Source organism: Streptomyces sp. AB3(2024), assembly GCF_041862025.1.
In the GTDB taxonomy this organism is placed as follows: Bacteria; Actinomycetota; Actinomycetes; order Streptomycetales; family Streptomycetaceae; genus Streptomyces.
Map to the genome: position 1 here is coordinate 1 of NZ_JBGWAB010000004.1, position 55,773 is coordinate 55,773.

The following is a 55,773-nucleotide window of genomic DNA, read 5'->3' on the forward strand; positions in this document are numbered from 1 at the left end:
GGAAGTGGACATGCTCCTGCGGAACAGTCCACGACCGGGACGAGAACGCCGAACGCAACATCCGCCGTGAAGGACGGCGCATCGTGGCCGAGGGACGTCCGGACACGTAAAACGCCTGTGGAGCCCGTATAAGACCCGGCACGCCGGGCAGTGGGTGATGAAGCAGGAACCACTACGCACGTGCTGGAAACAGCGGCGGCACGGTGGGAATCTCCCCCGTTCACGGGGGAGAGCGTCAAAGGTCCAGGTCGACGACGACCGGGGCGTGGTCCGACGCGCCCTTGCCCTTGCGTTCCTCGCGGTCGACGTAGGCGTCCTTGACGGCCTTGGCAAAGGGCTCGTTCCCGTAGACGAGGTCGATGCGCATGCCCTTGTTCTTGGGGAAGGCGAGCATCCGGTAGTCCCAGAAGGTGTACGGGCGGTCGTACTTGAGGGCGCGCGGGAAGACGTCGGAGAGACCGGTCGCGCGCAGGGTCTCCAGGGCGGTCCGCTCGGCGGGGGTGACGTGGGTGAGGCCCTCGAAGACCGACGGGTCGTACACGTCCTCGTCGGTGGGCGCGACGTTGAAATCGCCGAGCACGGCGAACGGGCGCGGTCCGGCCGCGTCTTCGGCGACGGCGCCCGCAAGGGCGCGGAACCACTCCAGCTTGTAGCCGTAGTGGTCGTGCTCGACCTCGCGGCCGTTGGGCACGTACACGGACCAGACGCGGACGCCGCCGCAGGTCGCGGAGATGGCGCGGGGCTCCTGCACGCCCTCGTAGTCCGGGCCGCCGGGAAGCCCCGTGACGACGTCCTCCAGGCCGACCCGGGAGAGCAGGGCCACGCCGTTCCACCGGCCGGTGGCGTTGACGGCCGACTCGTAGCCCAGCTCGCGCAGCTCGGCGGCGGGGAACTGCTCCGCCGAGCACTTCGTCTCCTGGATGCAGAGCACGTCGGTGCCGGAGGTCTCCAGCCAGGCCAGCAGGCGCGGCAGCCGGGCGGTGATCGAGTTGACGTTGAACGTGGCGATACGCATGCCGTCAAACCTACCGCCCGGCACCGACAGTCAGAGCGCGGCGCTCTCGCCCGCCCCGAGCCGGTGGTGGGGGGCTCCGCCGAGGTTGCCCAGGGCCGTGTCGTAGATCGGCCGGGCGATGTCTGAGAGGTAGGCGTCGTGGATGTCGATCGCCTGGCGCGGCTTGACCTCGCGGACGTAGTCGATCACTTCGGAGATCTTGTTCCAGGGGGCGTGCACCGGGAGCATCAGGGTGTCGACGGGCGCGTCCGGGACGGTCAGCGCGTCCCCCGGGTGGAAGAGGGAAGCGTCCACGAGGAAACCCACGTTGGTGATCCGCGGGATGTCCGGATGGATCACGGCGTGCAGCTCACCGAGCACCCGGACCTCGAAGCCGGCGGCCTCGAAGGCGTCCCCGTGCCCCACGGCGTGCACCCGGCCGGGATAGGCGGCGGAGAGCTTCTCCGCGACGCTGCGCGGGGTCCACAGCCGCGCCGCCGGGTTCGCGTCGAGGGCGGCGCGGATCCGGCCCTCCTCGAAGTGGTCGGGGTGTTCGTGGGTGACCAGCAGGACGTCGGCGCCGAGGCCCGCGTCCGCTTCGCTGAAGGCGCCCGGGTCGATGACGAGCGTCTGCCCGTCCTTCTCCAACTGGACGCAGGAGTGCAGCCGTTTGGTGAGCTTCATGGGGCTCACCCTAGGGGCTGCCCGGCCGGATCTACGGGACGGTGGTGGAGACCACGTAGACGCGGGGGGCGCGCGGGTTGGCGAAGTCGACCGTGACGTCCCGGGTGGGGCGCGGGTCCTCGGCCTCGACGGTGACCCCGGACCACTTGTGCTTCGGGCTCCAGCTCCAGCCCGCGACCTTGGCGTCGCGTTCGGAGACCGACACGCCGGGGGTGAGGGCGGCCCGGCTGGTGCCCACGTCGGCGAGGAAGGAGTCCAGCGCCTGCGGCGTGACCTGGAACTGGACGTACAGCCGGCTGGTGTGCCAGTTGTTGGTCTCCAGGTAGCCGACCGAGGAGGCCCCCGACTCGGGGATCGGGACCTCGTAGATGCTGCGCTGCACCGTGGACGGCCAGTCCGGACGGACCTTGACGGCTCCGACCCGGGCCGCCTTGTCCTTGCCGCTGGCGCGGCTCTGCTGGGCGGAGACGGCGAGGTAGCCCGCCGGGACGCCGACGAGCAGCAGGATGATGAGCGCGGTGATCCAGCGGCGCCGGACCGTCTCGCGGCGGCTCCCGCGTTCCCCGGCGGCGGGCGGGCGGTGCTCCTCCGCCTCGGGGGCGGACGCCTGTCTGGGCAGGGAGGTGGGCGGTGTCACTGCTGGTCCTTGGGTTCCTGGGGCGGTGTCGGGCCCGTGGCGGTGCGCAGGCCGAACTGCGCGTAGCGCTCGTACCGCTCGACGCGCCGGCGCGTGGCGCGGCGGAAGCGGCGGGCGACGAGCCTGGCGAGGTCGGCGGCGCCGACCATGCCCGCCTCGGGGCCGAGCTGGGCCTTGGCGATGCGCGCCTCGGGGCGGTAGCCGCGGCCGGTGAGGTGGCGGCGGAAGGCGTCCCGGGCGGGTCCGATGAGGAGGTCGTCGGCAGCGCTGACCCCGCCGCCGATGACGAAGCAGGAGGGGTCGAGGGCGGCGGCGAGGTTGGCGATGCCCACGCCGAGCCACTGGCCGATGTCCTGGAGGAGCTCCACGCACATGGCGTCGCCCTCGCGGGCCAGCTCGGTGATCAGCGGTCCGGTGATCTCCGAGACGTTGCCGCCGACGCGGGCGATGATGTTGTACGCGACCGGCGAGTCGGCGGCGGCCAGCTCGCGGGCCTCGCGGACGAGGGCGTTGCCGGAGCTGTACTGCTCCCAGCAGCCGCGGTTGCCGCAGGGGCAGCGGTGGCCGCCCGGGACGACCTGCATGTGGCCGAACTCTCCCGCCACCCCGTAGCGGCCGCGCTTGACCTGCCCGCCCTCCAGGATGGCCCCGCCGATGCCGGTGCCCAGGGTGATCATGACCAGGTGGTCCTCGCCGCGGCCCGCGCCGAAGCGCCATTCCGCCCAGGCGGCGGTGTTGGCATCGTTGTCGACCATGACCGGGACCGCGAGGCGGGACTGCAGGGCGTCGCGCAGCGGCTCGTCGCGCCAGGCCAGGTGCGGGGCGAAGAGCACGCGGGAGCGGTCGGCGTCGACCCAGCCGGCGGCGCCGATGCCCACCGCGTGCACGTCGTGCCGGTCGGAGAGGTCCAGGACCAGCTCGACGATGGTGTCCTCGACGACCTTGGGGCTCTTGGACTTGTCGGGGGTCTCGGTGCGGATCTTCTCCAGGATGACCCCGTCGGCGTCGACGACGCCGGCCATCACCTTGGTGCCGCCGATGTCGATGCCGACGGTCGGGACGCGCGGGGCGGTCAGCAGCGAGCGGCGCTCCCGCGTCCCGACGGTCCGCAGGACGGTGCCCCGCGCCGCGCCCCGGTGGGAGAGCGCGAAGTCCCGGTACGTGCTCATCGAGTCGTGTCGTCCCTGTCGGAGGCGGAGTCGGATGGGGGGCCGGCGGGGGTGCCGGCCGAGGTGTCCCGTCCTGATTCTGCCACCCGCTCCAGCTCGTGGCTCAGCTCGTCCAGCTCGGAGCCGCCCGCCATCTGCCGGGTGAGCTCGTCCAGGGTGATCGATTCCTTGGTGTGGCTGCCGGCCATGGTGCCGCGCTTGAGGAGGACGAAACGGTCCCCCACCAGGTACGCGTGGTGCGGGTTGTGGGTGATCAGGACCACCCCGAGACCGGCGTCGCGGGCGGCGGCGACGTATTTGAGGACCACGCCGGACTGCTTCACGCCGAGGGCGGCGGTGGGCTCGTCCAGGACGAGCACCTTGGCCCCGAAGTGCACGGCGCGGGCGATGGCCACGCACTGGCGCTCGCCGCCCGAGAGGGTCCCGATGGGCTGGTCGACGTCGCGCAGGTCGATTCCCATGCGCAGCAGTTCGGCCCGGGTGGTCTCGCGCATCAGCTCCACGTCGAGGCGGCGGAAGGGGCCGCGGCCCCTGGTGGGCTCGGAGCCGAGGAAGAAGTTGCGCCAGACCGGCATCAGGGGGACGACGGCGAGGTCCTGGTAGACGGTGGCGATGCCGCGGTCGAGGGCCGCGCGCGGGTTGGCGAGCACGGTTTCCTCCCCCTCGATCTCAAAGGTGCCGGCGTCGTGCCGGTGCAGCCCCGCGATGATCTTGATGAGGGTGGATTTGCCGGCGCCGTTGTCGCCGAGCACGCAGGTGATCTCGCCGGCGGAGACCTCCAGGGAGACGCCCTGGAGGGCGCGGATGTTGCCGTAGTACTTGCTGACGTCGGTCAGCTTCACCAGGGCGGTCCCGGTCTGCGGGCCGGGCGCGGTCTTCGTGGTCACTTGCTCTCCTCCGCCCGCTTGCGGACCCATGCGTTCAGCAGCGTCGCCAGCAGGAGCATGGCGCCGAGGAAGAACTTGAACCAGTCCGGGTTCCACTGGGCGTACACGATGCCGTTGCTGGTCATGCCGAAGATGAAGGCGCCGACGGCCGAGCCGATGGCGGAGCCGTAGCCGCCGGTCATCAGACAGCCGCCGATGACCGCGGCGATGATGTAGAGGAACTCGTTGCCGACGCCCTCCCCCGACTGGACCACGTCGAAGGAGAAGAGGATGTGCTGCCCGGAGATCCAGGCGCACAGCGCGACGCCCATGTAGAGGCCGATGCGGGTCTTGACCACGGGGACGCCGGTGGCGCGGGCCGCGTCGGCCCCGCCGCCCACGGCGAAGATCCAGTTCCCGGCGCGGGTGCGCAGCAGGATCCACGTGGCGACCGCCACCAGGGCGAACCACCAGAGGATGGTGACCTTCAGGGTGACCGAGCCGATGTTCCACTGCGAGGCGAACAGGGCCCGCGCCGAGGAGAATCCCTCCATGTCGGCGATGGTCTTGGTGGAGACCGAGCCGCTGATCAGCTTGGTGAAGCCGAGGTTCAGGCCGGTCAGCATGAGGAACGTGCCGAGCGTGATGATGAAGCTCGGGAGCCTGGTGCGGGTCAGCATGAAGCCGTTGAAGAAGCCGATGGCCAGGGTGACCAGCAGCGACACCCCGACGCCGACCCACACGTTGGCGGTCATCTGGTAGCTGAACATCGAGCTGACCAGCGCCGAGGTGGTGACCATCACGCCGGCGGAGAGGTCGAACTCGCCGCCGATCATCAGCAGGGCCACCGGGACGGCCATGATCCCGATGGTGGAGGCCGAGTACAGGATCGTGCTCAGGCTGGAGGCCTGCAGGAAGCTGGGGGCGGCGAAGGAGAAGAAGACGAAGAGGGCGGCGGCCCCGACGACCGCGCCCAGCTCGGGGCGGGCGAGGAGCTTCTTGAGGTGCGAGGCCGGCGCGAGCCGTTCCTCGGCGGTGTCGGTGCCGGCGCTCATCGGCTGCCCCGCTTGATGTACTCCTCCAGCTTGGCGGCCTCGGCCGCGGTGACGATCTGCGGCCCGGTCAGCACGGGCCGGCCGCCACCGAGGACGTCCGCGTTGTAGCGGTAGAGCCACAGCAGGTCGATCGCCTCGTAGCCCTGGAGGTAGGGCTGCTGGTCCACGGCGAAGCCGAGGGCGCCGGACTTCAGGTCACGGGCGACGGCCTCGTTGAGGTCGAAGGTGTCCACCTCGGCCTTGCTGCCCGCCGCGTCCTTCGCCTTGACGGCGGTGGCGGCGAAGGGGGCACCGAGGGTGACGATCGCGTCGACGGAGGGGTCGGCCTGGAGCTTGGCCTGGATGGCGGCCTGGACGGAGGGCATGTTGGTGCCCTCGACGTAGAGGTTCTCCATGCTTCCGCCGAAGGTCTTCTTCGCCCCGGCACAGCGCTGCTCGTGGCCGACGTTGCCCTGTTCGTGCAGGATGCAGACGGCCTTCTTGCGGCCGCGCTTCGTCAGCTCGGTGCCGACCGCCTCGCCCGCGATCGCCTCGTCCTGGCCGATGTGGGTCAGGGCGCCGTACGCGGCCGACTGCTCGGATCCGGAGTTGACCGTGATCACGGGGATGCCCGCCTTGACGGCCTTGCCGAGGACGTCCTTGAGGGCCTCGGGCTTGGCGAGGCTGACCACGATGCCGTCGACCTTCTGGTCGATCGCGTTCTGCACGAACTGGGCCTGCTGCTGCGCCTGGTCGTCGTGCGAGTAGACGAAGTTGATGTTGTCCTTCGCCGCGGCCTCCTTGGCGCCCTTCTGGACGATGTCCCAGAAGGTGTCGCCGTCGCCCGCGTGGGTCACCATCGCGAAGGTCCAGCGCGGCGTGGAGACGGCGGGCCGGCCCGCCCGGTCGGCCTTCGCCCGCTCCTCGGCGCGCTTGCCGCCCGTGCTGCTGCAGCCCGAGAGGGAGGCTCCCAGTACCATCGCGAGCACGGCGCCCACGACGCGTACCCCTGTCCGAACCCTAGCCACGTCGCCGTGCCCTTCCCTCGTCATACCCGCCACTGATTCTCAAAGTGGTCATTCCGGTTCCAGCCGCCCAGTATCCGCCACAGTCGACCTTGGAAGCCCATCGGGGCCGTCGCCACCATCGTGGCCTTCCGCCGACGGAGGCGGGCAGATTGACAGCTCCCCCGGACGGGGCCACGTTGAGTGCATGCGCATCGGGCTCATCGGGACGGGCCGGATCGGCTCCTTCCACGCGGCCGCGCTGGCCCGTCGGCCGGACGCCGGTTCGCTGCTGCTGGCCGACGCCGACCCGGCACGGGCCGCCCGGCTCGCCGACCGGCTGGGGGCGACGGCCGCGCCCTCCGTCGAGCAGGTCTTCTCCTGGGGCGTGGACGCGCTGGTGGTGGCCTGCGCCACCGAGGGGCACGCCGAGCTGGTGGTCCGCGCGGTGCGCGGCGGGCTGCCGGTGTTCTGCGAGAAGCCCGTGGCCCCGGACCTGGACCGCACCCTGGCGGTGCTCCGCGAGGTGGCCGCCGTCCGCGGGGTCCTGCAGCTGGGATTCATGCGCCGCTTCGACGCGGGCTGCCGCACCGCGCGGGAGCTGGTCCGTTCGGGTGCCCTGGGCCGGCTGCACACCGTACGGACGATGACGGCCGATCCCGCTCCGCCGCCCGCCGCGTACCTGGCGACCTCCGGCGGGCTCTACCGGGACTGCATGGTGCACGACTTCGACATGGTGCGCTGGGTGACCGGGCGGGAGGCCGTGGAGGTGTACGCGGTCGGCTCGGACGCGGGGCCCGCCGTCTTCCGGGAGACCGGTGACGTGGACACGGCGGCGGCCCTGCTCACGCTCGACGACGGGACGCTGGTCAGCAGTACCGCCACCCGGTGCAACGGCGCCGGTTACGACGTGCGGATGGAGTTCGCCGGGGAGCTGGACCAGGTCTCCTCCGGGCTGGACGACCGTACGCCGATCGCCTCGACGGAACCGCACGGCCCGCCCCCGGCGAGCAAGCCCTGGGGCGGGTTCCTGGAGCGGTTCGGTCCGGCTTACGAGGCCGAGCTGGGGGCCTTCGTCAAGCTGGTGCGCGGCGAGGGACCCAACCCCTGCGACGGCCGGGAGGGGCTGGCCGCGTTCCGGATCGCGGAGGCGTGCGAGCGCTCCCGGCGCGAGGGCCGCCCCGTGCGGCTGGAGGAGCTCCCGGATCTCTAGGGCGGGCATGCGGGCCACAGTAGGGCGGATGATCACCCGGCCAGGAGGCGATTCCCGGACATTCGTTCAGGCCGCGGCGCGCCGTCCCCAGGCGGTGCCGGCCAGGACCAGCGCCGCGCCCGTGAGGCCGAGGGGGCCCGGGTGCTCGCCGCCGAGGGCGATGCCCGCGGCGGCGGCCCACAGGGGTTCGGTGCCCAGGAGCAGGCTGACCCGCGACGGCGAGGTCCTGCGGACGGCCCACATCTGCACGAAGAAGGCGAAGAGGGTGCACAGGACCGAGAGGAAGGCCAGCCCGGCCCACTGGCCCGGCCCGAAGTCGGCGGCGGCCGCCCAGGGCGAGTCGCCGGTCCCCGGCAGGGCCGCCAGCAGGGCGAAGACCAGGACGGCGCCGCCGAGCTGGACCGTGGTCAGGGAGAGGGCGTCCGCGTCCTGGACGGCCTTGATCCGCGCCATCAGCAGGACGTGCGCGGTGCGGGCGAGGGCGGCGCCGAGGATCAGCAGGTCACCGGCGCCGGGCGCGGTGAACCCGGCGCCCTGGGTGAGCAGCACGACCCCCGCGACGCAGACGCCGGCGGCGCCGAGGAAGGCGGCCGAGGGGGCGGTGCGGCGGACGGCGGACTCGGCGAGCGGGGTGAAGATCATGGTCAGGCTGATGATCAGCCCGGCGTTGGTGGCGGAGGTGTGCACCACCCCGTAGGTCTCCAGCAGGAAGATCCCGCCGAGTACGAGGCCCAGCACCCCGGCGCCGCGCAGCTGGGCGGGGCTCAGCGCCCGCAGCCGCCGCCGGCCGGCGAGGACGAGGACGGGCAGCACGAGCGCGAAGCGGAGCACCAGCACCGCGATCACGGTGTGCGGGGCCGTGATCCCCTTGGCCGCGAGGTAGCTGCCGCCCCAGACGACGGCGACGAGCAGCACGGGCAGGTCAGCGAGCCGGGCCCGGCGGGGAGCGAGGGCGGGGGCGGGGGCGGCGAGGGTGGACACCGGGCGGCTCCGACGGCGGGAAGGGAGTGGAGACGGCGGCGGCTCGCACGGATGCGGGCTCACGGTAGCCGAGTCGATCTTCCCGGTCGAACGTTTTGCGGGCCGTCCCCGCGCGGGCTCAGTCCGCGAAGGTGCCGAAGGCGGCGCGGCCCGTCGGCCGGTAGGTGTGGATGGAGATGCCGGAGCCCGTGGTGCGCGAGGCGGTCTGGGCGAAGGCGGTGGGCAGCCCGCCGGTCGGGAACAGCCGGCGGCCCGTGCCGAGGAAGACGGGGAAGACCAGCAGGTGCAGCTCCTCGACGAGGTCCCGCGCGAGCAGCCACTGCGCCAGCTGTCCGCTGCCGTGCACCTGGAGCTCCCCGTCGGTGGCGTCCTTGGCCCGGACGACCTCCGCCTGGAGGTTCTCGCCGTCCACCACGGTGGCGGGGGTCCAGCCCGGGTCCTTCAGGGTGGTCGAGGCCACGTACTTGGGCAGCCGGTTGAGGCGGCTCGCGACAGGGTCCGCGGGGTCGTCGTGCCGCGGCCAGTACGCGGCGAAGATCTCGTAGGTGCGCCGGCCGAGCAGGAACGCCCCGGCCCGCGCGAAGACCTCCTGCACGAACTCCCCCATGCCCTCGTCCGCGTACGGCACGACCCAGCCGCCGTACTCGAACCCGCCGCGGGGGTCCTCGTCGGGCCCGCCGGGGGCCTGCATCACGCCGTCGAGGGTGAGGAAGGTGGTGAGGGTCAGCTGTCCCATGGCACTGCGCTCCTTGGGTGTCGGCGCCCGGCCCGTATGCCGTGCACCGGTTCAGACTCCCCCGCCACCCGGAGCTCATCGGTGCGGCGCGCGCGAACCCGGCTCCGCGTGTCCGCCGCGGGGGTGCCCGGACACGCCCCCGGGGCGCACCGCGTGCGGTGCGCCCCGGGGGAGCGTGCTCGCGCCCCGGGGGTGTCGGCCCCCGGGGCGGTCCGTCGGGCGGGGTGGCGTCAGCCGCCCAGCTCCTGGTGACGGGCGGCGTGCGCGGCCGCGCCGGCCTCCGTCAGCGAGCCGAACAGGCGCAGCCGGGAGAAGCCGCCGTCCGGGAAGATGTCGATGCGCACGTGCGTGCCGACCGCCGGGGCGTCGAGCACGAAGCGGTGGTTGGTGTCGGGCTGCAGGCGGGTGCGCGGCAGGAACTCGGTCCACTCGCCGTCCTCGCCCGTCTTGACGGACAGCGAGGCCCAGCCGGCCGAGTTGCCCTTGAGGTAGGCCGTGTCGATCTCGACGGCGCGGATCTCGGACTCGGCGACGAGCCGGTAGCGGATCCAGTCGTTGCCGTTGTCGCGGCGGCGGGCGGTCTCCCAGCCGTCGTCCATCTTGCGGGAGCGGCCCGGGTTGATGGTGTTGGTCGGCGGCGAGTAGAAGCGGTTGGACGCGTCCTCGACCGAGCCGCCGTTCTCCAGGGCGACGACGTCGAAGGTGCCGAGCGCGGCGAGCCACTGCGGGTCGGGGCGGACCTCGCCGTAGACGCGGATGCGGGCGACGCCGCCGTCCGGGTGCTGGTTCAGGCGCAGGTGCGTGAAGCGCTGCTCGACGTCGACCTCGAAGCCGTTGGCCGCGTGGCCGCCGACGGGAGTGCGCTCGACGAGGGTCGTCCACTTGACGTCCTCGGACAGCAGTTCCTCGGCGGTCGGGGAGCCGGGTACCGAGGCGGCCTGGACGGACACGGCCTGCGGCATGTTGCCGCGGAAGTGGGCGGTGTCCACGACGATGCCGCGGATGACGCCGGGGGCGCCGAGGCGGATCAGCGCGAAGTCGTGGTCCTCGGCGGTCGGCCAGGGCTGCTCGGCGGAGACGCCGCGGCGGCGGCGGGTCTCCCAGCCGTCCATGACCTTGCCCTTGTGGCCGAAGTGCTCGGGGTCGAAGTGCGGGGCCTCGGCGATGAGGAGGTTCTCGCGCTCGGCGAAGAACTCGTCGTTGGCGGCGATGACACCGGCGCCCAGCTCACGGGCGGCGAGGTTCGCGTACTGGGTGAAGGAGAAGTCCGCGGTGCGGTAGTCCGCGTACGGGTCGCCGCCTCCGTACGGGTTCGCGTTACCGGTGAAGGAAGCCAGTGCAGTCGAACGCTGTGCCACTGTCAGTTCTGCCTTTCAAGGAGGAGGCCCGTGGGCTCGGTCGGGGTGCCGTGGTCGGCGATCTGCGTACCGCGCAGCCAGGTGGACTTCACGACGCCGTGCAGGGTCTTGCCCGCGTACGCCGTGACCTGGTTGCGGTGGTGCAGGTGCGCCGGGTCAACGGTGAAGGTCTCTTCGGGGGCCAGGACGGCGAAGTCGGCGTCGCGGCCGGCCTCGATGGCGCCCTTGGCGGCCAGTCCGGCGAGTGCGGCCGGGGCGGTGGACATCCAGCGCGCGACCTCTTCGAGGGTGCGTCCGCGCTTCTTGGCCTCGGTCCAGATGGCCGGCAGGCCCAGCTGGAGGGAGGAGATGCCGCCCCAGGCGGTGGCGAAGTCGCCGGTCTTCAGGTCCGCGGTGGAGGGCGAGTGGTCGGAGACGATGCAGTCGATGGTGCCGTCGGCGAGCGCGTCCCACAGGACGTCCTGGTTGGCGGCCTCGCGGATCGGCGGGCAGCACTTGAACTCGGTGGCGCCGTCGGGGACTTCCTCGGCGGTGAGGGTGAGGAAGTGCGGGCAGGACTCGACCGTGATCTGGACGCCCTCGGCCTTGGCCGCGGCGATCAGGGGCAGCGCGGAGGCGGAGGACAGGTGCAGGACGTGCACGCGGGCGTTCAGCCGCTTCGCCTGGGCGATCAGGTTGTGGATCGCGGTGTTCTCGGCATCCTGGGGGCGGGAGGCGAGGAAGTCGGCGTACTTGGGGCCCGGGTTCTGCGGGGCGGACTCCAGGTGATGGGGGTCCTCGGCGTGCACGATCAGCAGGCCGCCGAAGCCGGTGATCTCGGCGAGCGAGGTCGCCAGCTGCTCCTGGTCCAGCAGCGGGAACTCGTCCACGCCCGAGGGCGACAGGAAGCACTTGAAGCCGTAGACGCCGGCGTCGTGCAGGGGGCGCAGGTCCTTGACGTTGTCCGGCAGGGCGCCGCCCCAGAAGCCGACGTCCACGTGGGCCTTGGCGCGGGCGACCTCCTGCTTGACGCGGAGGTGGTCGACCGTGGTGGTCGGCGGGAGGGAGTTGAGCGGCATGTCGAGGATGGTGGTGATGCCGCCGGCGGCGGCCGCGCGGGTCGCCGTCCAGAAGCCCTCCCACTCGGTGCGGCCGGGGTCGTTGACGTGCACGTGGGTGTCCACCAGGCCGGGGAGCAGGACGTCGTCGCCGAAGTCCTCCAGCCGGGCTCCGGCCGGTACTTCGGCGTCGTGTCCGAGCACGGCCGTGATCTTCCCGCCGGCGACGGCCACCGAGGCGGCACGCGTCCCCTCGGGGGTGATGACGCGCGTCGAGCGCAGTACCAGTTCCACAGCCACGTCGGCCACCGGAACCTCCCCATCTACTTCCACAGAGCGAAATTCAACGTTCTGTTGACGGAGTCTTCACCTCGATCGAGGGCCAGTCAAGAGCCGCCGGACGGACCGCCCAGCCCGACATGCCGCGATTGGATGTTTCCACAGGATGGAATTAAGATTTCACTATCCAGAATGTAGCTATCACCACCGGATGCCGGGCAGGTAACTTCCCGAGGACATCCGCCACCGGACAAACCCCCTCTGACCGGCGGGGACGGCCGGGCCCGGCTCTAGGGCCGGCGCCGACCGACCGGTAGGCTGCTTCCTTGCCTGCCAGCACCGAAAGGACCGCGCCGTGCCGACGTCCAGCGCCAGCACCACCGACGCTTCCGCCAAGCCCACCGCCGCCAGCGGTGGCGTCCAGTCCCTTGAGCGCGCCTTCGATCTGCTCGAACGCATGGCCGACGCCGGGGGCGAAGTCGGCCTCAGCGAGCTCTCCGCCGCCAGCGGACTGCCCCTGCCGACCATCCACCGCCTGATGCGCACCCTCGTCGCGTGCGGCTACGTGCGCCAGCAGACCAATCGACGGTACTCCCTCGGGCCCCGGCTGATCCGCCTCGGCGAGTCCGCCTCGCGGCTCCTGGGCACCTGGGCCCGCCCCTACCTCGCCCGGCTGGTCGAGGAGACCGGCGAAACGGCGAACATGGCCCTGCTCGACGGCGACGAGATCGTCTACGTCGCCCAGGTGCCGTCCAAGCACTCCATGCGCATGTTCACCGAGGTCGGCCGCCGCGTGCTGCCGCACTCCACCGGTGTGGGCAAGGCCCTGCTCGCCCACACCCCCGCCGACGAGGTGCGCGCCCTGCTGGCCCGCACCGGCATGCCGGCCGCGACCGAGAAGACCATCACCACCCCCGAGGGCTTCCTGGAGGCCCTGGAACAGGTCCGCGCGGTGGGCTACGCGGTCGACGACAACGAGCAGGAAATAGGAGTCCGCTGCCTGGCCGTGTCGGTGCCGAACTCGCCGACCGCCGCCGCGATCTCCATCTCGGGTCCGGCGGGGCGCGTCACCGAGGCCGTGGCGGAGTCCTTCGTACCGATCCTGCAGGGCGTGGCCGCCGAGCTGTCGGTGGCCCTGCAGAGCCAGAACCCGGCCTGACCGGCCCCACGGGGGGCGACCCCGCCCGAACGGCCCCGGACGTCCCGAGCGCGTACCCGCGCGAGGGGCCACCGGGGCCTTCGTGGAATGAGTACCGTCTGCTCATGCACAGCATCACGGTGGAGCAGCAGCGGGGGCACGTACTCCTCATAGCCGGGGACGCCGTCGTGCGCCGCCGCGCCGTCCAGGTCGCGCCGAGCGCCAATCTGGCCGCGCTGGGCGTGGTTCCCGTACCGGTGCTGCTGGGCAGCCCGGTCCCCAGCGACACCACCTACCTCGACGGGGCCCGCGACCCGAACACCGTGCTGACGAGGCTGCGGACGGCGGCCGCCACACCGGGCCCGCTGCTGGTCTACCTGTCGGGGCGGCTGACCGTCGACCGCCGCGGCCGGCGGCTGCACCTGTGCCTGGCCGGGACCACGGCGGCCAGCGTCCGCCACACCGGCCTGCCGTGGGAATGGCTGGGGTCCGAGCTGCGCGAGAGGCCGCCGGGGCTCACCACCGTGCTGCTGGACCTCGCCGCGGACAAGGCCGCCTGGCCGCTGCTCCAGGAGTACGGAAGCCTGCCCGCCCCGCCCTCCGTCGAGGTGTACGGGGTGGTGGCGCCCCCGGGGTTCGCGGGCGGCGGCAACGGGGTGAGCGGCTACACGCGGCAGTGGATCGAGCAGCTGCGCAGCAGCCCCGGGCGGCCGGACAACCTGCGGCTGCACGCCCTCGCGGTGGGCGGCGCCGCGCTCCCGCCGGGCACCCTCGTCCTGCCGACGGCCCGCGAACTCGCCGCCCGCCCGGCACAGGCCCCGGGGCGGGCCGGGGCCGCAGAGGGCCGGGAGCAGGGCGGGGCCGGGGCCGCGCACGGGCACGGGCACAGCCTCGCGCCGGGATGGGAGGGCGGGCCCGGACACGCCCCGGAACCCGGACGGGAAACCGCCTACGGGCACGCCCCGGAACCCGAACGGGAAACCCCCGCCGGGGACGGCGCCCGGGACCTTCCGGGCGGCGGGCGCGATCCCCGGCCGCACATCCACGCGCTGGCCACCGCCGGCCGGCACCCGGAGGCGGACGCGCTCGCGCGGGCGTGGGAGGCGCACGTCCTGCGGGCGTACGGGAGCGCCTCGCCGGAGGCGATCCACTGGGCGGAGATCCGCGCCGACCTCGCCCGCATGGCGGGCGACTTCCGGCTCGCGACCCGGCTGTGGACCGGAGTCGGGGTGACCCGGCTGGCCCGCCAGTCCCCCGACGCCCCCGAGGTCGAGGGCGCCGCCACGGGCGCCCTGTACTGCTGGACCCAGCTCAAGGACCGGGCGGCGGCCGCCGAGGCGGGCCCGGAGCTCCTGCGGCTCCTGCGGGCCCTGCCCTCGCTCGACCCCCGCCATCTGGAGCTGGCCGGCCAGCGCCTCGAACTCCTGCGCGGCACCCCGATCGGCCGCTGAGGAACGGCCGCGCGACGGCTTCGGCGGCTACGCCGCGGCGACCGGGTCCGGCCTCTGGACCAGGCGGCCGTCCGTGATGGTCGCGGCGCGGTCCATCCGGTCCAGGTGGGCGTGGTCGTGCGTGACCAGCACCGTGGCGGTGGACCGCTCGCGCGTGAGCGTGACCAGCAGGTCGAGCACGGCCGCGCCGCGCTCGTGGTCCAGGGCGCTGGTGGGCTCGTCGACCAGCAGCACGGTGGGCTCGTTCATCAGCGCGCGGGCGATGTTGACGCGCTGGCGCTGGCCGCCCGAGAGCTCGTGGGGCCGCCTGTCGGCCTTGTCCGCCAGGCCGACCGCGTCCAGCAGCTCCACGGCCCTGCGGCGCAGCTCCCGCGGGGGCCGGCCGGAGAGGTGGGCCATCACCTGGAGCTGTTCGACGGCGGTCAGCGAGGCCAGCAGGTTCGGCTGCTGGAAGACGATGCCGATCTTCTCGCGGCGCAGGGCCGACTTCTCGGCGGCACCCATCCGGGTGGTCTCCCGGCCCGCGACGACGACCGCGCCGGAGTCCGGGGTGACCAGGGTGGCGGCGACGGCCAGCAGGCTGGACTTGCCGGAGCCGGACGGCCCCACGATCGCGGTCAGGGTCCCGGCCGGAACCTCCAGGGACACGTGGTCGAGGGCCGTGAGGCGGCCGTCGCCGTCGGGGTAGGTGAGCGTGACGTCGTGGACGAGGAGGGTCATCGGGCGCTCCCGAGGGCGGTCAGCGGGTCTACGGCGGTGATCCGCCGGATGGACAGGGCCGCGCCCAGCACCCCGAGCGCGATCATGATCGCGGCGGGCACGAGGACCGTGGCGGGGTCGAGGACGAAGGGCACGTCGCCCCCGCTGATCAGCGCGCCGAAGCCGGCGGCCAGCGCGGTCCCGGCGCCGGTGCCGATCGCCAGCATCACCACCGCCTGCCCCAGGGCGTCCTTCAGCAGGTACGGGGTGGAGGCTCCCAGTGCCTTGAGCACGGCGATGTCGCCGCTGCGCTGGATCGTCCAGACGGTGAAGAAGGCTCCTATGACCAGCGCGGAGATGACGAAGAGGAATCCGCGCATCAGCTGGAGCGAGCCGTTCTCGGCCTGGTAGGACCCTATGGCACCCAGTGCCTCGTCGATGGTCTGCGTCAGGGTGCCGGTGGCCCGGTCGCCCGCGGCCCAGTCCACGGCGCCGGAGCCGTCGAGGGCCAGGACGGTGGCGACGGTTTCGAGGGAGGCGCCGGGGTTTCCGACGCGCTGCCAGTCGTTCAGGTCCATCCACACCACCGGGGTGTGGCTGTAGGCGGCGGTACCGGACACGGCGGCCACGGTCAGCTCCAGCGGGCCGACCTTCAGCCTGCCGCCCGCGGTGAGCCCGCCCAGTTCCCGGGCGGCCTTCTCGGTGAGGACCACCTTCCCCTGGCCCAGCCCGGCCCCGGCGGGCGCGAGCCGGCCGGTGGGCTCGACGCCGAAGGCGGAGACGGCGGCGGTCCGCTCACCCGAGACGGCGTTGGTGGTGCGGATGCCGAGCGGTTCCGCCATCGTCACGCCGGGCTTGGCCCGCCAGTCGCGCCAGGCGCTCTCGGGCAGCTGGGAGCCGGTGAAGGAGACCTTCTGGTCCCCGGTGGGCGCTGCGAAGGCCAGCCGGCCGGCGGGCAGGCCGGTGATGGCCGAGATGTTCTCCCGGGCCAGGCCTGACGTGAGCCCGGACAACAGGCCGACGAGCAGCGTGATCAGTAGTACGACCGAGCCCATGAGGGCGAAGCGGCCCTTGGCGAACCGTAGATCTCTCCATGCGACGAACATGTCCCCCACCTTGGTCTTCCACGTGGGCACCGGGCATCGCGCCACGGTAGGGATCCTGGTATCGAAGGTGGCATCCCGACATCGAACTTTTGGTTGACCGGGGGTCCGGGCCGTCGACTTACGCTGGTCGGGCCATGTCTGTCACTTCCCGCGCCCGCGACCGCGCCGACGCCCGTGCCCGTGCCGGTGCGCCCCCCGGCGCCGGCTTCCGCTCCCCGACCCCCGTCTCCCGCGTCCTGCGGCTGTGCCTGCACGCCCTGCTGGCGGGGCTGCTCGCGCTGGCCGCCGGGCGGGCCGTCGCCGACTCCGCGCCGGAGGCCGGGTGGGTGGTCGGCGTCTGCGCGCTGCTGGCCGCCGTCTACGCGGCCGGGGTGCTGGTTCCCGCCGTGGGGCGCTCGACGGCCGCCTCGGCGCTGTGGCTGGGCTCCCTGGCCGCCGTGTGGGTGGCGCTGCTGGTGGTGTCCCCGGACGGGCTGTGGATCGCCTTCCCGCTGTACTTCCTGGAGCTGCACCTGCTGCGGCCCCGCTGGGGCATCGCCGCCGTCGTGGTGACCGCCTGCGCGGCGATCGGCGGGTTCCTGGCGCACAGCGGCGCGGTGACCCCGGGGGCCTTCCTCGGGCCGCTGCTGGGCGGGGCGGTGGCGGTGGCCACCGTACTGGGCTACCAGGCGCTGTACCGGGAGAGCGAGCGCCGCCGCGAGCTGATCGAGGAGCTCATCACCACCCGTGCCGAGCTGGCCGTCGCCGAGCGGGGCGCGGGGATCCTGGCCGAGCGCGAACGGCTCGCCCGGGAGATCCACGACACCCTCGCCCAGGGCCTGTCCTCCATCCAGCTGCTGCTGCGGGCGGCCGAGCGGACGCTCCCGCCGGACGCCCCGGCCGCCGAGCACATCGCCCGGGCCCGCGAGGCCGCGCAGGAGAACCTCGCCGAGGCGCGTCGCTTCGTACGGGCCCTGACGCCCCCCGACCTGGAGCACGGCTCCCTGGCGGGGGCGCTGGAGCGGCTCTGCTCGGGGGCACCCGGCCCGCTCGTGCGGTTCTCGGTGAGCGGCACGCCCCGGGAGCTGCCCACCCCGTACGAGGTGGCGCTGCTGCGGATCGCGCAGTCGGCGCTGGCCAATGTGGTGCGGCACGCGGGGGCCGGACGCGCCGGGATCACCCTGACCTTCATGGACACCTCGGTCACCCTGGACGTGGTCGACGACGGGCGGGGCTTCGACCCGGCCTCGGCGTCCGCGGCCGCCTCGGACGGGGGCGGCTTCGGTCTGCCGGCGATGCGCGCCCGGGCCGAGACGCTGGGCGGGCTGTTCACCGTCGAGTCCGCCCCGGGCCAGGGCACCGCCGTGGCCGTCACCCTGCCGTTGCCCGTGGAGGCACCGTGACCATCCGTCTCCTGCTCGCCGACGACCACCCGGTGGTGCGGGCCGGGCTGCGGGCCGTACTGGACACCGAACCGGACTTCGCGGTGGTCGCCGAGGCCGCGACGGCGGAGCGGGCCGTGGAACTGGCCGCGTCCGAGCCGGTGGACGTGGTGCTGATGGACCTCCAGTTCGGGACCGGAATGCACGGCTCGGCGGCCACGGCGGCGATCACGGCGCGGCCCGGCGGCCCCCGGGTGCTGGTCCTGACCACCTACGACACGGACGCGGACATCCTGGCCGCAGTCGAGGCGGGCGCCTCCGGCTACCTGTTGAAGGACGCCCCGCCGGAGGAGCTGGCGGCGGCGGTCCGCACGGCCGCGGCCGGCCAGTCGGCGCTGGCCCCGGCGGTGGCCCTGCGGCTGATGGACCGCATGCGCACCCCGGCGGAGGCGCTCACGAAGCGGGAGCTGGAGGTGCTCCAGCTGGTCGCGGACGGGCTCTCGAACCTGCAGATCTCCAAGAAGCTGTTCCTCAGCCAGGCCACGGTCAAGTCCCACCTGGTGCACATCTACGCCAAGCTCGGCGTGGACTCCCGCACGTCGGCGGTCGCGGCGGCCGCGACCCGCCGCCTGATCCGTACGCCGTAGGGGACCGCGCAAGGGGGCTGTCCCCCGCCCCGCCCCACCGGCCGGCAGGCGGGTGCCCGCCGGGGTGGCGGGGCGAGCATCGGGGGGTCGCCGTACCCGACCCCGGAAGCGAGCCCCGATGGTCGTACAGCCCCGCGGGTACCTGCTCGACGGCGGCTCGCCCGTCGACGCGCTGGCCCGGGCGGGCGCGCTGGACTGGCTCTTCGGGGCGAGCCGGGCCCTGCACGTGGGGGCGGTCCTGACGGCCGTGGCCCTGATGTTCCGGCCGGCGTCGAACGCGTACTTCCGCGGGCGCCGGTAGCCGGTCCGCTAGGTCCTGTCGTCAAAGTGGCGCCCGTCAGGCCCGCGGCGTCCGGCGCCATGGGGTCTCCCCAGGCCCGCCAGGGCCGAGGGGAAGCATCGCAAGGCGGAGGGGCGCCCGTGTACTGGACGTACTCGGGCGCCCCGACAACGCGGCGAGGTGCGGTGCCGGGCGTCGCGGGCCAGGCGCCACTTTGACGACAGGACCTAGGCCACCCAGTACGGGCGCTCCACCCCCGGGGCCAGCGGCACCCCTTCGTGGAAGGCCTGCGCGAGGAGGCGTACGCCCTGGTCGAGGCGGTCCGCCGGCAGGGTGTACGGGATCCGCAGGCGGTGCTCGAAGGTGCCCGGGTCCACCCCGAAGCGGGCGCCGCGGCCGATGTGCACACCCGCGGCGGCGGCGCGCTCCGCGAGCGCGGAGCTGACGGGTTCGCCGAGGTCGACCCAGAGCGACAGGCCGCCGGGCGGCAGCCGCCAGGACCATTCGGGGGTGTGCCGCTGGAGGGACTGGGCCAGGGCCGCGCGCTGGATCCGCAGCTGTGCGAGCCGGGCCGGCAGGGCCCGGTCCAGCCGCTCCATCAGGGGCAGGGCGACCACCTGGTCGAGCACGGAGCCGGTCATGTCGGCGGACACGCGGACGGCCGCCAGCTCGGTGACCAGTTTGGCGGTGGCCCGGATCCAGCCGACCCGCAGGCCGCCCCAGTGGGTCTTGCTGAGCGAGCCGATGGTGATCACGTGGTCGGCGCCGCTGCGCCCGCCGAGGGAGGCCAGCGGCGGGGGCGCGGGCACGTCCAGCGCGATGTCGGCGATGGTCTCGTCGACCACCAGCCAGGTGCCGGCGGCCCGGGTCGCGGCGAGCAGCCGCAGCCGCTGCGGCTCGGGCATCAGGGCGCCCGTCGGATTGTGGAAGTCGGGGATCACGTACGCGAGCCTGGGTACGGTCTGCCCGAGCGTGGACTCGGCGACGTCCATGTCCCAGCCCCGGTCGGAGACGGCGAAGGAGCCGGTGCGCAGCCTGGCGTGGCGCAGGGCGTCGAGGGCGTTGGCGTAGGTCGGGTTCTCGGTGACCACCCGGTCACCGGGGCGGCAGAGCAGGCTGATGACCAGGGCGAAGGCCTGCTGGGCCCCGGCCGTGACCAGGATCTGCTCGGGGCGGGTGGGCAGGCCGCGCCGGGTGAAGCGGTCCGCGACGGCCTCGCGCAGGTCGGGCAGGCCGAAGGGGTGGTAGCCGGGGTTGCGGGCGAGCGCGGGTAGCCGGGGCGCGGCCCAGGCCAGGGCCTCGGTGAGGCTTCCCTCGGGGGCGCCCATGGCGGCGATGGCGAGGTCGATGCCGGGGTCGCCGTCGGCGTTGAAGCCGCCCGCGCCGACGATGGCGTGGGCGCCGACCGGGCGGTGGCCGTCGGGGAGCTCGGTCCAGGTGCCGGAGCCGCGGCGGCTGCGGACGTAGCCGCTCTCGCGGAGCAGGTCGTAGGCGGCGGTGACGGTGGCGCGGCTGGCTCCGACCCCCTCGGCCAGCTCGCGCTCGGCGGGCAGCCGCACGTGCAGGGCGATCCGGCCGTCGAGGATCAGGGTGCGCAGGGCGTCGGCGAGGGAGCGGTAGCCGGGGCGGGCGCGTACCTCGGCCGGGAGCATCGCCGCGAGCTGGCGGCTGCCGATCATCCTGTCCGCCGTCTGGACCACTCGCCCGTATGCCATGCCAACCTCCCCCGATTGGCTCTGCCTGCCAGGCCAATCGAGGTCCAGACTCGCCGTATTGGCCCGCGATTGGCAAGGAGAAACCGGCATGCCGTACGAGGTGTTCACCGACCGTGACGAACGTGCCCTGCTGCTGCGTGCCGAGAACCGGATCTCCCGGCCGCTGCGGATCGGGGCGGCCCTGGCCGCCGTGGGCGCCCTCCTGGCGCGGCGGCCGCGGGGCGCGGGCGAGGAGCGAGAATCGCAGCCATGTCAGCAGAAACAGAGCAGGACCCCGGCCGCGGCCCCGGCGGCCCCGACCGTTCCACAGCCCCACTGACCGGCGCGGAGGGCGCGGGCACGGCGGCGGTGATCGCCGGTCTGCTCCTGGCCGCCGGCGGCGGCCGCCGGCTCGGGGGGCGGCCGAAGGCCCTGCTCCCCTACCGTGGCCGGCCGCTCGTCGAGAACGCCGTGCGCGTGCTGCGCGAGGCCGGCTGCGATCCGGTGCACGTGGTGCTGGGCGCCTCGGCCGGCGAGGTCCGGGAGCGGGCCGATCTGGGCGGCTGCGTGGTGGTGGACAACCCGGACTGGGCCGAGGGCATGGGCTCCTCCCTGCGGGTCGGCCTCGCGTCCCTGGCCGGGACGGGGGCCGGCGCGGCCCTGGTCTCGCTGGTGGACCAGCCGGGCATCGGAGCGGAGGCGGTGGCCCGGGTACGGGAGGCGTACCGCTCCCCGTCGAGCCTGGTGGCCGCCTCGTACGACGGGGAGCGGGGCCATCCCGTGCTGTTCGGGGCGGACCGCTGGCCGGACATCGCGGCGACGGCGACCGGGGACCGGGGCGCGCGGGTCCATCTGAGGGAGCACGCGGACGAGGTCATGCTGGTGGAGTGCGGGGACGTCGCCGCCCCCTTCGACATCGACACCCCGCCCGACCTGGCACGTCTCGCTTGAGGAACGCCCGAGCGTCACTTGAGCGGGCTGTGACCGTTATGGCACCGAGGGCCACGGGTGGTCGGAATCTGTCGACTCAGAGAATCTCGACATCAACAAACCATTGAACTTCCACCATGAGGAAATTACTATCCACTGGTCAGAAGCGCCCTGAACCACAGACGGCGCCCGCGACCGTTATCCGGAACTCTCCACACCCGACGGCACTGCGTGCCGTCTCGCGCGAGCATTCCCCGCGGCCGCCAGGCACCGCCGCTGAAGGAGTGACAGATATGTCCGCACCAGCGCCGTCCCCGCTGGCCATCGTCGACGCCGAGCCCCTGCCCCGGCAGGACGAAGTCCTCACCGAAGCGGCCCTCGCCTTCGTGGCCGAGCTCCACCGGCGGTTCGCCCCCCGCCGCGCCGAGCTCCTCGCCCGACGCGGCGAGCGGCGCGCCGAGATCGCCCGGACCTCCACCCTCGACTTCCTCCCGGACACCGCACAGGTCCGCGAGGGAGACTGGAAGGTCGCGCCGGCCCCGGCCGCGCTGAACGACCGCCGCGTGGAGATCACCGGTCCGACGGACCGCAAGATGACCATCAACGCCCTCAACTCGGGCGCCAAGGTCTGGCTCGCCGACTTCGAGGACGCCTCGGCTCCCACCTGGGAAAACGTCGTCCTCGGCCAGCTCAACCTCATCGACGCCTACGAGCGCCGCATCGACTTCACCGACCCGCGCACGGGCAAGGCGTACGCCCTGAAGCCCGCCGACCAGCTCGCCACCGTCGTCATGCGGCCGCGCGGCTGGCACCTGGAGGAGCGCCACCTCAGCTTCGAGGGCGGCCCCGCCTCGGGCTCCCTCGTGGACTTCGGCCTCTACTTCTTCCACAACGCGAAGCGCCTGATCGACCTCGGCAAGGGCCCGTACTTCTACCTGCCGAAGACGGAGTCGCACCTGGAGGCACGCCTCTGGAACGAGATCTTCGTCTTCGCCCAGGACTACGTCGGCATCCCGCAGGGCACCGTCCGCGCGACCGTCCTCATCGAGACCATCACCGCGGCCTACGAGATGGAAGAGATCCTCTTCGAGCTCAAGGACCACGCGGCGGGCCTCAACGCGGGCCGCTGGGACTACCTGTTCTCGATCGTGAAGAACTTCCGCGACGGCGGCGAGAAGTTCGTCCTGCCGGACCGCAACGCGGTCACCATGACGGCCCCCTTCATGCGCGCCTACACCGAGCTGCTCGTCCGCACCTGCCACAAGCGCGGCGCGCACGCCATCGGCGGCATGGCGGCCTTCATCCCGTCCCGCAAGGACGCCGAGGTCAACAAGGTCGCGTTCGAGAAGGTCAAGGCCGACAAGGACCGCGAGGCGAACGACGGCTTCGACGGCTCCTGGGTCGCCCACCCCGACCTGGTCCCGATCGCGATGGCCTCCTTCGACGCGGTCCTCGGCGACAAGCCGAACCAGAAGGACCGCCTGCGCGAGGACGTCTCGGTGGCCCCGGGCGAGCTGATCGCGATCGATTCCCTCGACGCGAAGCCCACCTACGACGGCCTGGTCAACGCCGTCCAGGTCGGCACCCGTTACATCGAGGCATGGCTGCGCGGCCTCGGCGCCGTCGGCATCTTCGGCCTCATGGAGGACGCCGCCACCGCCGAGATCTCCCGCTCGCAGATCTGGCAGTGGATCAACGCCGGAGTCGTGTTCGAGAACGGCAGGACGGCCACCGCCGAGCTGACCCGCGAGATCGCCGCCGAGGAACTGGCCAGGATCCGCGCCGAGGTCGGCGAGGAGGCCTTCGCGTCCGGCAAGTGGCAGCAGGCCCACGACCTCCTCCTGCAGGTCTCCCTGGACGCCGACTACGCGGACTTCCTCACCCTCCCCGCGTACGACCAGCTGATCGGCTGACCTGGGCCTTCGGCTGAAACGCACAGCAGTCGAACACCGGGTTCCGCCCCCGCCGCCGCCCTGGCGACGGGGGCGGAGCCATGTCGCGGGCCGGTCGCGGACCGGTCGCGAACCGACCGAATGGTCGGCCGTTACTTCATCGTAACCTTGCTGTACCTAGCGGTAACAAGCGGGGGCGTGTCACCTTTCCGATGCCACCGGCGCCGGCGGTACCCCCACTTTCCAAGCCACGCACCGGAGTTGCCGCCCAGCGTTTCCTCGGTGGCTCCGGCGTGGCCGACCGCAGGAGTTCCGCAGTGATCGGATTCCGCAAGGCCGGCAAGGACAGGGCCGCCGCCCGCAGTCGCGTGCGACGACTGGCCGGCGCCGCGATGGCCGTACCGCTCGCCGCCGGCGCGCTGCTGGCCGCCGGGGCCGGGACGTCGGCCGCCAGCCCGGGGACCGGGCCCACCGCCGTGGTGTCCATGGGCGACAGCTACATCTCCGGCGAGGCCGGACGCTGGAAGGGCAACAGCCTGACCAACAGCGGGAGCAGGAACGGCACCGACCGGGCGTGGGTCAGCGGCAGTTCCTACGACCCCGCCAAGGTGTACGGCGCGACCGCCATGGGGTGCGACCGCTCGGACTCGGCCGAGGTGCTCAGCGCGGGTGCCGTCGCCGACGTCGCCGTCAACCTCGCCTGCTCCGGGGCCACTTCGCAGAACGTGTTCCGGGCCTCCAACGGGGGCGTGGCCTTCAAGGGCGAGGCCCCGCAGGCCGACCAGCTCGCCTCCGTGGCCGCGGCCAAGAACGTGAAGGTCATAGCCCTGTCCATCGGCGGCAACGACCTCGGCTTCGCCGACATCATCAAGGACTGCGCGCTCGACTTCGTCCTCTGGAACTCGTACTGCTACGACGACCAGCAGGCGGTCGTCGACCAGAAGATCGACGGGGTGGTCGCGGGCATCGGCAAGTCCGTCGACGAGATCCGCGCCGTGATGCGCGGGGCCGGCTACGCCGACTCCTCCTACCGGATCGTGCTGCAGTCGTACCCGTCGCCGATCCCCCGGGGGGCGGAGAACCGGTACACCCAGAGCGACTGGAGCCGGCTCAACACCGGTGGCTGTCCCTTCTGGAACCGTGACTCGGACTGGGCGCGCGACTCGCTCGTGCCGCAGCTCGCGGACCGCATCAAGGGGGTCGCGACGGCCAAGGGCGTCCAGTTCCTCGACCTGCGCGACATGCTCCAGGGGCGCGAGGTGTGCGCGAAGGCCAGCAAGCTGGTCAGCTCCACCGTCCCGGCCTCGGCGAAGACGAGCGAGTGGGCGCGCTGGATCGACAACAACGAGACCCAGGGGCCGATCCAGGAGTCCATGCACCCGAACTACTACGGCCAGCTGGCCGTCGGGCGCTGCCTGGCCCTGGCCGTGGCCCAGCCCGCGAACTCCGGTGCGAGCTGCAAGAACACCGCCGGGGGCGACCACACCGGGATGTACCTGACACCGGCCCCGTAAAGCGGATGAGGGAAACGGGGCGGGCTGCCATCCTCAAGGGCATGACAGCCCGTCCCGCACGTCCGAGCCTCTACATCTCCGTCGACATCGAGGCGGACGGCCCCATCCCCGGCCCGTACTCGATGATCAGCTTCGGCGCCGCGGTCGCGGGACGCCAGGACGGCGCCGTGTACACGGCGGCCGACCCGGCGGAGCGGACCTTCTACCGGGAGCTGCGCCCCATCGGCGACCGGTACGTGGACGCCGCGCTCGCCGTCAGCGGCCTCGACCGCGACCGGCTGCTGCGCGAGGGCGCCGACCCGGCCGAGGCCATGGACGCGTTCCGGGCGTGGGTGCGGGAGGTCTCCGCCGGGGCGCAGCCCGTGATGTGCGGCTACCCGGCCTCCTTCGACTGGACCTTCCTGTACTGGTACCTGATCGCCTTCGGCGACGACAGCCCCTTCGGGCACTCCGGCTGCCTCGACATGAAGACCCTCTACGCGACGAAGGCCCGCGTCCCGCTGCGCGCCGCCGTGAAGGGGCGGATGCCCCGCGAACTGCTCCCTGGGCGCCCCCACACCCATCACGCGCTGGACGACGCGGTCGAACAGGCGGAGCTGATGAACAACCTGATGCTGTGGCAGCCCGGGGAGACCGGCACCGGTTGATCCCCGCGGCGCCGGACCGGTCTACGCCGCGCGCCGCGGACCGCTCGGGAGGGCGGCCAGGGCCGTGGCGAAGGCCGCGCGGCAGCGGAGCCAGTCCGGGTCCGGGGAGGGCGCGTGCAGCGCGAGGAGCTTGGGCAGGAGGTCCGCCGAGAAGGCGCGGGCCGCCTCCGCCGGGAGCAGCGAGGGCAGGTTGTCGATGGCGATGACGTCCAGCGCGGGGGTGCCTCCGCGCAGCCGGCGGGCGGGGGCCGTCCAGTCGGTGAGGCGGTCGTAGACGGGGAGCAGGTGCAGCGGGGATCCGGTGTCACAGGTGATGTCGGCGATCACCGAGAGCCTGCGGGTCCCGGCGGAGGCGTCGAGGTCGGCCGGGGTGAGGAAGGGCGGCACCGGGCGGGTGGTGAGGACCGCGTGGACCAGGATGTCGTGGCCGAGCAGCGCGGCCCGGTCCAGATCGCGGGTCGCGGCACGGTCCCAGAGCGTGGGCCGGATCCCGGCGGTGGCCAGGGCGTCGCAGGCCCCGCGTCCGCTGCGGCCGCCCGCGCCGGTCACCAGGGCCCGTAACGGCCGGCCCTCGCGGGCCCGGCGCAGCCGCGCGTCGAGTTCGGCGCGGGGCAGCGGGGCCAGCGGGGCGGTGAGCCGGCCGCGCGCGTGCAGTGCGGCCAGGGCGGCCCCCGCGTACCCGGCCCAGTAGCCGAAGGCGGCCAGCCTGCGGCCCTGTGCGTCGGCGAGGTACTCCAGGTCGAACAGGGTGCCGCCGCCGGCCGCGAAGCGCCTCAGCAGATCGGGGCCCTGCGCCTGCCCCTTGTAGGCGTGCCCGAAGTACACGTGCCGGTGGTGCAGCCGCTCCGGTGTGGGCGGGAGTTCCTTGAGCCCGAGGACGTACGCCGACCGGGGCGCGGACCCCGCCCAGGATCCGGCCGGGGCGGTGGCGCAGCCGACGGCCGCGTAGGCGTCGAGCGGGAAGACCCGGTGGCCGGACTCCTCCACCGTGATCCGTACGCCCTGCCTGACGAGCCGGGCGGCGTCCTCGGGGGTCAGCGGTGCGCGGCGTTCTGTGGGGCGGGTCTCGCTGCGCATCCAGAGCTGGGGGAGCTGCGGCATGGCTGTACCACCTGTCCGTTCGGCGGGGTGGGTGGGCTCATCCGATGTCTTTCCGCGTCGTATACGGCGTACGCGGGATCGGCGCGGCAACTCCGGGCCCGGGAGCCCCCGGGGCCCCGCCCGTCGACACCCGGCCCAGGGCCCGCCGGGGGCCGGCCCGGACCCCGGTCGGCGGGCCGGTCGGCGGGCCGTCCGGAAGACCGTGCGGCAGCCGGGATCAGAGCTCCGGGAGGAGGGCCCGCAGCGGGGTCCTGGCCCCCTCCGCGAGCGCCGCCCGGAAGGCCTCCGGGTCCATCCGGGCCCGCAGGACCCGCTCCGCCCGCGGGAGGCAGGCGCTGGCCGGCCGGATGCGGGCGACCGCGCCGAGCAGCCGCGCGGACTCCTCGTAGCAGCCCGCGTCGGCCTCCAGTTCGGCGAGCAGCTCCGCCGAGAGCGCCTGCCCGAGGCCGTCGCCGAGGAGCAGCTGGATCTCCAGGGCGCGCAGCAGTTCGGCGCGGGCCAGGGCCGGGCGGCCCTCGCGGCGCTGGACCATGGCATGGGCGTATCCGGTCCAGGAGCGGGCCCACAGGTCCACCGGCCCGTCCGGCGGACCGTCCTCGACGGGGACGGACGCCGGGTCGGTGTGTGCGAGCGCCATCGTCAGGGCCGCCCGCAGCACCTCCGGTCCCGGTCCGAACTGCGGCTCCGGGGGCAGCAGTTCGAGTGCCTCGCGGAATTCGGCGGCTGCCTCCCAGGGCCGGTCGCGCCAGAGCGCGACGAGCCCCCGCAGGTGCGCCAGGTAGGCCACGCAGGCGTCCTCGCCCTCCTGCACGGCCGCGCTCCAGGCCTCCACCAGCAACGGATCGGCGGCCTCCGCCTCCCCGGAACTCGCCACCAGCCAGGCGGCCAGCCACAGCGCCCGGGCGGGCCGGGGCGCCGGGTGCAGGGCCAGGGCCCGTTCCAGGTGCCGCCGCCCCTCCACGACCAGCCCGCAGGGCGACCACAGGAACCACAGCGACACGGCGATCTCCAGGGCGCCCCCGGGGCCGGCCGTGGTGAGCGGGTCCATCGCGGCGCGCAGCTCCGGCAGTTCCGCGACGGCCAGTGCGCGCGCCTCCTGCTGCGCCCCCGACCGCCACAGCCGGGCGGCCCGCTCGGCCGTCGCCCGGTACCGCTCCCGGTGACGTCGTGCCGCGGTCGCCCCGTCGCCGTCCGGGGCCAGGGCGAGCCGCCGGGCCGCGAGGGCGCGTACGGACAGCGGCAGCCGGTGGCGGCCCGGGTGGCCGGCTTCCTCCAGCAGGGCGGGGGTGATCCGCTCCAGCGCCTCGGCGGCCCGCCGCGGGGCGAGCGCGCCGAAGCCGCACACCTCGACGACGGCGTCCCGGTCGAAGGAGCCCGCGAAGACCGAGAGCCGGTCCCACAGCAGCCGTTCGTCGGGCGGGGCGAGGCTGCAGGTGCGCAGGGCGTCCGCCCCGCCGGCCCGGCCGGCGCCGCCCGAGAGGAAGTCCAGCGGGTCGGCGGTGAGCCGGCGCAGGGCCTCGGCGGGGGCGTACCGGTGGGCGCGCGCGGCGGCGAGTTCCAGCGCACCGGGGATCCCGTCGAGGGCCCGGCACAGGGCGGCGACGGCTCCGGCATTGCGTTCGGTGAGCTCGAACAAGGGGTAGGCCCCGCGCGCCCGTTCCTCGTAGAGGCGTACGGCCTCGTACCCGGCGGCCTCGGCCACCGACCGCCGGTCGGGATCGGGCGCGGCGTCCGGTACGGGCGGCGGCGGTACGGCGAGCGGCGGTACGGCGAGCAGCGCCTCCCCGGCCGGCCCGACGGCGCGCTGCGAGGTCGCCAGGATCCGCAGCCGGGGCAGTCGTACCAGCAGAGCGGACACCAGGGGGGCGGCCTGCGCGCCGAGCTGTTCGCAGCCGTCGAGCACCAGCAGGGCCTCGCGGCCGTCGAGCCGCCGGACCAGCTCCACCTCTAGCGCCCCGATGCCGTCGGCGGGCACGCCGACCATGTCGGCCCAGACCACGTCGATCCCCTGGCCGCGGCCCAGGGTGCGGACGGTGCGCACGGCCAGCCGGGTCTTGCCGATGCCGGCCGGTCCTGTGAGGGTGACCAGTCGTGCCGTGGCGAGCAGGGCCGCCGTACGGCTCAGCTCGCGTTCCCGGCCGATGAAACTGGACAGTTCGGCCGGCATCGACTGGCGCACGCTCGTGCCGGGCTCCCCCACGCGTCCTCCCGCTGTTCTCGCCGAGGTGCGTACTGCTGTCCGATTCAACAGTTCAGCACACAAAGAGAGATCATCAGCCGAGCGTCCGGTCGACCGGACGGTGACCGGGAGAACCACCAGGGGAAGGCATGAACTCCGCCGTTTCCGCCATCGACGACACCGACCGGGCGCTGGTCCACGCGCTCCAGCTCGCACCCCGTGCGAGCTGGGAGCGGCTGGCACCGGTGCTCGGCGCCCGGCCGGACACCCTCGCGCGCCGCTGGGACCGGATGACCGCCGCCGGGGAGGCCTGGATCACGGGCCTGGGGCTGCGGACCGGCAGCCGGGCGCCCTGCATGGCGTGGGTGGAGGTGACCTGCGCGCCGGGCGCCTCCCCCACGGTCGGCACCTTCCTGGTGGAGGACCCCCACACCATGGGCGTGGAGCACAGCACGGGCGGCCGCGACCTGCTGCTCTTCGTCGCCGTGCCCGACCTGCACACGCTCTACCGCTACCTGCAGTTCCGCGTGCAGCTGATCCCCGGGGTGAGCGGCACCCGCTCCTCGATGGTCACGGCGGTGCACACCGCCCCCGATCGCTGGCGCCTGGACCAGCTGACGCCGGCCCAGACCGACCGGCTGACGGGGCGCACCCGCCGGGCGGCCGCCCCGGTCTCCGCGTCGACGCCGGGGCCGGCGGCCCTGCTGGAGGAGGACCGGCCCCTGATGCTGGCGCTGGCCTCGGACGCGCGCCGCAGCGTGGCCTCGCTGGCCCGGGATTCGGGGATGAGCGAGTCGACGGTACGGCGCCGGCTGGGACGGCTGGAATCGCGGCAGGGCCTGCGCTACAGCTGCGCGATGGCCTCGGGGCTGTCCGGCTGGCCGGTGTCGGCGACGCTGTGGGCGGAGGTGCCGGAGCACGAGGTCGGCGACTGCGCGGCGGTGGCCTCGGGGCTCCGCGAGACCCGGACCTGCATGTCCGTCAGCGGCCCCTGGAACTTCATGATCAGCGCCCGGCTGCGCACCGTCGAGGAGCTGTCCCGCTACACCGCAGACCTGTCGCGGCGGCTGCCGGGACTGCGCATCACCGACACGGCGGTGGCGCTGTGCGTGCGCAAGTCGGAGGCGCAGGAACTGGACCAGGCGGGCCGCAGGGTACGGACCGTGCCGCCGGACATCTGGCGCGACCCGGTGCCGGAGCCCGGGCCCGCGCACGGGCGGGGCACCCCGCGGGACGGGGCGCACGGCGGCCAGGGCTCACCGTAGGACGGGGCCCACCGCGGTCAGGGCACCCCGCGGGACGGGGAGCCCCCTACGGGAACAAGGACGAACGGCGGCGCGTACGCCACACCCGCAGTGGGTGGCGTACGCGCCGCCGTTCGTCCGTGTTCCGCGTCCGGAGGGTCAGTGCACGAAGGCCGGCTCCGCGGAGGCCTGCTCAGCGGCGTCCTTCTTGGCGCCGAGGTGGTTGAAGGCAAGGTTGAGGACGATCGCGACCACGCAGCCGGTGCTGATGCCGGAGTCGAGGACGACGAGCAGGTCCTTCGGGAAGTGGTGGTAGAAGCCGGGGGCGGCGATCGGGATCAGGCCGATGCCGACCGAGGCGGCGACGATCAGGGCGTTCTCGCCCTTCTCCATGGCCGCGCCCGCCAGGGTCTGGATCCCGCTGGCCGCGACCGAGCCGAAGAGCACGATGCCGGCGCCGCCGAGGACGGGCAGCGGGACGACCCCGATGACGGAGGCGGCCATCGGACACAGGCCCAGCAGGATCAGGATGCCGCCGCCGGCGGCGACCACGAACCGGCTGCGCACCTTGGTCATCGCGACGAGGCCGATGTTCTGGGCGAAGGCGCTGCACATGAAGCCGTTGAACAGCGGGCTGAGGGCGCTGCCGAGGGTGTCGGCGCGCAGGCCGCCCTCGATGGTCTTCGCGTCCGCCGGACGTCCGACGATCTTGCCGAGGGCGAGGATGTCGGCGGTCGACTCGGTCATGCAGACGAGCATGACGATGCACATCGAGATGATCGCGGCCACCTGGAACTGCGGTGCCCCGAAGTGGAAGGGGGTGGGGAAGCCGATGACGTCCGCGTTCTTGACGGCGTCGAAACTGGTCATGCCCAGCGGCAGTGCGATCAGGGTGCCCGCGACGAGGCCGAGCAGGATGGAGATCTGCTGGAGGAAGCCGCGCAGGAACTTGCGCATCACCAGGACGATCGCCAGCGTGAGGGCGGCCATGCCGATGTTCTTCATCGAGCCGTAGTCGGTCGCCGTGCGGTTGCCGCCCTGGGACCAGTTGAACGCCACGGGGAGCAGCGAGACGCCGATCAGGGTGATGACGGTGCCGGTCACCACGGGCGGGAAGAAGCGGACGAGCTTGCCGAAGTAAGGGGCGGCGAGGAAGCCGACCAGTCCGGCGACGATGATCGCGCCGAAGATCACGGGGATGGCGTCGGCGCCCTCACCCTTGCCTATCGCGATCATCGGGGTCACTCCGGCGAAGGAGACACCGTTGACGAAGGGGAGTTTGGCGCCGATCTTCCAGAACCCGAGGGTCTGGAGGAGGGTGGCGAGCCCCGCGGTGAAGAGCGAGGCGCCCATCAGGAAGGCGGTCTCGGTGGCGGAGAGTCCGACGGCGGGGCCGACGATCATGGGCGGGGCCACGACGCCCGCGTACATGGCGGCCACGTGCTGGAGCCCGCTCGTGAACATCTTCAGCGGAGGCAGGGTCTCGTCGACCGGGTGCGTCTCCTCCGGTACTGCGACTGCGTCTTTGCGAAACCTGGGCGTTGCGGCCACGGCTTCCTCCGTACGGTTGTGCACGTCGGCTGGGACGTGAGTGTCATGGAGGTGGGTGCGAAAGCGTTGCTGTCGAGCCTGTATGCAGTTGTGGGTGGTGCGATTTCTTGCCCCAAGGGGTGCGGAAACGATTCGCCCAAAAAGGTTCCGCGCATCGAGCCGGTATCGCCGTGGCAGTGGACCGCAACAGGGCAGCACGAAGCCGCGGTGCAGGTGTTGTCACGCGTCACCGCCCCCGGGAACGCCTTCGGATCTCTCCTCGGGCGCTTCCCGGGAACGGCTGCCGCGGACCCCGCTCGGGTCCGCGACCGCCGGCCGGGGGCCGTCCCCCCCGACCGGACTCCGTGGGATCAGGCCTGCGCGGAGATCCGCGCGAGGCGCTGGGCCTCTTCCCGCGTGGACACGGCGATCGCGTCCTCGTCGGCGAAGAGCAGTCGGTTGTTCTCGACGATCTGCTTGCCGTTGACGAACGAGGCCGTCACCGGAGCCGCCGCACCGAAGACCAGGGCGGTGACCGGGTCGGCGATGGAGGAGTGCAGGAAGGTGTTCAGGTTCCACAGGACCAGGTCGGCGAGCTTGCCGGCCTCCAGCGAACCGATGTTGTCCGCGCGGCCGAGGACCTGGGCGCCACCGTAGGTGCCCAGGCGCAGCGCCTGGCGCGCATTGAGGGCGCGCTCGCGGTGGACCGGGTTCAGACGGTTGATCAGCAGCGCGTTGCGCAGCTCGGTGTGCAGCTCACCGGACTCGTTGGAGGCGGTGCCGTCCACGCCGAGGCCCACCGGTACGCCGGCGGCCAGCATGTCCGGGACGCGGGCGATGCCGGCGGCCAGACGGGCGTTGGAGGACGGGCAGTGCGCGACACCGGTCTTGGTACGGGCGAACGCGGCGATGTCGGAGTCGTTCATGTGGACGCTGTGCGCCATCCACACGTCCTCGCCGAGCCAGCCGGTCGACTCGAAGTAGTCGGTCGGGCCCATGCCGAACAGTTCCTTGCAGAACTGCTCTTCCTCGACGGTCTCCGAGCCGTGCGTGTGCAGGCGCACACCCAGACGGCGGGCCAGCTCGGCGCCCTGCCTCAGCAGCTCGGTGGAGACCGAGAAGGGGGAACAGGGGGCGACGGCGACCTGGGTCATCGAGTCGAAGGAGGCGTCGTGGTGCTTCTTGACGGTCGCCTCGGTGTCGGCGAGCGCGCCTTCGAGGGTCTCGACGGCGTGGTCCGGCGGCAGGCCGCCGTCCTTCTCGCTGCGGTCCATCGAACCGCGGGCGAGGGTGAAGCGGACACCCATCTCGGACGCGGCGCGGATGATCGAGCCGGACAGGTCGCCGGAGCCCTTGGGAAAGACGTAGTGGTGGTCCATCGCGGTGGTCACACCGCCCTTGGCCATCGCGGCGAGGGAGCCCTGCGCGGCCGTGTACGTCATCTGCTCGTCGATGCGCGCCCAGGTCGGGTACAGCGAGACGAGCCAGTTGAAGAGGTTGTGGTCGGTGGCGAGGCCACGCGTGATCCACTGGTAGAAGTGGTGGTGCGTGTTGACCAGACCGGGGGTCACGAGGTGTCCGGTGCCGTCGATGCGACGGACGACGTTGTCGAGGTTCTCGGGGGCCCTGCCCGCACCGATGAACTCGATCTTGTTGCCTGCGACCACCACGTGGCCCGAGGCGTACTCGGTGTCGTTCGCGTCGACCGTAGCGATCGCACAGTTTTCGATGACGATGCGCTCGACGGCGCTGTCCTGGGCTGCTGATGCTGCCATGGGACTTCCTCGTGCTTTCAGTGGCGGTGCGGGCACGGCAAAACCCAGGGGATTTGAGTGCCGGAGCCGGGGGCCTTGACAGCTGACAGTACTGCCGCCCCGAGTGGTGCGTCCGGGTGCCGATTCACGAAGCAGAACGTGTCGCCCGTCCCGGGGCCACTGCGGAGCCCCGGGACCGGCGTGCCGTGATCAGAGGTTGGTCATGTCCACGGGGATACGGGCGTCAACGCCGTCGCGGAGGACCGTCGCCTCGATCAGACCGTACGGACGGTCCGCGGCGAAGTACACCTCGTTGTCGTTCTTGAGGCCGAACGGCTCAAGGTCGACGAGGAAGTGGTGCTTGTTCGGGAGCGAGAAGCGGACCTCGTCGATCTCCGAACGGTGGTTGATGATGCGCGAACCCATCTGGTACAGGGTCTGCTGCAGCGACAGGGAGTAGGTCTCCGCGAAGGCCTGGAGCATGTGCTTCTTGGTCTCGGCGTAGGACTTCTCCCAGTTGGGCATCCGCTGCTCGTCGTCGGTCCAGTTGAAGCGCCAGCGGCCCGACACCTGGGTGGCCAGGATGCGGTCGTACGCCTCCTGCAGGGTCGTGTACTTGTCCTTCACGTAGCCCCAGAACTCCGAGTTGGTGGAGTTCATGACGATCAGGTCCTTGAGGCCGGAGATGACCTCCCAGTTCTGGCCGTCGTACGTGATCTGGGTGACGCGGGTCTCCATGCCCTTGCGGACGAAGGAGTGGTTCACCTCGTCGGAGCCGATGAACTTGGAGTTGGCGTCCGAGGTGGCGATCCGGTCCCAGCCGTACTCCTCGATCCGGATCCGCGCGCGCTTGATCGGCTCCTGGCTGTTGACGAACCAGCGCGCCAGGTGGATGCCGAACTGCTCGGCGGACTCGATGCCGTACTCCTTGGCGAACGCGTACACCGTGTTCTTGGTGGTGTCCGTCGGCAGGCAGTTGGCGTTCGAGCCGTTGTAGTGGACGTCGTCCATGTCACCGGAGAGGGCGACCGAGACGTTCAGGTCCTTGATGTGGTGGGTGTCGCCGTCCCGCGTGATCTTGACGACGCGGTTCTCTGCTTTGCCGTACTGGTTCTGGCCCAGAATCGTGGCCATGACTAGCTCCCTCGGTAAACGGAGTAGCCGAACGGGTTGAGCAGCAGCGGTACGTGGTAGTGCTCGCCCGGGTTCACCGCGAAGGTGATGGTTACCTCGGGGAAGAACGCACCGCTGTCCCTTACGCGGGGGGCGTCCTGCTGCGCCTCGGCTTGCTTCTTTTCGCTGTTCTTATTCAAGAAGTACGTCTCGGTCTCGAAATCGAGACGCACGTGTGTGGTGCCCTCCGGCAGCGCCGGCAGGTCCTTGCAACGCCCGTCGGCGTCGGTGGCGCTGCCGCCGAGCGCCGCCCACTCGCCGTCCAGGCCCGTACGGGCCGACAGGGAGATGGCGACGCCCTCGGCGGGCTTGCCGATGCTGGTGTCCAGGATGTGCGTGGACACCGAAGCGGTGGTCGCGGTGCTCATGCTCACTCTCCTTCTTCTGCGAGTTCTGCGAGACGGGTCAGACGGATCCGGTTGATCTTGACGAGCTCGCCGCGGGCGATTTCGCGCTCCCGCTCCGGCGAGTTCTCGATCCGTACCTTGACCGCGTCCCGCATGAACGCACCGGTCGCACCGGTGGCGCAGATGAGGAAGACGTGGCCGAACTTGTCCTGGTACGCCAGGTTCAGTTCGAGGAGCTCGTTCTTGAGCTCCTCCGAGGCACCGGCCATGCCACGCTGCTCGCGGGCGGAGGTCGGGTCTCCCGGCTTCGGCCGGCCGATCGGCGCGTGGCCTCCCATCGCCTCACCCAGGTCCTCGGCGGTGAGTTCCGCCATGGCGGACTCGTTGGCCGAGAAAAGGGCTTCGGCGCCGGCGAAGGGGCGCTGGGCGAGCATCTTGCTCCCCCAAGCCGAGCTGGCGCACACCTCGTGGAGCTCGGCCGCGGCCGCGCTGTCGTCCAAGGCGTTGAACCGGGTGAGACCCGGGGTCGGACTCGAAGTCACGGTAGGCCTCCGTGGCCTGTTGTTGCTTTGACGGGCTGCGCATAGCTAACGCGCTCGACAACACGGCGTCAACACTTTGTTGAAACTTCGCGTACACAAAAGCCGCCGCCCGGGTGAATTGGGCGGCGGCTGGTCACCACGGGTGAATCCTTCTTCACTCCTGGCTGCTCTTGGACCCCTTCGGAGCGCCGGCGTCCCTGTTCAAGTAGTTGTAGACCGTGAAGCGGCTCACGCCCAGGGCTCCCGCGACCGTCTCCACGCCGTGCCGCACGGAGAAGGCGCCCCGCGCCTCCAGTATCCGCACCACGTCCTGCTTGGACTTCCGGTCGAGCTGCGCCAACGGTACGCCGTGCCGCCGCTCCAAGGCCGCCAGGATGCGGTCCAGCGAGTCGGAGAGCTGGGGCAGGCGCACCGCGAGCAGCTCCTGACCCTCCCACGACAGCACGACGTCGTCGGGCTGCGCCAGGGCGGGATCCATCAGCTCGCCCCCCATCGCGTCCACCAGCGGCTTGACCGCGGTGACGAAGGGGTGGTCACGGGGCTCGGTCACGGGCTGTCCTCCCCGATCACGTTGACCTGGAGCGAGACGCGCGTCGCCCCGGCCTCCAGGGAACCGCGCAGCAGCGCGGCCACCGCGGTCAGCACCCGGTCGGACTCACCCTCGGCCGTGTTGCCGAACGGGCCGACGTCCACCGCGTCCAGCTGGGCCTTCTGGATGACCTCGCGGGCGGCCACGGCGTGGGCGGGGGCCTCTTCGAGGTCGAAGGGCTCGGTCGTGAACTCCACTCTCAATCGCACGCAGGTCAACCTACTGCGCGGTCGGGATTTTTCGGGAGTCCGCACTTGACATCCGCGCGGAACCCCGTGCAGTCTTCCATCAAGCAGAAAATAACTTCCGCAATACGGAAGGAGCGCACACCCCTCATGGGATACACGGACCAGCGCTTCGATGTGAACCTGTCGATCCTCTTCACGGAACTCCCGCTTCTGGAGCGTCCCGCGGCCGCCGCCGCGGCGGGCTTCACCGCGGTCGAGCTGTGGTGGCCCTGGATCGAGACCCCCACCCCCGCCCAGGAAGAGCTGGACGCCCTCAAGAAGGCTCTTGAGGACGCCGGCACTCAGCTGGTGGGCCTGAACTTCTACGCCGGCCAGCTGCCGGGCCCGGACCGCGGCGCGGTCTCGGTGCCCGGTGAGGAGTCGGACCGCTTCAACGCCAACATCAACGTGGCGGCGGACTTCGCCGCCTCGGTCGGCTGCAAGGCGCTCAACGCCCTCTACGGCAACCGGGTCGACGGCGTCGACCCGGCCGTGCAGGACGAGCTGGCCCTGAAGAACCTGGTCGTGGCGGCGCAGGCCGCGGACCGCGTGGGTGCGATCCTCCTGATCGAGACCCTCAACAAGCCCGAGTCGCCGCTCTACCCCCTGGTGAGCGCCCCGGCCGGCATCGAGGTGGTGGACAAGGTCAACGAGGCCACCGGCCTCGGGAACGCCAAGTTCCTGCTCGACCTGTACCACCTGGCGATGAACGATGAGGACCTCTCCGAGGTCATCGAAAAGTACGCCGCCAAGACCGGCCACGTCCAGATCGCGGACAAGCCGGGACGCGGTGCCCCCGGCACCGGCGAGCTGCCTCTCGAGGCGCTCCTGGACCAGCTGAAGAAGGCCGGGTACGAGGGCTACGTAGGCCTGGAGTACAAGGCCGCCGACGCCGCCGCGTCCTTCGCGTGGCTCCCCGCCGAGGCCCGCGCCGCCGAATAGGCGGAACAAGTCCGGGCGATCAGCCAGGCACCTCACGCACTTTTCGTACGAAGCATTAAGAGAAGGACCCTCATCATGAGCACCCTCCCCAAGATTGCCTGGATCGGTCTCGGAATCATGGGCTCCCCCATGGCCGAGAACCTCCTGAAGGCCGGCTACTCGGTCACCGGCTTCACGCTGGAGCAGGACAAGCTGGACCGCCTGGCCGCCGCCGGTGGCTCCGCGGCCGGCTCGATCGCCGAGGCCGTCAAGGACGCCGACGTCATCATCACGATGGTGCCCGCCTCCCCGCAGGTCGAGGCCATCTCCTACGGCGAGAACGGCATCCTGGAGAACGCGAAGTCCGGCGCGCTGATCATCGACATGTCGTCGATCACCCCGCAGACCTCGGTCGACCTCGCGAAGAACGCCGCCGCCAAGGGCATCCGCGTCATCGACGCCCCGGTGTCCGGCGGCGAGGCCGGCGCCATCGAGGCCGTCCTGTCGATCATGGTGGGTGGCGAGCAGGCCGACTTCGACGAGGCCCTCCCGGTCCTCCAGACCCTCGGCAAGGTCATCGTCCTGTGCGGTCCGCACGGCTCCGGCCAGACGGTGAAGGCCGCCAACCAGCTCATCGTCGCGGTGAACATCCAGGCGTGTGCCGAGGCCGTCGTCTTCCTGGAGAAGTCGGGCGTGAACCTCACCGCCGCCCTGGACGTCCTCAACGGCGGTCTGGCCGGCTCCACGGTCCTGACCCGCAAGAAGGACAACTTCCTGAACCGCGACTTCAAGCCCGGCTTCCGGATCGACCTGCACCACAAGGACATGGGCATCGTCACCGACGCCGCCCGCAACGTCGGTGCGGCCCTTCCCGTCGGCGCGGTCGTCGCCCAGCTCGTGGCCTCGCTGCGCGCCCAGGGTGACGGCGGCCTGGACCACTCCGCGCTGCTCCGCGCGGTCGAGCGCCTCTCCGGCGCCCAGGTCTGATCCGCCCCCCGCGGCGGCCCGCTGTCCCTGGCCGCCGCCCGCCCCCGCACGAACGGGGGCCCGAGTTTCCGGATGGTGCCGGTGCTGACACCTGTCCTGTCGCGCCCAAGTGCCGGCACCGTCCGGATCACCTCTCCTCTCTTCTTTCTTTCAACAAACTGTTGACGTCGAGTTCACGCCGAAATTAGGCTGTTCCGCATGACGGAAGACGCTTTCCGTCAGCAGATATCCCGTACGGAAGGTCACCATGTCGAAGCGCACGCTGACGACCGAGTCCGGCGCCCCGGTCGCCGACAATCAGAACTCCGCCACCGCCGGCGTCGGTGGCCCGCTCCTGGTCCAGGACCAGCAGCTGCTGGAGAAGCTCGCCCGCTTCAACCGCGAGCGCATCCCGGAGCGCGTGGTGCACGCCCGCGGCAGCGCTGCCTACGGCTACTTCGAGGTGACCGACGACGTCACCGCCTACACCAGCGCGGCGTTCCTGAACACCGTCGGCAAGAAGACCGAGACCTTCCTGCGCTTCTCCACCGTGGCCGACTCGCTCGGCGGCGCGGACGCGGTCCGCGACCCCCGCGGCTTCGCCCTGAAGTTCTACACCGAAGAGGGCAACTACGACCTCGTCGGCAACAACACCCCGGTGTTCTTCATCAAGGACCCGATCAAGTTCCCCGACTTCATCCACTCCCAGAAGCGCGACCCCTTCACGGGCAAGCAGGAGCCGGACAACGTCTGGGACTTCTGGGCGCACGCCCCCGAGGCGACGCACCAGATCACCTGGCTGATGGGTGACCGCGGCATACCGGCGTCCTACCGCCACATGAACGGCTACGGCTCCCACACCTACCAGTGGACCAACGCCCAGGGCGAGGCCTTCTTCGTCAAGTACCACTTCAAGACGAACCAGGGCATCCGCTGCCTGTCGGGCGAGCAGGCCGCCGAGGTCGTCGGCAAGGACGCCAACTCGCACCAGACCGACCTGCTCCAGGCGATCGAGCGCGGCGTGAACCCGAGCTGGACCCTCTACGTCCAGGTCATGCCCGCCGCCGAGGCCGCGGACTACCGCTTCAACCCGTTCGACCTCACCAAGGTGTGGCCGCACAGCGACTACCCGCTGCAGCGCGTGGGCCGTCTGGTCCTCGACCGCAACCCGGACAACGTCTTCGCCGAGGTCGAGCAGTCCGCCTTCTCCCCGAACAACTTCGTCCCGGGCATCACCGCCTCGCCGGACAAGATGCTCCAGGGCCGCCTGTTCGCGTACGCCGACGCCCAGCGCTACCGCCTCGGCGTGAACCACACCCTGCTGCCGGTCAACGCCCCGAAGGCGACGCAGGCCGACAACTACGGCCGCGACGGCGTCATGGCGCTGCGCAACGGCTCGCGCCACGACAAGAACTACGAGCCCAACTCGTACCAGGGTCCGGCCGAGACCGGTCTCGCGCTCGGCGCCCCGAAGGCCGTCTCCGGCTACACGGGCACCCACGAGGCCCCGGCCCACACCAAGGACGACGACTTCTTCCAGGCCGGTGAGCTCTACCGCCTGATGTCGGAGGCCGAGAAGGAGCGTCTGGTGGCGAACATCGCCGGCGGTCTCTCCCAGGTCACCCTGGAGGACGTCATCGAGAAGAACCTGGCTCACTTCCACGCCGCCGACGCCGACTACGGCAAGCGCGTCGAGGAGGCCGTCCGCGCCCTGCGCGACGCCTGAGCCGCAAGTTGTACCGGGGGCCTGACGGGAGGTCATGCCCCGGGTACTGAGCCCGCACCGCGGACCCGGATGAGGGGTGGTACGCGGTGAGGGCAGGACGAGGACCGTGACGGGCGTGTGAGCCAGTGCGGTGGTAATGGGTTCCGAGGCCCGTCTCTTGACCTGAGGGAGACGACGCCGGAGTTCTCGTCACCGCCCGTCGCGGTCCCAGCCGTCCTTCTCCTCTTCCACGTACAGGGGCCACGCACAGAGCCCCTGCCCGTGGCGCGGGAGAACCCTCCCCCAGTCTCCGCCCGGCGGTGCGAACGTCCTGTCGCGCCAGCCTCGCTCCGTCGGGCGGTCACCAACCAGAGCGCCGAGTCACGGACGGTCCCGTGACTCGGCGCTTTGCCGTTCCCCTTCACGGGCTCCCTTGTACGCGCCCCGTACGTGTACGGCTCCCAGCGCGGTGACCTGCGAGGTGGGCTCCGCGGACCCCGCGGCGGCCCGGACGCCCTCCGAGGCGCCCTGGACGCCCGCCACGAGCGGATCTCCATCGAAGAGCGCCTGGCCGGGGAATCACACGAGAACTGAGGGCCCGGAACGGGTCCACGGCGGGGCCGTGCGGGCTATCGTTGCGATCTGACTGAAAGGTCAGTCAAGTCCGTCCGAGCAAGGGGTGCGAGCCAGAGTGGCCGACCGTCAATCGTTGATCCTGGAAGCAGCCGTACGAGTCATCGCCCGCAACGGCGTCAGAGGACTGCGGGTCGAGGAACTGGCGACCGAGGCCGGGGTGTCCACCGCCCTCATCTACTACCACTTCAAGGACCGCGCCGGCCTGGTCCAGCGCACCCTCGCCTTCATCAGCGACCGCGCCACCGGCTACACCGACGAGGCCGTGGAGGGCACCGAGGACGCCCGCGCCGTCCTGCTCCAGCTGCTGCTCGGCGAGCTCCAGGACACCCCCCGGGTGCGCGAGAACAGCATCGCCTGGGGCGAGCTGCGGGCCACCGCCATCTTCGACGCGGACCTGCGCGCCGCCCTCGCCGAGTCCACCCGCAGCTGGAACCGGGACACCGCCGACGCCGTGGCAGACGCCCAGGCGGCCGGTCAGGCCGACCCGGCCGCGGTCCCGCTGGACGTGGCGGAGCGGCTGAACTCCCTGGTGGAGGGCTTGAGCGAGCGCTGGCTGAGCGGCTCACTGGAGCTGGAGCGGGCCCGGACGCTGCTGGAGGGCGCGGTGAACGCGGAGTTGGGCCCGCACCCCGGCTGACCGGACGGGTCCACGGCACGCGGAACGGCCCCCGTACCTCCTCAGGGAGGATGCTGTTGGTTAATTCGGGGCCTGGCGTGACGTCGGCCCCCAAGACCTGGTTGTGGTCTTGGGAGCCGACGTTGTCGTTTGGGGAGGGTGTCGATGTCGATGCGTCCAGGGGATCTTGGTGAGGTCCCGGTGGAGACGGTACGGGTGGCTCGGGCGGCCTTCCCGAAGGGCAGTCTGGCGATCCGGATCCGGGACGAACTGGGTGGCCTGTTCAGCGACGGGCAGTTCGCGGATCTGTTCCCGGTGCGGGGGAAGCCCGCCCGGTCACCGGGCCGGCTGGCGCTCGTGCTGGTGTTGCAGTTCGTAGAGGGGCTCACCGACCGGCAAGCCGCTGAGGCGGTCCGGGCGAGGATCGATTTCAAGTACGCACTCGCGTTGGAGCTGGGCGATCCGGGGTTCGACTTCTCGGTGTTGCAGGACACCAACACCTGGAAGGAGCGATACAAGACCCGCGCCGGAGTCGAGGGCACCATCTCCCAGGCCGTTGGGCGCTGCGGCCTGCGCAGATCCCGCTACCACGGTCTCGCCAAGACCAGCCTCCAGCACCAGCTGACCGGCGCCGCGATCAACCTCGCCCGCCTCGACGCCCACCTCACCGACACACGCAGGGCCCGCACCCGCACCAGCCACTTCGCAGCACTTCGCCCCGCCGAGCCGAAGCTCGACGGGGCGAAGTTGACCCCCGAATTAACCAACAGCATCCTCCTCAGGGAGGTACGGGGGCCGTTCCGTGCTGTCGCACCGGTACCGGCGCGGTGTTCACCGCGCCGGGGGCGCGGACCGTCAGACGGACAGCGGGCGGATCGCGGTCGGGGCGTGGCCCGGCTCGGTCGCCAGCTCCTCGAACTCGGTGACGTCGCTCATGTCGACCGTCTTGCTCATCGCGATGTTGGTGATGCGCTCCAGGATGGCCTCGACGACGACCGGGACCTGGAACTCCTGCGCCAGCTTCTTGGCCTCCTCGAAGGCCTCGCCCAGCTTGTCCGGGTCGGTGACGCGGATGGCCTTGACGCCCAGGCCCTCGGCGACCTTGACGTGGTCGACGCCGTAGACGCCGATCTCCGGGGTGTTGATGTTCTCGAATTCGAGGTTGACCTCGAAGTTGATGCCGAGGCCGCCCTGCGCCTGGCGGATCAGGCCCAGGTAGGCGTTGTTCACGAGGACGTGGACGTAGGGGACCTTGTGCTGGGCGGCGACCGCCAGCTCCTCGATCATGAACTGGAAGTCGTAGTCGCCGGACAGGGCGACGACCGGGGTCTCCGGCTCGGCGGTGGCGGCACCGATGGCGGCCGGGATGGTCCAGCCGAGCGGGCCGGCCTGGCCGCAGTTGACCCAGTTGCGCGGCCGGTAGACGTGCAGGAACTGCGCGGCGGCGATCTGGGAGAGACCGATGGTGGTGACGTAGCGGGTCTCCGGGCCGAACGCCTTGTTCATCTCCTCGTAGACGCGCTGCGGCTTCAGGGGGATGTTGTCGAAGTGCGTGCGGCGCTGCAGCGTGGCCTTGCGCTCCTGCGCGGAGGCGGCCCAGGCGGAGAAGTCCGGGAGCTTGCCCTCGGCCTTGAGCTCCTTCGCGATCTCGATGAAGAGCTCCAGCGCGGCCTTGGCGTCGGAGGCGATGCCGAAGTCCGGGGCGAAGATCTTGCCCAGCTGGGTCGGCTCGATGTCGACGTGGACGAACTTGCGGCCCTTGGTGTAGGCGTCCAGGTTGTAACCGGTGTGACGGTTGGCCCAGCGGTTGCCGATGCCGAAGACGAAGTCCGACTCCAGGAACGTGGCGTTGCCGTAACGGTGGGCGGTCTGCACGCCGACCATGCCGGCGGCCAGCTCGTGGTCGTCCGGGATGGTGCCCCAGCCCATCAGGGTGGAGATGACGGGGACGTTGACCAGCTCGGCGAACTCGACCAGCAGGTCGGAGGCGTCCGCGTTGATGATGCCGCCACCGGCGACGATCAGCGGGCGCTCGGACTCCAGCAGGAACTGCAGGGCCTTGGCGGCCTGGGCGCGGGTGGCCTGCGGCTTGTAGACCGGCAGCGGGGAGTAGGTCTCCGGGTCGAACTCGATCTCGGTCAGCTGGACGTCGATCGGGAGGTCGATCAGGACCGGGCCCGGACGGCCGGAGCGCATCAGGTGGAAGGCCTCCTGGAACACGCCCGGAACCTGCGCGGCCTCCAGGACGGTCGTGGCCTTCTTGGTGACCGGCTTGGCGATCGAGGCGATGTCGACGGCCTGGAAGTCCTCCTTGTGGAGCTTCGAGACCGGAGCCTGGCCCGTGATGCACAGGATCGGGATCGAGTCGGCGATCGCCGAGTACAGGCCGGTGATCATGTCGGTGCCGGCGGGACCCGAGGTGCCGATGCAGACACCGATGTTGCCGGCCTTGGCACGGGTGTACCCCTCGGCCATGTGCGAGGCGCCCTCGACGTGGCGGGCCAGCGTGTGGCCGATCCCGCCCACGTTCTTGAGCTCGCGGTAGAACGGGTTGATCGCAGCACCGGGGACGCCGAACGCTTGTTCGACACCCTCGAGCTTGAGGATCTCCACTGCAGCGGCGGCGGCTGTCATACGAGGCATCGAGTTCTCCTGCGGGTCCGGCGGTCAGACTTTTTCCGTAATGCGGAATTTTTGTTCTGCTATACGGAACAAGCTAAGCGGCCACTTCGCGCACGTCAAGGCGGTGGGGCACCCCGGAACCCACCAAAAGGCGCATCTCGTTCGGTGAGTTGTACAACTGGCCGGTCCTTCGGCCGGATCCGGCGGCAATCCGCGCCCCTGCCCGCCCCGACGGTCGCCGGTGGTGGAGCATGGGACTACGCACGGCGACGGAGGGGTCCGGGTCATATGACGGAAGCGGTACGGGTGCGCTGCCCGGGATGCGGGCGCGAGAACGGTTACGCGGCCCCCTCCTTCCCCTGCGCCTGCGGAAACCCCGTGACCCCTCCCCTTGACCCGTCGGCGGAGCCCCGGCCGCTGGCGTACCGCACCTGGTCGCAGAGCTGGGTGGTGGTGCGGTGCGGGGCCTGCGGACGGGAGGGCGAGTGGCCGCAGCCGGAGCTGGGCTGCGGGGCGTGCGGGACGGTGGTCCGGATCCCGGTCCGCCCGCCGGGGGCGGCGACGGGCGGGGGCGCGGACACCGCGAACGCCGCGGACCCGGCGGCAGCGGGGGCGCGGGGCCGGACGGGCCCGGCGGGGGCGGATCCGCGTGCGGATCCGCGTGCGGGGGCTCATCCCGGGACGGGAGCCGGGTCGGCCTCCGGGACGGGTGCCGTCGCGCGGCCGGCGTTCCGTCCGGTGACCATCCGTACGGGCCGGGACGCCGTGGTGACCGCCGCGCTGTACCTGCGCTGGCTCGGCTACCAGGACGTGCGGCGGCCCGACGGCGTGCCGATCCCCTCGGCTGCGGCGGACCTGCGCGCCCCGGGGGTGGTGGCGCAGGTGGACCCGACCACGGCCCCGGTCGGACTGCGGGCGGTGGAGTGCGTCTGGCTGAACGGCCTGACGGCCGCCGCGACCGGCGTCTACTTCTCCCTCGCCGGGTACACGCAGGAGGCCCGGAGCCGGGCGGACGAGCTGGCGGTACCCCTGTTCGTCATGGACCTCACGGGCGTGCCACAGCCGGTCAACGACCCGGCGGACGAACTGGTGACCAAGGGGGCCTAGGCTCGGAGGGTGCGGGCCCGTGCCCGCCCGTTCTTCCGTCCGTCCCTTTGTCTTCCTTGTTCCCCCTGCCTGCCGAGGAGAGCCTGATGAGCCTGTACGACATCCCGCTGACCACCCTGGACGACGAGCCCACCAGCCTCGCGGCCCACAAGGGCAAGGCCGTCCTCGTCGTGAACACCGCCTCCCAGTGCGGGCTCACCCCGCAGTACTCGGGGCTGGCCCGGCTGCAGTTCACGTACGCGGAGAAGGGCTTCACCGTCATCGGTGTGCCCTGCAACCAGTTCGGCGGTCAGGAGCCGGGCACGGCGGAGGACATCCAGACCTTCTGCGCGGCCGGTTTCGGCGTGACCTTCCCGATGCTGGAGAAGTCCGAGGTCAACGGCGAGAACCGGCACCCCCTGTACCGCGAGCTGGTGCGGACCCCGGACGCCGAGGGCGAGGCGGGGGACATCCAGTGGAACTTCGAGAAGTTCCTGATCTCCCCGGCCGGCGAGGTCGTCGCGCGCTTCCGTCCGCGCACCGAGCCCGAGGCCCCCGAGGTCATCGCCGCGATCGAGGCGCACCTGCCCGCTTAGGCACACCTGCCCGCGCAGGCGCTCTGCCCGCGCAGGCACACCGGCCCGCAGCCGCGTCGGCCGCGGGCCGGTCCTGTCACCACGGCCGGCCGCGTCACGGCGGGCCCGTCCCGGCCGGGGGCCGTCCGGCCAGGCCGTACCAGTAGCGGGCCTCCCGCTCGTCCCCCTCGGCCGCCGCGACGTCCCCCAGCAGCGCGAGCACCCCGGCCGGAAGCGGATGCGGGGCGGGACCGGGCGGTCCGGGCTCCGCGGCCGGCCCGGCGGGCCGCGGCGGTCGCGGTTCGGGGCGAGGGTCCTCCGCCATGTCGCCTTCGGCCACCAGCGGGGCCAGGACCTCGCGGGCGCGTTCCTGCAGACCGGCGCTCATCAGCAGCTCGCAGTACAGGCGCCGGGCCTCGGGCCCGGTTTCCGGGTCACCGCAGTCCATCGCCCGCTCGAACCACGGGTACGCCTGCTCCGGGCGGTCGCCGACCGCCAGGACCTGGGCCAGCAGCAGCAGGGCCTGCGGCCGGTGGAGGGTGTCGTCGGACCGGGCGAGGGGCAGCAGCGTGGTTTCGGCGTCGGCGTACAGCCCGAGGCGGAAGAGGGTGCTGCCCAGGTACCGGCGGGCCAGCGGTTCGACGGACGGTTCCCCGGTGGCGAGGGCGTCCGAGAGCAGCCGCCGGGCCTCCTCCAGCTCCTCCCCGTACGAGGCGTTCCCGGCGTCGACCATGGAACGCCGTACGACGCCGAGCAGTGCTCCGGCGCGGGGCGCCGTCCGCGGGTCGCCGATCTCCAGCGCGGCTTCGAGGAGGTCGCCGGCCGCGATGACCTCCCCCAGGTCCAGCAGGTACTCGCCGGTGCCGAGGTAGGCCAGGGCGATCGCCCCGGCATCGCCCGAGGTCTCCACCCCCATCAGGAGCCTCTCGGCGGCCTCGCTGTCGCCGCGGCGCAGCAGCAGTACGCAGAGCGAGGCCTTGGCGGCCTCGGTGACGTCCGAGGGCTCGTCCTCGACCACGGACCGCAGGAGCTCGGCGGCGCCGTCGTCGTCCCCGTCCTCGGTCAGGCACTTGGCCAGCTGGAAGCGGGCCATGGGGGAGGCGGGGTGCACGCCCGCGTCGCCCGCGGCCCGCAGGTGTCCGATGCCCTCGGGCCTGCGCCCGCTGCGGATGAGGACCATGCCGAGCAGGGCCCTCCCCCACGACGCCGCCGTCACCTCCTCGGCTTCGGCCAGCACGCGCAGCAGGCTCTCGGCGCGCGGGAAGTCCTCCTGGTCTGCGAGCATGACGGCGAGGTCGTAGCGGGCGATCAGGGACCAGTGGGGGTGTCCGGAATCGATCGCGGTGCGGTAGGCCTCCTCCGCCTCCCGGGGGTGGCCCTCGCGGACGAGCAGGTCGCCGAGGAGATCGGCGGCCCGCGGACCCTCGTGGAGATGTCCGGAGGCGATCGCCTCGGCCAGCAGCGCCCGTGCCCGGCCCGCCCCGCCCTCCTCCCCCGCGAGCATGACGGCCAGACCGACGCGGGCCGACGGCCCCCAGTACCAGTGTCCGGAATCGATCGCGGTGCGGTAGGCCTCCTCCGCCTCCCGGGGGTGGCCCTCGCGGACGAGCAGGTCGCCGAGGAGATCGGCGGCCCGCGGACCCTGGTGGGGGTGCCCGGAGGCGATCGCCTCGGCCAGCAGCGCCCGTGCCCGGCCCGCCCCGCCCTCCTCCCCCGCGAGCATGACGGCCAGGGCGACGCGGGCCGGCGGCGCCCACTCAGGGTGACCGGATGCGATCGCCCGGTCCAGCCACTGCCCGGCCGCAGCGGTGTCACCGAGCGCGGCGTGCCATTCGCCGAGCGCGCAGGCCGCCCGGTTGCCCTGGTCGGGACGTCCGGATTCGGCCACCTCCCGGAGGATGGCCACGCCCCGTTCCTCCTCGTCCCCTGCGAGCAGGACGACGGCCAGACCGACCCGTGCGATCGGGAGCACGAAGGGGTGTCCGGAGGCGATCGCGGCCTCCAGCACCTGCCGGGCCTCGCCGTACCTCTCCTGGAGGGTGAGGAGGTCTCCCAGGCTCACCTGGGCCCAGGGCACGACGTGTGCCTGTCCGCTGTCCGCCACCGAGCGCAGCAGGGCCTCGGCCCGGTCCAGCTTGCCCTGGTGGACCAGTACTCCGCCGAGGTTCGCGCGGGCCGCTGAGGTGATCTGGACCGCGACCGCGTCGCCCATCATGCGGGGCAGGGTCCACGGCCGCTCGGCCGGCTCCGGCAGGCCGGGGCCGCGGGCGGCGCCGAGGCCGGTCGCGGGTTTGCCGAGCTCGGTGCCCGGCTCCCGGCCGGTGGGCACGCCGGCCGGGTCGCCGTCGGTCAGCGTGCGGACCAGTTGGGCGCCGGCCAGGTATTCGGCCTCCGTGTCCCCCGAGGCGAGGACGGCCTCCAGCAGCCGTTCGGCCCGTTCGCTCTCGCCCTGCAGGACCAGGACGCGCGCCAGGCCCACCTGGGCCAGCCGGGAGATCTGCGGGTCGGCGGAGGTGACGGCGCTCTCCAGGAGCCTCCTGGAGCGCGTCAGGTCGCCGTTGATCACGAGTGCCGCGGCCAGTTCGACCTGCGCCAGCGGGGCCACGTTCTCCGTCCGGGAGGAGGCCGCCGCGTCCAGCAGTTCAAGGGCCTCGTCCACGTCCCCGCGGACGAGGGACATCTGCCCGAGCATCAGTGCGGCCCATGCCGAACCGTCCCGGTCACCGGTCGCCCGCGCGATCCGGCGCAGCAGCCGCTCGGCCACGTCGGGCTCCTCCCGGACCAGCGCCGCGTAGGCGATCGGCACCAGCTCGGCGGGGGTGCGGTGCTCGGCGAGGTACTCCCAGGCGATGGGGGGCACCGCGGCGGAGGGATCGTCGAGACGGGTGTCCAGGTACTCCGAGGTATAGGGGAACCCGGTGTACGCGGGCCGGTCCTGCGGCCCCGGGACCCGGTACAGGAGGGCGATGGCCCCGGCCACGGGCTCCCCGGCCCAGGCCAGGCCGCTCCGGTAGAGGGTCTCGTCGGCGTCGAACCGCAGGTAGTGGGTGGACATGTAGGAGCGGAAGAGGTCCAGGAGGGCGGTTTCGGGGACCGGTCCGGTCATGCCCATCCGGTGCCAGTCGGCCGCGGCCTTCACGATCGCCCATCCCTCGGGGCAGGTCTCCGCACCGTCGCTCAGGCGCTGTTCCAGCCGGGGGGCGGCGACCATGTGCTCGCCGATGCCCCGCACGGAGAAGTCCTCCCGGGGGTAGAGCTCCCGTGCCGCGGCGGCGTCCCGCGGTGTCAGGAGCGCCGGAAGTTCGACGGTGTGCGCCTTGCCGAGGACCGTGCGGGCGACGCGGCCGATGTCGTTCTCCATGCCGGTGAGGGCGGCCCGCTGTTTGGCCGGGATGGTGGCGACGACGGTGACGGCCGGGTGCCGCCGGGTCAGCCGGTCGAGGATCTGCAGGTCCAGGCCCCCGGGCCGGAGGTAGCGGTGGAGGTCGTCCAGCCAGAGGACGGCGCGGTCCCGGCCGAGCGGCAGACCGGTCCGGCTGAGGTCGTCGAGGATCCGGCGGCCCGTGGCGGCCGGGCGCGGGACGATCAGGCGGGCTCCGGGCAGCGTGCGCAGCAGCGCCTCGTACAGGGTGCGCGACTTTCCGGCCTTGGACTGCCCGGCCAGCAGGACGAAGCGCGACTGCTCCAGGGCGGTGTCGAGGAGGCCGTCCTGCGGACGGCGGGGCACGTAGGGCGAGGCCCCGGGCCGGCCGCTGTATGTGGATCGGGAGACCCCTATGTCGTGCGGATCCACCTGCTCGACGCGGGCGATCTCGCCGTCTTCGGTCAGCGGGAGCCACAGCAGGCCCTCCAGCCGCTCCCGCACCTCTCGCGTGGTGGCAGCACGTACGTGCGCGCCCAGTTCGGGCCAGTAGCGGACGAGCGTCTCGACCCTGATCGCGTACGCCGTGCGCCGGTCGATCTTGGTCACGGAGTCCCGTGCGACGAGCATGCCGATGACGCCCTCGCTGTGCACGTCCCAGACGGGGGAGCCCGAGAAGCCCTGTTCCAGTGCCCAGCCGGTGTGGGGGCCGGCCTCCACCTGGAGCCACTCGCTGCCGGCGTGGCCGATGATCTCGCCCCGTACGGGTACCCCCTGGCGGGGGTGCTCCCGGGGGTAGCCGTACGCGCGGAACTGGTGGTCCCAGGTGCCGGAGTCCGTGGTCCGCAGGGGGGCGGGGACGGCCTCCGGGGGCGGCGGCGAACGGAGTTCGAGGACGGCGACGTCCCCGGTGTCGGTGCCGGTCGCCGGGTGCCAGCCGCCGGGTACGACGGTGGCGGGCAGGGGTTCGTGCGCCTCGGCGTACTGGAACTGCACGAAGACCGGTTCTGTCGGCATGCCGAGCGCCGTCCCGGCCCGTACGACGTGGGCGCAGGTCAGGATGTGCCGCGGGCCGACCAGCAGCCCGGCCCCGACGGGGTTCTCCCCCGGGGAGCGGCGGATGCTCACCAGCCAGGGCGGGCGCTCTCGGGCGACGGACAACGGGGTCAGTCCGCGGGGCCGGCGGTGGACCGGCTCCAGTGGATCCTGACGCTGAAGTGTCCCTCCATCGCCGTCTTGGCGATCACCACTCCGGACTCCGCGTTGAGTTTCATCCCGAACTCGACCTCGTACTCGTCCGGCGCGAGGGCCTTCACGGAGTCGACGACCGAACGGATCGCGGGACGGACCGCCGTCAGGGCGTCCTCCAGCCGGCGGCCCGCCCGCACCACGCCGTCGGAGTCCCGGGAGATGCGTTCCAGACCGGGCGAGTCCTCCTCCACCTCGACGATCAGTGACGCTCCATCAGGACCGTCGAATCGCACCAACTCGGCCATGAGTCCCCCGAATTCATCGCTGCGGAACCGCTCCGGGAAGAGTAGTCGCGCAAGTGCCGGATGCGGGCGCGTTCACGGCGATACGGTGATCGCCATGGACGACGCCAGACGAGAGATAGCCGACGCGCTGGGCGCCACCGGCGTCGACGACGTGGAAGCCGCTCTGCGCGTGCTGGGCTGCGCCTTCCGGTGGGCCGCGGCGGCGGTGAGCCGGGTGGGCGCCGACGCCGGCGGTGCCCGCGCGCTCGGGGCGCTGTACGCGCTGGACGACGCGCTGGAGCACGGCCGCGTACTGGAGGGGGCGCTGCCCGCGCTGCTGGCCGCCGCGATGCCCGGGGACCGGGTGGGGGGCGGTACGGACGGGCTGGTGCGGCGGCTCGCCGAGGTGACCGAGCGCGTCGCGGAGGAACGGGCCGAGCTGGAGAAGCTCGCGGCGACGCAGGAGGCCCTGCGCACCCGGCTGGAACAGCACGGGGAGCTGCGCCGCCAGGTGGACGAACTGCGCCGGCTGGAAAGGCTGGTCGTCGCGCTGGACGCGCTCCGGGAGCAGCAGCAGGTCATCGGGGAGCGGCTGGTCGCGCTGCGCGGCCGGGACGCCGGGGTCGACGACGCGCTGCGCACGAGCGGCGACGCGCTGATCCGCCTCTCGGACGACCGGCTGGCCGCGCTGGGTCCGCAGACCAGGCAGGTCCTCGAACGGGCCGCGGCCGTGCAGCGCGCCCTGGCGGTCGAGGAGCGCGAGCGGGACGAGGGCGCGGCGGCGCTCGCGTCCGGGCAGGAACTCCTGGAGCGGGTCCGGGCCGAACGGGGCGCGCAACTCGTGTCGTTGAGGCTTTACGCGGAGGCCAACCGCGACCTCGCGCGGGCCCTCCTCACCCCGGCGGGACCCGGTGGCGACGGTCCGGAGCCGGCTTCGCTGGAGCGTGTGGAGGCCGCCGCGGCGGACATCGAGCGGCGGCTCGGGGAGGCGGACCGGGTGCTGGGCCGCGTCCTGGAAGAACGTGACTCCCAGGACGCGGAGGGGCGTCCGGTCATCCGGTGACGGGGCCGCCGGCGGCCGGGCCGCCCACCGCCGGGCCGCCCGCCGCCGGGTCCGGGACGTCTGCCGGTTCGAACTCCAGCGGGACGACGGGGCCGGGACCGGCGGAACCGGAACCGGGTCCCTGCGGCCAGCCCTGCACCGCGAACCGGGCCGCCATCCTGCCTTCCATGTCCTCCAGCAGCCCGCGGACCGTCCGAGCGTTGCCGAAGCCGGCCGGATCGGCCGCGCGCTTGCGCTCCAGCCAGAGCGCGGCCCGGTCCGCCGCGCCCGCCCCGAGGGTGTAGCCCTCGGCGGCGGCCGACCGGCGCAGGACCTCCACCAGGTCGGCGGTGGAGTACGGGGGGAACGGGATCGGTTCCGTGAACCGGGACTTCAGCCCGGAGTTGGAGTCGAGGAACTCCGCCATCTCCCGCGGGTAGCCCGCGGCGATCACGACCAGACGGCCCCGCCAGTGCTCCATCTCCCGGGTCAGGGTGTCGATGGCCTCGGCTCCGTAGCCCCCGTACGAGGTGTCGCGGGCCAGGCTGTAGGCCTCGTCGAGGAACAGGACGCCGTCCAGCGCGTCCCGCACGGCCTTCTGCACCTTGGGGGCGGTCTCCCCGATGTGGACGCCCACGAGTTCGGCGCGGGTGACCTCCAGCACGTGCCCCTTGCGCAGCAGGCCGAGGTCCCGGAACATCCTGCCGACCAGCCGGGCCACCGTGGTCTTGCCCGTCCCCGGCGGCCCGGTGAACAGCAGGTGCGGTGCCGCGAACCCGCCTCCCCCCTTGGCCTGGCGCAGCCTCAGCCGGTTGGCCAGGTGCGTGAGGTGTTCCCTGACCGGGCCCAGGCCCACGTAGCGGTCGAGCTCCGCCAGCAGGGCCACGGGGTCGGGGGCCGGCGGGGCCAGGTGTGCCCGGTGGGCCTCCGGGATGTCCTCGGGCGTGACCGGCTCGTGGACGCGGCCTCGGACGCGGGCGGCCCACCGCGTGTAGATGCCGTCGGCGAGGGTCCGCATGTCCCGTGCGTTGCCGAAGGACGCGTCCTTGGTCCGGTGCATCCCCTCGACGATCCGCGCCAGCTGCTCCTCGGCGTCGGGGCTCAGCCCCACACCCCGCCGGGCGAGCCGCCCCAGGAGGATGGCGAGCAGGGTGTCGGGGGGATAGTCCGTGAAGTCCAGGACGGTCGGGAACCGGCTCCGCAGACCCGTGTCGGAGTCCAGGAACTCCTCCATCTTCTCCCGGTATCCGGCCGCCACGACGGCCAGTCGGCCGCGGTCGTTCTCCATGCGGCTGAGGAGCTCCCGGATCGACTCGCCCCCGAACCCTTCGAGCTGGTCGCTGAGTCCGTACGCCTCGTCGATGAAGAGCACTCCGTCCAGCGCCCGGTCCACCGTCTCGTCGGTCAGCCCGGCCGTCTGGCCGACGTACCCCGCGACGAGGTCCCGTACCCGTGCCTCGACGACGTGTCCCCGGCCGAGCAGGCCCAGATCGCGGTACATCTCCCCGACCAGCCGGGCCACGGTGGTCTTACCGGTCCCGGGGTTTCCGGCGAACACCAGGTGGAGGGAAGGCAGTTCGGCCTCGGTGGCGTGGCCGGCGGCCCGGAGGGCCGTGGTGGCCTCCACCTCGGCCCGCAGTTGACGGAAGTGCTCCTTGACCGCGTCCAGCCCCGGCATGACGGAGAGCCGCTCCCAGGCCGTACGGGGGTCGGTGTCGGCGCCCTCGATCCAGCCGCGGACGGCGTCCCCGTCCAACGGGGCGTCCGCCGCCGTCAGTCGTGCCAGCCGGGACCGCCAGGTCCGGGTCTTGCAGGGCTGGCCCGCCATCGCCCTGACGATCGGGGCCAGTTCCCGCCAGTCGCCGATCCGCAGTCCTTCGCGCAGGCGCGTCGCGTGGATCAGCCGTTCCAGCTCGGCTGCCTGCGGGTACCCGATCCGGGCCGTACCGGGACGTCCCGGGGTCTGCGACTGCTGGCGCACGAAGGTCTCCAGCAGGGGGAAGCCGCCCTGCTCCGCGACGAACCGGGCCACGGCGTCCAGGGTCGGCCTGCGGAAGACGAGCACCCACAGGTTGCGGCCGTCGCTCTGCTGGGCCCAGTCCGCCATGGCGTGCGCCAGCTGCCGTGCCGCACCGTGGTGGCGCAGGACCTCCTCGGCGTACGGGAACACCACCGCGGTCCGGTGCTCGCGCCCGCGCAGGTGTGCGGTGAGCGTCATCACCCCGAACGGATCGGAGACGCCCATCGCCGACGGTGCGGGACCGCCGCCGCCCGCGCCGCCGCCGGCCGGGGCCTCCCGCTGTTCCGCGGTGGCACCGCGCGGGCCGAGGCCGGACACCAGCATGCCGCCGAGCGGGCCCTTGAGCTGCGCGTGGCGCATGGTGCCCGGCGCCCGGCGCGGCGCGGGAGCGCTGCGGGACAGGCCCCGGGAGGCGTGGTCGCGGAAGTAGACGGGATCCTGCAGGGAACTGAAGACGATCCGCTCGTAGCCCTCGGCGCGCAGCAGGCGCCACAGGGTTTCCTCCAGGGTGCGCACCTGGTGGGTGCCGTCGACGAAGACATCGTCCACGCCCGGACCGTAGAGGACGGCGAACGGTTCGCCGCCGCGCAGCACGGAGGCCGGGAACCGTTCCACGCCCGGCACGGCCGCGGGCGGCGTCGCGGCGCCGGTCATGCCGTCCCGGGCCGCGGCTGCTGCCGGGTGCGGTGGCGTTCGATGTCGCGCAGCAGCGGGTCCGGGTCGCCCTTCTCGCTCACCGGCTCCGACACCCGCAGGCCCTCCGCCGCCAGGCCCTGTCCGATCGCCCGGGCCCGGGCGGTGAGGTCGGCCTCGGCGGTGGTGTCGTGGTCGTAGGAGTGCACCCGGATGACGCATTCCCCGTCGTCCTGGACGGCCTGCGAGATGTCCAGGACGATCTCGTTGCCGTTGTCGTGACGGAGTTTGGCGTAGTAGGCGCCCCGGGGGTCGGCGTCCTCGTACTCGCCGTCGACGAGGTCGTAGTAGGCGTAGTCACTGAGGGTCTGGGCGACGGCGTCGGCGAGGTTCACCCGGATCTGCGAGGCCAGCTGGCGCATGCCGGCCCGTTCCACGACGTCCCCGAGTGCGCCTTCGAGCTCCGGCGCCCGCTCCCGCAGCGCGTGCAGTTCGCCGGTGTCGGTCCCGTCATCGCGGGCCCGCGACAGGGCCCGCTCCGTCTCGCGGCCCAGCTCGTCGATTTCCCCGCCCGACCAGTAGGCGACGTCGAGCGTGTACCCGGCCAGGGGCCGGCCGTCCGGACCGAGAACGGGGCGTTCCCGGTTGCCCTCGATCAGCTTCTCGATCCGCACCAGGGCCTCCACGGCGGCGGTCTGGGCCCAGGAACGGTCCAGCTCGCGCTGCTCGATCTCCAGCCGCAGTTCGCTGAGCGAGTGGTACGTCTCCTGCGCCACGGCGAGGGCCGCGTCGAAGCGGCCGCCCGCCGAGTTCTGCTCGGCGGTGGCCAGCCGTCGTGTCAGCCGGTCCAGTTCTCCGGGGGCGTGGCGCTCGTGCGGCAGCGACCCCTCGATCAGACCGGCCATGGCACGGCTGTCGGAGAGCCAGGAGCGGACGGTCTCCTCGGCCCGCGCCCGGTCCTGCTTCATCACGTCGATCTCCCCGGACAGCCGGGCCGTCTCGGCACGGCGTTCGGCGCGCTCCGCCGCGATCTCCCGGCGTACGGCCTCCTGGTGCGCGGCCAGCTGCCGTCGGGACTCCTCCTGGATGCGGCCCGCGGTCTCGTCGAGGGTCCGGTGCAGGTCCCGGGCCTGCTCCTGGAGCCGTCGCGAGGTGTCGGCCTCCAGCTGCCGGGTCTGCGCGCTGAGGCCGCGCACCACTTCCTCGTGCCGGCGCTGGCGCTCCTCGACCCTGCCGAAGGTGCGGTCGATGTCGGCGCGGGTCTGCTTGCGGACGTCGTCGATCAGCCGTGGGAGGTTGCGCTGCACATCCTTCAGCTTCTGCGCGTTGCGCTGGAGGCGGTACCACTCGGACTCGTCGACCTGGATGCGCTTCCTACCGCTCATGGGGCAGTTCCCTTCCGGTGGGCGTTTCGGCTCGGACGGAGTCGACGGCGGCGTCGAAGGCGGCCAGCAGCCCGGCCGGCGGTACGCCGACGAGCAGGGCCTCCGGGCCGCTGATGGCGATCTCGGCCGTCCTGGGGCGGCGGGCGAAGTCGTACCCGCAGTCCGCCAGGCGCCGAGTGAGGTGGTGGATCCGCTGGTTGACGCTGCCGCGCAGTCCGCGGCCGTCGTCCAGCGCCGCCACGTACCGGCCGTCGATCAGTACGTCGACCGCGGACAGCAGTGCGGGAACCCCCGGGGACGGCGGCTCGGCGCGGAGCCGTTCGAGCCGGTAGCCGGTGAAACAGATCACGGAGACCTCGCGGTCCTCCCGGGCCAGCCGCGCCACCTCGGCGAGTCCGGCCGCCTGCAGCATCGGCTCACCGCCCGAGAAGGTCAGCCCGTCCACGCGCGGATCGCTCAGCAACTCGGCTGCCAGGGCGGCCGGTTCTGCCGACCGGGCCGGCCGCTCGGGTATCCAGTCGGGCGACATGCAGCCGGCGCAGCGGAAGGGGCATCCCTGCACCCAGAGCACCGACCGCAGGCCCGGCCCCAGCGCCTCGGTGGCGACCCGGGTCGCGGCGACGTTCAGCGTCGGCGTGGCGGCGCTCATCGGGGCCTGCCGGTGAAGGTGTCGGACGGGCCGGACGCGAACCG

49 protein-coding genes and 2 pseudogenes (1 of these 51 only partly in view) are annotated in these 55,773 nt (G+C 72.4%); 21 read left to right on the forward strand and 30 right to left on the reverse strand.

Annotated elements, in window-relative coordinates; all coding sequences use genetic code 11:
• Positions 1 to 235: 235 nt before the first annotated feature.
• The 7 genes from ACEPPI_RS02525 to ACEPPI_RS02555 are packed head-to-tail and all read right to left on the reverse strand — an operon-like array spanning position 236 to position 6,412.
• Positions 236 to 1,015 carry an exodeoxyribonuclease III gene (locus ACEPPI_RS02525; protein WP_373913595.1) on the reverse strand — a complete coding sequence of 260 codons (780 nt, stop codon included), beginning with the start codon at positions 1,013 to 1,015 and terminating at the stop codon, positions 236 to 238.
• Positions 1,016 to 1,045: 30 nt separating this feature from the next.
• Positions 1,046 to 1,678, reverse strand: coding sequence for an MBL fold metallo-hydrolase (locus ACEPPI_RS02530; RefSeq protein WP_373913596.1), 633 nt, complete (start codon positions 1,676 to 1,678; stop codon positions 1,046 to 1,048).
• 31 nt (positions 1,679 to 1,709) lie between these two features.
• Entirely contained in the window at positions 1,710 to 2,315 is a 606-nt protein-coding gene (locus ACEPPI_RS02535; RefSeq protein ID WP_373913597.1) for a hypothetical protein, read from the reverse strand.
• The gene (locus tag ACEPPI_RS02540) at positions 2,312 to 3,484 is read right to left on the reverse strand and encodes an ROK family glucokinase (protein WP_373913598.1); all 1,173 of its coding nucleotides are present in this window, start codon (positions 3,482 to 3,484) and stop codon (positions 2,312 to 2,314) included. The genes ACEPPI_RS02535 and ACEPPI_RS02540 overlap by 4 nt, the downstream gene beginning before the upstream one ends.
• Positions 3,481 to 4,401, reverse strand: coding sequence for an ATP-binding cassette domain-containing protein (locus ACEPPI_RS02545; RefSeq protein WP_373913599.1), 921 nt, complete (start codon positions 4,399 to 4,401; stop codon positions 3,481 to 3,483). The genes ACEPPI_RS02540 and ACEPPI_RS02545 overlap by 4 nt, the downstream gene beginning before the upstream one ends.
• A complete protein-coding gene (locus ACEPPI_RS02550; protein ID WP_373913600.1) occupies positions 4,368 to 5,405 on the reverse strand; it encodes an ABC transporter permease in 1,038 nt (345 codons plus the stop codon). The genes ACEPPI_RS02545 and ACEPPI_RS02550 overlap by 34 nt, the downstream gene beginning before the upstream one ends.
• Positions 5,402 to 6,412, reverse strand: coding sequence for a sugar ABC transporter substrate-binding protein (locus ACEPPI_RS02555; protein ID WP_373913601.1), 1,011 nt, complete (start codon positions 6,410 to 6,412; stop codon positions 5,402 to 5,404). The genes ACEPPI_RS02550 and ACEPPI_RS02555 overlap by 4 nt, the downstream gene beginning before the upstream one ends.
• 184 nt (positions 6,413 to 6,596) lie before the next feature.
• Between ACEPPI_RS02555 and ACEPPI_RS02560 the strand changes: the two genes are divergently transcribed.
• Positions 6,597 to 7,601 carry a Gfo/Idh/MocA family oxidoreductase gene (locus ACEPPI_RS02560; protein WP_373913602.1) on the forward strand — a complete coding sequence of 335 codons (1,005 nt, stop codon included), beginning with the start codon at positions 6,597 to 6,599 and terminating at the stop codon, positions 7,599 to 7,601.
• A 66-nt stretch (positions 7,602 to 7,667) separates the two neighbouring features.
• Here the strand turns inward: ACEPPI_RS02560 and ACEPPI_RS02565 are convergent, their stop codons facing one another.
• From ACEPPI_RS02565 to allB, 4 genes are all read right to left on the reverse strand, one after another.
• Positions 7,668 to 8,582 carry a DMT family transporter gene (locus ACEPPI_RS02565; protein WP_373913603.1) on the reverse strand — a complete coding sequence of 305 codons (915 nt, stop codon included), beginning with the start codon at positions 8,580 to 8,582 and terminating at the stop codon, positions 7,668 to 7,670.
• A gap of 118 nt (positions 8,583 to 8,700) precedes the next feature.
• Positions 8,701 to 9,318: a dihydrofolate reductase family protein gene (locus tag ACEPPI_RS02570; RefSeq protein ID WP_373913604.1), complete on the reverse strand. Its 618-nt coding sequence runs from the start codon at positions 9,316 to 9,318 to the stop codon at positions 8,701 to 8,703.
• Between the two features lie 230 nt (positions 9,319 to 9,548).
• Complete coding sequence (gene alc, locus ACEPPI_RS02575) at positions 9,549 to 10,676, reverse strand: allantoicase (RefSeq protein ID WP_373913605.1); 1,128 nt, start codon at positions 10,674 to 10,676, stop codon at positions 9,549 to 9,551.
• A gap of 2 nt (positions 10,677 to 10,678) precedes the next feature.
• Positions 10,679 to 12,013, reverse strand: a complete 1,335-nt coding sequence (gene allB / locus ACEPPI_RS02580; RefSeq protein ID WP_373913718.1) for an allantoinase AllB — start codon at positions 12,011 to 12,013, stop codon at positions 10,679 to 10,681.
• A 334-nt stretch (positions 12,014 to 12,347) separates the two neighbouring features.
• Between allB and ACEPPI_RS02585 the strand changes: the two genes are divergently transcribed.
• Both ACEPPI_RS02585 and ACEPPI_RS02590 read left to right on the forward strand, forming a co-directional pair.
• The gene (locus tag ACEPPI_RS02585) at positions 12,348 to 13,151 is read left to right on the forward strand and encodes an IclR family transcriptional regulator (RefSeq protein WP_266843628.1); all 804 of its coding nucleotides are present in this window, start codon (positions 12,348 to 12,350) and stop codon (positions 13,149 to 13,151) included.
• Positions 13,152 to 13,255: 104 nt separating this feature from the next.
• Entirely contained in the window at positions 13,256 to 14,581 is a 1,326-nt protein-coding gene (locus ACEPPI_RS02590) for a hypothetical protein (RefSeq protein WP_373913606.1), read from the forward strand.
• Positions 14,582 to 14,608: 27 nt separating this feature from the next.
• Here ACEPPI_RS02590 and ACEPPI_RS02595 read toward each other — a convergent pair whose 3' ends face one another.
• Both ACEPPI_RS02595 and ACEPPI_RS02600 read right to left on the reverse strand, forming a co-directional pair.
• Positions 14,609 to 15,301 (reverse strand): ABC transporter ATP-binding protein, encoded by a 693-nt coding sequence (locus tag ACEPPI_RS02595; protein WP_373913607.1) that lies wholly within the window; start codon positions 15,299 to 15,301, stop codon positions 14,609 to 14,611.
• The gene (locus tag ACEPPI_RS02600) at positions 15,298 to 16,386 is read right to left on the reverse strand and encodes an ABC transporter permease (protein ID WP_373913608.1); all 1,089 of its coding nucleotides are present in this window, start codon (positions 16,384 to 16,386) and stop codon (positions 15,298 to 15,300) included. The genes ACEPPI_RS02595 and ACEPPI_RS02600 overlap by 4 nt, the downstream gene beginning before the upstream one ends.
• Positions 16,387 to 16,520: 134 nt before the next feature.
• Here ACEPPI_RS02600 and ACEPPI_RS02605 point away from each other — a divergent pair, with 134 nt between their 5' ends.
• The 3 genes from ACEPPI_RS02605 (at position 16,521) to ACEPPI_RS02615 (ending at position 18,695) form a co-directional block, all read left to right on the forward strand.
• Positions 16,521 to 17,768 carry a sensor histidine kinase gene (locus ACEPPI_RS02605; RefSeq protein WP_373913609.1) on the forward strand — a complete coding sequence of 416 codons (1,248 nt, stop codon included), beginning with the start codon at positions 16,521 to 16,523 and terminating at the stop codon, positions 17,766 to 17,768.
• Positions 17,765 to 18,394, forward strand: a complete 630-nt coding sequence (locus ACEPPI_RS02610) for a response regulator (RefSeq protein ID WP_373913610.1) — start codon at positions 17,765 to 17,767, stop codon at positions 18,392 to 18,394. Before ACEPPI_RS02605 ends, ACEPPI_RS02610 begins: the two co-directional genes overlap by 4 nt.
• 118 nt (positions 18,395 to 18,512) lie before the next feature.
• Positions 18,513 to 18,695: a hypothetical protein gene (locus ACEPPI_RS02615; protein ID WP_373913611.1), complete on the forward strand. Its 183-nt coding sequence runs from the start codon at positions 18,513 to 18,515 to the stop codon at positions 18,693 to 18,695.
• A 206-nt stretch (positions 18,696 to 18,901) separates the two neighbouring features.
• Here the strand turns inward: ACEPPI_RS02615 and ACEPPI_RS02620 are convergent, their stop codons facing one another.
• Positions 18,902 to 20,389, reverse strand: coding sequence for a PLP-dependent aminotransferase family protein (locus tag ACEPPI_RS02620; protein ID WP_373913612.1), 1,488 nt, complete (start codon positions 20,387 to 20,389; stop codon positions 18,902 to 18,904).
• An 88-nt stretch (positions 20,390 to 20,477) separates the two neighbouring features.
• Between ACEPPI_RS02620 and ACEPPI_RS02625 the strand changes: the two genes are divergently transcribed.
• From ACEPPI_RS02625 to ACEPPI_RS02645, 5 genes are all read left to right on the forward strand, one after another.
• The gene (locus ACEPPI_RS02625) at positions 20,478 to 20,708 is read left to right on the forward strand and encodes a hypothetical protein (RefSeq protein ID WP_373913613.1); all 231 of its coding nucleotides are present in this window, start codon (positions 20,478 to 20,480) and stop codon (positions 20,706 to 20,708) included.
• A complete protein-coding gene (locus ACEPPI_RS02630) occupies positions 20,639 to 21,319 on the forward strand; it encodes an NTP transferase domain-containing protein (protein WP_373913614.1) in 681 nt (226 codons plus the stop codon). The genes ACEPPI_RS02625 and ACEPPI_RS02630 overlap by 70 nt, the downstream gene beginning before the upstream one ends.
• Before the next feature lie 272 nt (positions 21,320 to 21,591).
• Positions 21,592 to 23,211: a malate synthase A gene (aceB, locus tag ACEPPI_RS02635; protein ID WP_373913615.1), complete on the forward strand. Its 1,620-nt coding sequence runs from the start codon at positions 21,592 to 21,594 to the stop codon at positions 23,209 to 23,211.
• A 191-nt stretch (positions 23,212 to 23,402) separates the two neighbouring features.
• Positions 23,403 to 24,704: a GDSL-type esterase/lipase family protein gene (locus ACEPPI_RS02640; protein WP_373913616.1), complete on the forward strand. Its 1,302-nt coding sequence runs from the start codon at positions 23,403 to 23,405 to the stop codon at positions 24,702 to 24,704.
• A gap of 41 nt (positions 24,705 to 24,745) precedes the next feature.
• Positions 24,746 to 25,351: a 3'-5' exoribonuclease domain-containing protein gene (locus ACEPPI_RS02645; protein ID WP_373913617.1), complete on the forward strand. Its 606-nt coding sequence runs from the start codon at positions 24,746 to 24,748 to the stop codon at positions 25,349 to 25,351.
• Positions 25,352 to 25,372: 21 nt separating this feature from the next.
• Here the strand turns inward: ACEPPI_RS02645 and ACEPPI_RS02650 are convergent, their stop codons facing one another.
• Together ACEPPI_RS02650 and ACEPPI_RS02655 are read right to left on the reverse strand one after the other, a co-directional pair.
• Positions 25,373 to 26,452, reverse strand: coding sequence for a saccharopine dehydrogenase (locus tag ACEPPI_RS02650; protein ID WP_373913618.1), 1,080 nt, complete (start codon positions 26,450 to 26,452; stop codon positions 25,373 to 25,375).
• A 217-nt stretch (positions 26,453 to 26,669) separates the two neighbouring features.
• Entirely contained in the window at positions 26,670 to 28,652 is a 1,983-nt protein-coding gene (locus ACEPPI_RS02655) for a hypothetical protein (RefSeq protein WP_373913619.1), read from the reverse strand.
• A 128-nt stretch (positions 28,653 to 28,780) separates the two neighbouring features.
• Here ACEPPI_RS02655 and ACEPPI_RS02660 point away from each other — a divergent pair, with 128 nt between their 5' ends.
• On the forward strand, positions 28,781 to 29,896 hold the full coding sequence (locus ACEPPI_RS02660; RefSeq protein ID WP_373913620.1) for an Lrp/AsnC family transcriptional regulator: 1,116 nt from the start codon (positions 28,781 to 28,783) through the stop codon (positions 29,894 to 29,896).
• A gap of 138 nt (positions 29,897 to 30,034) precedes the next feature.
• Here the strand turns inward: ACEPPI_RS02660 and ACEPPI_RS02665 are convergent, their stop codons facing one another.
• From ACEPPI_RS02665 to ACEPPI_RS02695, 7 genes are all read right to left on the reverse strand, one after another.
• Positions 30,035 to 31,426: a nucleobase:cation symporter-2 family protein gene (locus ACEPPI_RS02665; protein WP_373913621.1), complete on the reverse strand. Its 1,392-nt coding sequence runs from the start codon at positions 31,424 to 31,426 to the stop codon at positions 30,035 to 30,037.
• A gap of 350 nt (positions 31,427 to 31,776) precedes the next feature.
• Positions 31,777 to 33,180: an 8-oxoguanine deaminase gene (locus ACEPPI_RS02670; RefSeq protein WP_373913622.1), complete on the reverse strand. Its 1,404-nt coding sequence runs from the start codon at positions 33,178 to 33,180 to the stop codon at positions 31,777 to 31,779.
• Positions 33,181 to 33,369: 189 nt separating this feature from the next.
• The gene (gene pucL, locus ACEPPI_RS02675) at positions 33,370 to 34,293 is read right to left on the reverse strand and encodes a factor-independent urate hydroxylase (RefSeq protein WP_373913623.1); all 924 of its coding nucleotides are present in this window, start codon (positions 34,291 to 34,293) and stop codon (positions 33,370 to 33,372) included.
• A gap of 2 nt (positions 34,294 to 34,295) precedes the next feature.
• Entirely contained in the window at positions 34,296 to 34,700 is a 405-nt protein-coding gene (gene uraH, locus ACEPPI_RS02680) for a hydroxyisourate hydrolase (RefSeq protein WP_373913624.1), read from the reverse strand.
• 2 nt (positions 34,701 to 34,702) lie between these two features.
• Positions 34,703 to 35,221 (reverse strand): 2-oxo-4-hydroxy-4-carboxy-5-ureidoimidazoline decarboxylase, encoded by a 519-nt coding sequence (uraD, locus tag ACEPPI_RS02685; protein ID WP_373913625.1) that lies wholly within the window; start codon positions 35,219 to 35,221, stop codon positions 34,703 to 34,705.
• Positions 35,222 to 35,375: 154 nt separating this feature from the next.
• A complete protein-coding gene (locus ACEPPI_RS02690) occupies positions 35,376 to 35,771 on the reverse strand; it encodes a helix-turn-helix domain-containing protein (protein WP_373913626.1) in 396 nt (131 codons plus the stop codon).
• On the reverse strand, positions 35,768 to 36,019 hold the full coding sequence (locus ACEPPI_RS02695; protein ID WP_285528721.1) for a thiamine-binding protein: 252 nt from the start codon (positions 36,017 to 36,019) through the stop codon (positions 35,768 to 35,770). The genes ACEPPI_RS02690 and ACEPPI_RS02695 overlap by 4 nt, the downstream gene beginning before the upstream one ends.
• Positions 36,020 to 36,145: 126 nt before the next feature.
• Here ACEPPI_RS02695 and ACEPPI_RS02700 point away from each other — a divergent pair, with 126 nt between their 5' ends.
• The 6 genes and pseudogenes from ACEPPI_RS02700 to ACEPPI_RS02725 all read left to right on the forward strand — a co-directional run.
• Positions 36,146 to 36,979, forward strand: coding sequence for a TIM barrel protein (locus tag ACEPPI_RS02700; protein WP_373913627.1), 834 nt, complete (start codon positions 36,146 to 36,148; stop codon positions 36,977 to 36,979).
• A 75-nt stretch (positions 36,980 to 37,054) separates the two neighbouring features.
• Complete coding sequence (locus ACEPPI_RS02705; protein ID WP_373913628.1) at positions 37,055 to 37,945, forward strand: 2-hydroxy-3-oxopropionate reductase; 891 nt, start codon at positions 37,055 to 37,057, stop codon at positions 37,943 to 37,945.
• Positions 37,946 to 38,192: 247 nt separating this feature from the next.
• Positions 38,193 to 39,650, forward strand: coding sequence for a catalase (locus ACEPPI_RS02710; protein WP_266843586.1), 1,458 nt, complete (start codon positions 38,193 to 38,195; stop codon positions 39,648 to 39,650).
• A gap of 670 nt (positions 39,651 to 40,320) precedes the next feature.
• A complete protein-coding gene (locus tag ACEPPI_RS02715; protein WP_373913629.1) occupies positions 40,321 to 40,902 on the forward strand; it encodes a TetR/AcrR family transcriptional regulator in 582 nt (193 codons plus the stop codon).
• Positions 40,903 to 41,046: 144 nt separating this feature from the next.
• A pseudogene (locus ACEPPI_RS02720) lies at positions 41,047 to 41,371 on the forward strand (transposase); the annotation flags it as partial.
• A 56-nt stretch (positions 41,372 to 41,427) separates the two neighbouring features.
• Positions 41,428 to 41,475: pseudogene (locus ACEPPI_RS02725) on the forward strand (hypothetical protein); the annotation flags it as partial.
• Between the two features lie 261 nt (positions 41,476 to 41,736).
• Here the strand turns inward: ACEPPI_RS02725 and gcl are convergent.
• On the reverse strand, positions 41,737 to 43,524 hold the full coding sequence (gene gcl / locus ACEPPI_RS02730; RefSeq protein ID WP_373913630.1) for a glyoxylate carboligase: 1,788 nt from the start codon (positions 43,522 to 43,524) through the stop codon (positions 41,737 to 41,739).
• Between the two features lie 267 nt (positions 43,525 to 43,791).
• Between gcl and ACEPPI_RS02735 the strand changes: the two genes are divergently transcribed.
• Together ACEPPI_RS02735 and ACEPPI_RS02740 are read left to right on the forward strand one after the other, a co-directional pair.
• Positions 43,792 to 44,610, forward strand: a complete 819-nt coding sequence (locus ACEPPI_RS02735) for a hypothetical protein (protein ID WP_373913719.1) — start codon at positions 43,792 to 43,794, stop codon at positions 44,608 to 44,610.
• 86 nt (positions 44,611 to 44,696) lie between these two features.
• Positions 44,697 to 45,185, forward strand: coding sequence for a glutathione peroxidase (locus tag ACEPPI_RS02740; RefSeq protein WP_373913631.1), 489 nt, complete (start codon positions 44,697 to 44,699; stop codon positions 45,183 to 45,185).
• Between the two features lie 94 nt (positions 45,186 to 45,279).
• Here ACEPPI_RS02740 and ACEPPI_RS02745 read toward each other — a convergent pair whose 3' ends face one another.
• Entirely contained in the window at positions 45,280 to 49,686 is a 4,407-nt protein-coding gene (locus ACEPPI_RS02745) for a tetratricopeptide repeat protein (protein ID WP_373913632.1), read from the reverse strand.
• 5 nt (positions 49,687 to 49,691) lie between these two features.
• Entirely contained in the window at positions 49,692 to 50,021 is a 330-nt protein-coding gene (locus ACEPPI_RS02750) for a CU044_2847 family protein (protein WP_373913633.1), read from the reverse strand.
• A gap of 94 nt (positions 50,022 to 50,115) precedes the next feature.
• Here ACEPPI_RS02750 and ACEPPI_RS02755 point away from each other — a divergent pair, with 94 nt between their 5' ends.
• Positions 50,116 to 51,063, forward strand: a complete 948-nt coding sequence (locus tag ACEPPI_RS02755) for a hypothetical protein (RefSeq protein ID WP_373913634.1) — start codon at positions 50,116 to 50,118, stop codon at positions 51,061 to 51,063.
• Here ACEPPI_RS02755 and ACEPPI_RS02760 read toward each other — a convergent pair.
• The 4 genes in view from ACEPPI_RS02760 to ACEPPI_RS02775 are tightly spaced (each overlapping or abutting the next) and all read right to left on the reverse strand, a layout consistent with a single transcriptional unit that may run on beyond the window.
• Positions 51,053 to 53,716, reverse strand: a complete 2,664-nt coding sequence (locus ACEPPI_RS02760) for an AAA family ATPase (RefSeq protein ID WP_373913635.1) — start codon at positions 53,714 to 53,716, stop codon at positions 51,053 to 51,055. The genes ACEPPI_RS02755 and ACEPPI_RS02760 overlap by 11 nt on opposite strands.
• The gene (locus ACEPPI_RS02765) at positions 53,713 to 55,080 is read right to left on the reverse strand and encodes a hypothetical protein (protein WP_373913636.1); all 1,368 of its coding nucleotides are present in this window, start codon (positions 55,078 to 55,080) and stop codon (positions 53,713 to 53,715) included. Before ACEPPI_RS02765 ends, ACEPPI_RS02760 begins: the two co-directional genes overlap by 4 nt.
• The gene (locus tag ACEPPI_RS02770) at positions 55,070 to 55,729 is read right to left on the reverse strand and encodes a 4Fe-4S single cluster domain-containing protein (RefSeq protein WP_373913637.1); all 660 of its coding nucleotides are present in this window, start codon (positions 55,727 to 55,729) and stop codon (positions 55,070 to 55,072) included. The genes ACEPPI_RS02765 and ACEPPI_RS02770 overlap by 11 nt, the downstream gene beginning before the upstream one ends.
• Positions 55,726 to 55,773 carry the 3' portion of a VWA domain-containing protein gene (locus ACEPPI_RS02775; protein WP_373913638.1) on the reverse strand. 1,536 nt of this gene lie beyond the right edge of the window, so the window shows 48 of its 1,584 coding nt (coding positions 1,537-1,584); the start codon falls outside the window, past its right edge; it ends in the stop codon at positions 55,726 to 55,728. Before ACEPPI_RS02775 ends, ACEPPI_RS02770 begins: the two co-directional genes overlap by 4 nt.

What these genes read in the sequence shown, in the direction of transcription:
- ACEPPI_RS02525 (WP_373913595.1), bottom strand. Translation starts at nt 1,015, where the DNA reads ATGCGTATCGCCACGTTCAACGTCAACTCGATCACCGCCCGGCTGCCG.
- ACEPPI_RS02530 (WP_373913596.1), bottom strand. Translation starts at nt 1,678, where the DNA reads ATGAAGCTCACCAAACGGCTGCACTCCTGCGTCCAGTTGGAGAAGGAC.
- ACEPPI_RS02540 (WP_373913598.1), bottom strand. Translation starts at nt 3,484, where the DNA reads ATGAGCACGTACCGGGACTTCGCGCTCTCCCACCGGGGCGCGGCGCGG.
- ACEPPI_RS02545 (WP_373913599.1), bottom strand. Translation starts at nt 4,401, where the DNA reads ATGGGTCCGCAAGCGGGCGGAGGAGAGCAAGTGACCACGAAGACCGCG.
- ACEPPI_RS02550 (WP_373913600.1), bottom strand. Translation starts at nt 5,405, where the DNA reads ATGAGCGCCGGCACCGACACCGCCGAGGAACGGCTCGCGCCGGCCTCG.
- ACEPPI_RS02560 (WP_373913602.1), top strand. Translation starts at nt 6,597, where the DNA reads ATGCGCATCGGGCTCATCGGGACGGGCCGGATCGGCTCCTTCCACGCG.
- ACEPPI_RS02570 (WP_373913604.1), bottom strand. Translation starts at nt 9,318, where the DNA reads ATGGGACAGCTGACCCTCACCACCTTCCTCACCCTCGACGGCGTGATG.
- ACEPPI_RS02590 (WP_373913606.1), top strand. Translation starts at nt 13,256, where the DNA reads ATGCACAGCATCACGGTGGAGCAGCAGCGGGGGCACGTACTCCTCATA.
- ACEPPI_RS02595 (WP_373913607.1), bottom strand. Translation starts at nt 15,301, where the DNA reads ATGACCCTCCTCGTCCACGACGTCACGCTCACCTACCCCGACGGCGAC.
- ACEPPI_RS02600 (WP_373913608.1), bottom strand. Translation starts at nt 16,386, where the DNA reads ATGTTCGTCGCATGGAGAGATCTACGGTTCGCCAAGGGCCGCTTCGCC.
- ACEPPI_RS02605 (WP_373913609.1), top strand. Translation starts at nt 16,521, where the DNA reads ATGTCTGTCACTTCCCGCGCCCGCGACCGCGCCGACGCCCGTGCCCGT.
- ACEPPI_RS02615 (WP_373913611.1), top strand. Translation starts at nt 18,513, where the DNA reads ATGGTCGTACAGCCCCGCGGGTACCTGCTCGACGGCGGCTCGCCCGTC.
- ACEPPI_RS02620 (WP_373913612.1), bottom strand. Translation starts at nt 20,389, where the DNA reads ATGGCATACGGGCGAGTGGTCCAGACGGCGGACAGGATGATCGGCAGC.
- ACEPPI_RS02625 (WP_373913613.1), top strand. Translation starts at nt 20,478, where the DNA reads ATGCCGTACGAGGTGTTCACCGACCGTGACGAACGTGCCCTGCTGCTG.
- ACEPPI_RS02630 (WP_373913614.1), top strand. Translation starts at nt 20,639, where the DNA reads ATGTCAGCAGAAACAGAGCAGGACCCCGGCCGCGGCCCCGGCGGCCCC.
- aceB (WP_373913615.1), top strand. Translation starts at nt 21,592, where the DNA reads ATGTCCGCACCAGCGCCGTCCCCGCTGGCCATCGTCGACGCCGAGCCC.
- ACEPPI_RS02640 (WP_373913616.1), top strand. Translation starts at nt 23,403, where the DNA reads ATGCCACCGGCGCCGGCGGTACCCCCACTTTCCAAGCCACGCACCGGA.
- ACEPPI_RS02645 (WP_373913617.1), top strand. Translation starts at nt 24,746, where the DNA reads ATGACAGCCCGTCCCGCACGTCCGAGCCTCTACATCTCCGTCGACATC.
- ACEPPI_RS02650 (WP_373913618.1), bottom strand. Translation starts at nt 26,452, where the DNA reads ATGCCGCAGCTCCCCCAGCTCTGGATGCGCAGCGAGACCCGCCCCACA.
- ACEPPI_RS02660 (WP_373913620.1), top strand. Translation starts at nt 28,781, where the DNA reads ATGAACTCCGCCGTTTCCGCCATCGACGACACCGACCGGGCGCTGGTC.
- ACEPPI_RS02670 (WP_373913622.1), bottom strand. Translation starts at nt 33,180, where the DNA reads ATGGCAGCATCAGCAGCCCAGGACAGCGCCGTCGAGCGCATCGTCATC.
- pucL (WP_373913623.1), bottom strand. Translation starts at nt 34,293, where the DNA reads ATGGCCACGATTCTGGGCCAGAACCAGTACGGCAAAGCAGAGAACCGC.
- uraH (WP_373913624.1), bottom strand. Translation starts at nt 34,700, where the DNA reads ATGAGCACCGCGACCACCGCTTCGGTGTCCACGCACATCCTGGACACC.
- ACEPPI_RS02700 (WP_373913627.1), top strand. Translation starts at nt 36,146, where the DNA reads ATGGGATACACGGACCAGCGCTTCGATGTGAACCTGTCGATCCTCTTC.
- ACEPPI_RS02705 (WP_373913628.1), top strand. Translation starts at nt 37,055, where the DNA reads ATGAGCACCCTCCCCAAGATTGCCTGGATCGGTCTCGGAATCATGGGC.
- ACEPPI_RS02710 (WP_266843586.1), top strand. Translation starts at nt 38,193, where the DNA reads ATGTCGAAGCGCACGCTGACGACCGAGTCCGGCGCCCCGGTCGCCGAC.
- gcl (WP_373913630.1), bottom strand. Translation starts at nt 43,524, where the DNA reads ATGCCTCGTATGACAGCCGCCGCCGCTGCAGTGGAGATCCTCAAGCTC.
- ACEPPI_RS02735 (WP_373913719.1), top strand. Translation starts at nt 43,792, where the DNA reads ATGACGGAAGCGGTACGGGTGCGCTGCCCGGGATGCGGGCGCGAGAAC.
- ACEPPI_RS02740 (WP_373913631.1), top strand. Translation starts at nt 44,697, where the DNA reads ATGAGCCTGTACGACATCCCGCTGACCACCCTGGACGACGAGCCCACC.
- ACEPPI_RS02750 (WP_373913633.1), bottom strand. Translation starts at nt 50,021, where the DNA reads ATGGCCGAGTTGGTGCGATTCGACGGTCCTGATGGAGCGTCACTGATC.
- ACEPPI_RS02755 (WP_373913634.1), top strand. Translation starts at nt 50,116, where the DNA reads ATGGACGACGCCAGACGAGAGATAGCCGACGCGCTGGGCGCCACCGGC.
- ACEPPI_RS02760 (WP_373913635.1), bottom strand. Translation starts at nt 53,716, where the DNA reads ATGACCGGCGCCGCGACGCCGCCCGCGGCCGTGCCGGGCGTGGAACGG.
- ACEPPI_RS02765 (WP_373913636.1), bottom strand. Translation starts at nt 55,080, where the DNA reads ATGAGCGGTAGGAAGCGCATCCAGGTCGACGAGTCCGAGTGGTACCGC.
- ACEPPI_RS02770 (WP_373913637.1), bottom strand. Translation starts at nt 55,729, where the DNA reads ATGAGCGCCGCCACGCCGACGCTGAACGTCGCCGCGACCCGGGTCGCC.